Annotated in this window: 57 protein-coding genes and 1 other annotated feature (1 of these 58 running past the window's edge); of the genes, 42 read left to right on the top strand and 15 right to left on the bottom strand. The window is 39.3% G+C overall.

The genetic code is table 11. The features are described from left to right. Window positions 1-68, top strand: the end of a protein-coding gene (locus WKU33_RS07990; RefSeq protein WP_340454066.1) for a Crp/Fnr family transcriptional regulator. The gene continues 616 nt to the left of window position 1, outside the view; the window shows 68 of its 684 coding nt (coding positions 617-684); its start codon lies off the left edge, out of view; its stop codon occupies window positions 66-68. A gap of 43 nt (window positions 69-111) precedes the next feature. Here WKU33_RS07990 and WKU33_RS07985 read toward each other — a convergent pair whose 3' ends face one another. Then, window positions 112-1,104, bottom strand: a complete 993-nt coding sequence (locus WKU33_RS07985; protein ID WP_336253121.1) for an NAD(P)/FAD-dependent oxidoreductase — start codon at window positions 1,102-1,104, stop codon at window positions 112-114. A 281-nt stretch (window positions 1,105-1,385) separates the two neighbouring features. Between WKU33_RS07985 and WKU33_RS07980 the strand changes: the two genes are divergently transcribed. From WKU33_RS07980 to ybaK, 5 genes are all read left to right on the top strand, one after another. After that, on the top strand, window positions 1,386-2,606 hold the full coding sequence (locus WKU33_RS07980; RefSeq protein ID WP_156856715.1) for an NAD(P)/FAD-dependent oxidoreductase: 1,221 nt from the start codon (window positions 1,386-1,388) through the stop codon (window positions 2,604-2,606). 87 nt (window positions 2,607-2,693) lie between these two features. Continuing rightward, window positions 2,694-3,005 (top strand): YuiB family protein, encoded by a 312-nt coding sequence (locus WKU33_RS07975; RefSeq protein ID WP_156856716.1) that lies wholly within the window; start codon window positions 2,694-2,696, stop codon window positions 3,003-3,005. 334 nt (window positions 3,006-3,339) lie between these two features. Continuing rightward, entirely contained in the window at window positions 3,340-4,347 is a 1,008-nt protein-coding gene (locus WKU33_RS07970; protein ID WP_156856717.1) for a proline dehydrogenase family protein, read from the top strand. A gap of 83 nt (window positions 4,348-4,430) precedes the next feature. Continuing rightward, window positions 4,431-5,918, top strand: a complete 1,488-nt coding sequence (gene putP / locus WKU33_RS07965) for a sodium/proline symporter PutP (protein WP_340454062.1) — start codon at window positions 4,431-4,433, stop codon at window positions 5,916-5,918. 633 nt (window positions 5,919-6,551) lie between these two features. Continuing rightward, entirely contained in the window at window positions 6,552-7,025 is a 474-nt protein-coding gene (ybaK, locus tag WKU33_RS07960; RefSeq protein ID WP_156856719.1) for a Cys-tRNA(Pro) deacylase, read from the top strand. Window positions 7,026-7,057: 32 nt separating this feature from the next. Here ybaK and WKU33_RS07955 read toward each other — a convergent pair whose 3' ends face one another. Together WKU33_RS07955 and WKU33_RS07950 are read right to left on the bottom strand one after the other, a co-directional pair. Next, on the bottom strand, window positions 7,058-8,536 hold the full coding sequence (locus WKU33_RS07955; protein WP_336253315.1) for a sodium:solute symporter family protein: 1,479 nt from the start codon (window positions 8,534-8,536) through the stop codon (window positions 7,058-7,060). Further along, window positions 8,533-8,721, bottom strand: coding sequence for a hypothetical protein (locus WKU33_RS07950; RefSeq protein WP_156856759.1), 189 nt, complete (start codon window positions 8,719-8,721; stop codon window positions 8,533-8,535). Before WKU33_RS07950 ends, WKU33_RS07955 begins: the two co-directional genes overlap by 4 nt. A 774-nt stretch (window positions 8,722-9,495) precedes the next feature. Between WKU33_RS07950 and WKU33_RS07945 the strand changes: the two genes are divergently transcribed. Further along, window positions 9,496-10,398, top strand: a complete 903-nt coding sequence (locus WKU33_RS07945; protein WP_340454059.1) for a DUF4349 domain-containing protein — start codon at window positions 9,496-9,498, stop codon at window positions 10,396-10,398. 95 nt (window positions 10,399-10,493) lie between these two features. Continuing rightward, window positions 10,494-11,360, top strand: a complete 867-nt coding sequence (locus WKU33_RS07940; RefSeq protein WP_340454057.1) for a YtnP family quorum-quenching lactonase — start codon at window positions 10,494-10,496, stop codon at window positions 11,358-11,360. 13 nt (window positions 11,361-11,373) lie between these two features. Here the strand turns inward: WKU33_RS07940 and WKU33_RS07935 are convergent, their stop codons facing one another. Then, complete coding sequence (locus tag WKU33_RS07935) at window positions 11,374-11,688, bottom strand: PepSY domain-containing protein (RefSeq protein WP_156856723.1); 315 nt, start codon at window positions 11,686-11,688, stop codon at window positions 11,374-11,376. Window positions 11,689-12,080: 392 nt separating this feature from the next. Then, window positions 12,081-12,203 carry a hypothetical protein gene (locus WKU33_RS07930; RefSeq protein WP_255454384.1) on the bottom strand — a complete coding sequence of 41 codons (123 nt, stop codon included), beginning with the start codon at window positions 12,201-12,203 and terminating at the stop codon, window positions 12,081-12,083. A 189-nt stretch (window positions 12,204-12,392) separates the two neighbouring features. Here WKU33_RS07930 and WKU33_RS07925 point away from each other — a divergent pair, with 189 nt between their 5' ends. The 4 genes from WKU33_RS07925 to WKU33_RS07910 all read left to right on the top strand — a co-directional run bounded on the left by WKU33_RS07925 (window position 12,393) and on the right by WKU33_RS07910 (window position 16,238). Next, window positions 12,393-12,845 carry a M50 family metallopeptidase gene (locus WKU33_RS07925; RefSeq protein ID WP_336253312.1) on the top strand — a complete coding sequence of 151 codons (453 nt, stop codon included), beginning with the start codon at window positions 12,393-12,395 and terminating at the stop codon, window positions 12,843-12,845. A gap of 360 nt (window positions 12,846-13,205) precedes the next feature. Further along, window positions 13,206-14,126 (top strand): S66 peptidase family protein, encoded by a 921-nt coding sequence (locus tag WKU33_RS07920; RefSeq protein WP_340454054.1) that lies wholly within the window; start codon window positions 13,206-13,208, stop codon window positions 14,124-14,126. A gap of 527 nt (window positions 14,127-14,653) precedes the next feature. Beyond that, on the top strand, window positions 14,654-15,721 hold the full coding sequence (locus WKU33_RS07915; RefSeq protein WP_340454052.1) for a M42 family metallopeptidase: 1,068 nt from the start codon (window positions 14,654-14,656) through the stop codon (window positions 15,719-15,721). Between the two features lie 10 nt (window positions 15,722-15,731). Next, window positions 15,732-16,238, top strand: coding sequence for a DUF84 family protein (locus WKU33_RS07910; protein WP_340454050.1), 507 nt, complete (start codon window positions 15,732-15,734; stop codon window positions 16,236-16,238). A 172-nt stretch (window positions 16,239-16,410) separates the two neighbouring features. On the opposite strand, the gene WKU33_RS07905 is transcribed toward WKU33_RS07910, so the two are convergent. Next, window positions 16,411-16,851: a YtoQ family protein gene (locus tag WKU33_RS07905; RefSeq protein ID WP_188855536.1), complete on the bottom strand. Its 441-nt coding sequence runs from the start codon at window positions 16,849-16,851 to the stop codon at window positions 16,411-16,413. Window positions 16,852-17,010: 159 nt separating this feature from the next. On the opposite strand from WKU33_RS07905, the gene WKU33_RS07900 reads away from it, so the two are divergent. The 8 genes from WKU33_RS07900 (at window position 17,011) to WKU33_RS07865 (ending at window position 25,690) form a co-directional block, all read left to right on the top strand. Continuing rightward, complete coding sequence (locus tag WKU33_RS07900; RefSeq protein ID WP_336253308.1) at window positions 17,011-17,331, top strand: thioredoxin family protein; 321 nt, start codon at window positions 17,011-17,013, stop codon at window positions 17,329-17,331. A gap of 26 nt (window positions 17,332-17,357) precedes the next feature. Then, window positions 17,358-18,161 (top strand): DUF1444 domain-containing protein, encoded by an 804-nt coding sequence (locus tag WKU33_RS07895; protein WP_340454048.1) that lies wholly within the window; start codon window positions 17,358-17,360, stop codon window positions 18,159-18,161. 16 nt (window positions 18,162-18,177) lie between these two features. Further along, a complete protein-coding gene (ytpR, locus tag WKU33_RS07890) occupies window positions 18,178-18,780 on the top strand; it encodes a YtpR family tRNA-binding protein (RefSeq protein WP_336253306.1) in 603 nt (200 codons plus the stop codon). A 604-nt stretch (window positions 18,781-19,384) separates the two neighbouring features. Further along, window positions 19,385-21,712 carry a DNA translocase FtsK gene (locus WKU33_RS07885; RefSeq protein ID WP_340454105.1) on the top strand — a complete coding sequence of 776 codons (2,328 nt, stop codon included), beginning with the start codon at window positions 19,385-19,387 and terminating at the stop codon, window positions 21,710-21,712. Window positions 21,713-21,777: 65 nt separating this feature from the next. Continuing rightward, window positions 21,778-22,887, top strand: a complete 1,110-nt coding sequence (locus tag WKU33_RS07880) for a nicotinate phosphoribosyltransferase (protein ID WP_156856761.1) — start codon at window positions 21,778-21,780, stop codon at window positions 22,885-22,887. A 123-nt stretch (window positions 22,888-23,010) separates the two neighbouring features. Then, complete coding sequence (gene murC / locus WKU33_RS07875; protein ID WP_156856732.1) at window positions 23,011-24,324, top strand: UDP-N-acetylmuramate--L-alanine ligase; 1,314 nt, start codon at window positions 23,011-23,013, stop codon at window positions 24,322-24,324. A 304-nt stretch (window positions 24,325-24,628) separates the two neighbouring features. Then, complete coding sequence (locus tag WKU33_RS07870; RefSeq protein WP_156856733.1) at window positions 24,629-25,042, top strand: DUF948 domain-containing protein; 414 nt, start codon at window positions 24,629-24,631, stop codon at window positions 25,040-25,042. 33 nt (window positions 25,043-25,075) lie between these two features. Next, the gene (locus WKU33_RS07865) at window positions 25,076-25,690 is read left to right on the top strand and encodes a YtxH domain-containing protein (protein ID WP_156856734.1); all 615 of its coding nucleotides are present in this window, start codon (window positions 25,076-25,078) and stop codon (window positions 25,688-25,690) included. A 202-nt stretch (window positions 25,691-25,892) separates the two neighbouring features. Here WKU33_RS07865 and WKU33_RS07860 read toward each other — a convergent pair whose 3' ends face one another. Continuing rightward, window positions 25,893-28,025 (bottom strand): cell division protein FtsA, encoded by a 2,133-nt coding sequence (locus WKU33_RS07860; RefSeq protein WP_340454045.1) that lies wholly within the window; start codon window positions 28,023-28,025, stop codon window positions 25,893-25,895. 208 nt (window positions 28,026-28,233) lie between these two features. Between WKU33_RS07860 and WKU33_RS07855 the strand changes: the two genes are divergently transcribed. The 4 genes from WKU33_RS07855 (at window position 28,234) to motS (ending at window position 32,237) form a co-directional block, all read left to right on the top strand. Next, window positions 28,234-29,307 carry a bifunctional 3-deoxy-7-phosphoheptulonate synthase/chorismate mutase gene (locus tag WKU33_RS07855; RefSeq protein ID WP_156856736.1) on the top strand — a complete coding sequence of 358 codons (1,074 nt, stop codon included), beginning with the start codon at window positions 28,234-28,236 and terminating at the stop codon, window positions 29,305-29,307. 251 nt (window positions 29,308-29,558) lie between these two features. Then, the gene (gene ccpA, locus WKU33_RS07850; protein ID WP_156856737.1) at window positions 29,559-30,563 is read left to right on the top strand and encodes a catabolite control protein A; all 1,005 of its coding nucleotides are present in this window, start codon (window positions 29,559-29,561) and stop codon (window positions 30,561-30,563) included. 59 nt (window positions 30,564-30,622) lie between these two features. Next, entirely contained in the window at window positions 30,623-31,468 is an 846-nt protein-coding gene (motP, locus tag WKU33_RS07845; protein ID WP_156856738.1) for a flagellar motor protein MotP, read from the top strand. Then, window positions 31,458-32,237, top strand: a complete 780-nt coding sequence (gene motS / locus WKU33_RS07840) for a flagellar motor protein MotS (RefSeq protein ID WP_156856739.1) — start codon at window positions 31,458-31,460, stop codon at window positions 32,235-32,237. Before motP ends, motS begins: the two co-directional genes overlap by 11 nt. A gap of 58 nt (window positions 32,238-32,295) precedes the next feature. Here the strand turns inward: motS and WKU33_RS07835 are convergent, their stop codons facing one another. The 5 genes from WKU33_RS07835 to WKU33_RS07815 form a co-directional block, all read right to left on the bottom strand. Then, entirely contained in the window at window positions 32,296-33,768 is a 1,473-nt protein-coding gene (locus tag WKU33_RS07835) for a UDP-N-acetylmuramoyl-L-alanyl-D-glutamate--2,6-diaminopimelate ligase (protein WP_340454041.1), read from the bottom strand. 204 nt (window positions 33,769-33,972) lie between these two features. After that, entirely contained in the window at window positions 33,973-35,145 is a 1,173-nt protein-coding gene (locus WKU33_RS07830; RefSeq protein WP_336253266.1) for an acetoin utilization protein AcuC, read from the bottom strand. After that, a complete protein-coding gene (locus tag WKU33_RS07825) occupies window positions 35,142-35,792 on the bottom strand; it encodes an acetoin utilization AcuB family protein (protein WP_336253265.1) in 651 nt (216 codons plus the stop codon). The genes WKU33_RS07830 and WKU33_RS07825 overlap by 4 nt, the downstream gene beginning before the upstream one ends. 3 nt (window positions 35,793-35,795) lie before the next feature. Further along, complete coding sequence (locus WKU33_RS07820) at window positions 35,796-36,446, bottom strand: GNAT family N-acetyltransferase (protein WP_156856743.1); 651 nt, start codon at window positions 36,444-36,446, stop codon at window positions 35,796-35,798. A gap of 154 nt (window positions 36,447-36,600) precedes the next feature. Beyond that, entirely contained in the window at window positions 36,601-39,588 is a 2,988-nt protein-coding gene (locus WKU33_RS07815; RefSeq protein WP_340454038.1) for a transglycosylase domain-containing protein, read from the bottom strand. Window positions 39,589-39,707: 119 nt separating this feature from the next. Then, window positions 39,708-39,917 (top strand) — a binding site (T-box leader). 48 nt (window positions 39,918-39,965) lie between these two features. On the opposite strand from WKU33_RS07815, the gene tyrS reads away from it, so the two are divergent. Both tyrS and WKU33_RS07805 read left to right on the top strand, forming a co-directional pair. Then, window positions 39,966-41,240 carry a tyrosine--tRNA ligase gene (tyrS, locus tag WKU33_RS07810; protein WP_340454037.1) on the top strand — a complete coding sequence of 425 codons (1,275 nt, stop codon included), beginning with the start codon at window positions 39,966-39,968 and terminating at the stop codon, window positions 41,238-41,240. A gap of 394 nt (window positions 41,241-41,634) precedes the next feature. Continuing rightward, entirely contained in the window at window positions 41,635-42,627 is a 993-nt protein-coding gene (locus WKU33_RS07805) for a Gfo/Idh/MocA family protein (RefSeq protein ID WP_340454035.1), read from the top strand. A 119-nt stretch (window positions 42,628-42,746) separates the two neighbouring features. Here WKU33_RS07805 and WKU33_RS07800 read toward each other — a convergent pair whose 3' ends face one another. Next, window positions 42,747-43,481: a glucosamine-6-phosphate deaminase gene (locus WKU33_RS07800; RefSeq protein ID WP_340454033.1), complete on the bottom strand. Its 735-nt coding sequence runs from the start codon at window positions 43,479-43,481 to the stop codon at window positions 42,747-42,749. A gap of 113 nt (window positions 43,482-43,594) precedes the next feature. Then, window positions 43,595-44,368 (bottom strand): DeoR/GlpR family DNA-binding transcription regulator, encoded by a 774-nt coding sequence (locus tag WKU33_RS07795; protein WP_340454031.1) that lies wholly within the window; start codon window positions 44,366-44,368, stop codon window positions 43,595-43,597. Between the two features lie 238 nt (window positions 44,369-44,606). Here WKU33_RS07795 and WKU33_RS07790 point away from each other — a divergent pair, with 238 nt between their 5' ends. From WKU33_RS07790 to WKU33_RS07720, 16 genes are all read left to right on the top strand, one after another. Then, entirely contained in the window at window positions 44,607-44,978 is a 372-nt protein-coding gene (locus tag WKU33_RS07790; protein WP_340454029.1) for a DUF956 family protein, read from the top strand. Between the two features lie 374 nt (window positions 44,979-45,352). Further along, window positions 45,353-46,333 carry a mannose/fructose/sorbose PTS transporter subunit IIA gene (locus WKU33_RS07785; protein ID WP_340454028.1) on the top strand — a complete coding sequence of 327 codons (981 nt, stop codon included), beginning with the start codon at window positions 45,353-45,355 and terminating at the stop codon, window positions 46,331-46,333. Between the two features lie 26 nt (window positions 46,334-46,359). Next, a complete protein-coding gene (locus WKU33_RS07780) occupies window positions 46,360-47,172 on the top strand; it encodes a PTS mannose/fructose/sorbose transporter subunit IIC (protein ID WP_373290778.1) in 813 nt (270 codons plus the stop codon). Between the two features lie 18 nt (window positions 47,173-47,190). Further along, on the top strand, window positions 47,191-48,102 hold the full coding sequence (locus WKU33_RS07775) for a PTS system mannose/fructose/sorbose family transporter subunit IID (RefSeq protein ID WP_156856752.1): 912 nt from the start codon (window positions 47,191-47,193) through the stop codon (window positions 48,100-48,102). Window positions 48,103-48,262: 160 nt separating this feature from the next. Continuing rightward, complete coding sequence (locus WKU33_RS07770) at window positions 48,263-49,279, top strand: oxidoreductase (RefSeq protein WP_340454026.1); 1,017 nt, start codon at window positions 48,263-48,265, stop codon at window positions 49,277-49,279. Window positions 49,280-50,242: 963 nt separating this feature from the next. Then, window positions 50,243-51,064, top strand: a complete 822-nt coding sequence (locus WKU33_RS07765) for a FixH family protein (RefSeq protein WP_340454024.1) — start codon at window positions 50,243-50,245, stop codon at window positions 51,062-51,064. Between the two features lie 449 nt (window positions 51,065-51,513). Further along, window positions 51,514-51,897 (top strand): FAS1-like dehydratase domain-containing protein, encoded by a 384-nt coding sequence (locus tag WKU33_RS07760; RefSeq protein ID WP_340454022.1) that lies wholly within the window; start codon window positions 51,514-51,516, stop codon window positions 51,895-51,897. A 104-nt stretch (window positions 51,898-52,001) separates the two neighbouring features. Then, on the top strand, window positions 52,002-52,502 hold the full coding sequence (locus WKU33_RS07755; RefSeq protein WP_340454102.1) for a YfiT family bacillithiol transferase: 501 nt from the start codon (window positions 52,002-52,004) through the stop codon (window positions 52,500-52,502). 206 nt (window positions 52,503-52,708) lie between these two features. Then, window positions 52,709-53,242, top strand: a complete 534-nt coding sequence (locus WKU33_RS07750) for a glycerol-3-phosphate acyltransferase (protein WP_340454020.1) — start codon at window positions 52,709-52,711, stop codon at window positions 53,240-53,242. Between the two features lie 30 nt (window positions 53,243-53,272). Then, complete coding sequence (locus WKU33_RS07745; protein WP_156857730.1) at window positions 53,273-53,512, top strand: hypothetical protein; 240 nt, start codon at window positions 53,273-53,275, stop codon at window positions 53,510-53,512. A gap of 17 nt (window positions 53,513-53,529) precedes the next feature. Beyond that, complete coding sequence (locus tag WKU33_RS19070; protein WP_445321688.1) at window positions 53,530-53,769, top strand: N-acyl amino acid synthase FeeM domain-containing protein; 240 nt, start codon at window positions 53,530-53,532, stop codon at window positions 53,767-53,769. Continuing rightward, the gene (locus WKU33_RS07740; protein WP_340454018.1) at window positions 53,727-54,143 is read left to right on the top strand and encodes a hypothetical protein; all 417 of its coding nucleotides are present in this window, start codon (window positions 53,727-53,729) and stop codon (window positions 54,141-54,143) included. The genes WKU33_RS19070 and WKU33_RS07740 overlap by 43 nt, the downstream gene beginning before the upstream one ends. Continuing rightward, window positions 54,086-54,868 carry an aminotransferase class V-fold PLP-dependent enzyme gene (locus WKU33_RS07735; protein WP_340454101.1) on the top strand — a complete coding sequence of 261 codons (783 nt, stop codon included), beginning with the start codon at window positions 54,086-54,088 and terminating at the stop codon, window positions 54,866-54,868. Before WKU33_RS07740 ends, WKU33_RS07735 begins: the two co-directional genes overlap by 58 nt. A gap of 1 nt (window position 54,869) precedes the next feature. Then, window positions 54,870-55,229: a hypothetical protein gene (locus tag WKU33_RS07730; protein WP_232334476.1), complete on the top strand. Its 360-nt coding sequence runs from the start codon at window positions 54,870-54,872 to the stop codon at window positions 55,227-55,229. A 26-nt stretch (window positions 55,230-55,255) separates the two neighbouring features. Further along, a complete protein-coding gene (locus WKU33_RS07725) occupies window positions 55,256-55,660 on the top strand; it encodes a hypothetical protein (RefSeq protein WP_340454016.1) in 405 nt (134 codons plus the stop codon). A gap of 39 nt (window positions 55,661-55,699) precedes the next feature. Next, entirely contained in the window at window positions 55,700-56,722 is a 1,023-nt protein-coding gene (locus tag WKU33_RS07720; RefSeq protein WP_340454100.1) for an LTA synthase family protein, read from the top strand. Window positions 56,723-56,813: 91 nt separating this feature from the next. Here the strand turns inward: WKU33_RS07720 and rpsD are convergent, their stop codons facing one another. Continuing rightward, window positions 56,814-57,416 (bottom strand): 30S ribosomal protein S4, encoded by a 603-nt coding sequence (gene rpsD / locus WKU33_RS07715; RefSeq protein ID WP_156857727.1) that lies wholly within the window; start codon window positions 57,414-57,416, stop codon window positions 56,814-56,816. Window positions 57,417-57,671: the final 255 nt, after the last annotated feature.

Raw genomic sequence — 57,671 nt, 5'->3', positions numbered from 1 at the left:
AAGATGGTCATCGTAAAATAAAAATAATGGACCTAGAAGCACTGAAACAAGTTGCAGTACTAGAATAGAAAAAGGAGCCTACTTCATATAGGAATAGGCTCCGATTTTTATTTAGAAAATAGCCATGTCGGTGGAGTGTCTTGGTTGAACGCGTGCCTTTGGATCCATATAGCGCATGGCGTTGTTGACTGCCGTAGGTCCCTCACCAAAGCCGGTCACAATCAATTTAACTTTACCATCGTAGGTTGTCACATCTCCAGCAGCATAAATGCCTGGAATATTTGTTTCCATTTTTGTGTTGACGACAATGCTATTCTTCTCGATTTCCAGTCCCCAGTCTTTAATTGGACCGAGGGAAGAAATGAACCCGTAATTACAAATGAGCTCATCCACATCAAGGGTGATTTTACTTTCTCCACGCACTTCCTGGAGTGTTAGTGAATTGATCCGGTCAGTCGCTGTTATTTCTTGTGCTGCATATGGAGTAATGACTTCAACCGCTGAATTTTTTAGCTGTTCTACACTCGCTTCGTGGGCGCGGAATTGATCTCTGCGGTGGACGAGCGTTACGCTTTTTGCGGATTTCTCGAGCATCAGGCTCCAATCGAGAGCGGAGTCTCCACCACCAAGGATGACGACATTTTTATCCTTGAAATGGTTCATATCGGTAACATGATAATGCAAGTTAATTCCTTCGAAGTCCTCACTATTATCAATATTTAAACGTCTCGGAGTAAATGCACCGTTTCCAGCTGTAATAATAATTGTTTTCGTATAGTGAACGTCACCGCCCTTACTGACGAGCTTGAAGCTATCATCTGCCAATCGTTCGACTGTTTCAATTTGCTGGTCAAGAATGATTGCTGGATCAAAGAACTTCGCTTGCTCTTCTAAATTATCGATGAGATCAACTGCCTTAATCTTTGGGAAACCAGCGACATCATATATATATTTCTCCGGATAAAGGGCTGCAAGCTGTCCACCGATTTGTGGTAAACTTTCAATAATCTTTACTTTCGCTTGACGCATTCCACCATAAAAAGCAGTAAACAAACCTGCTGGTCCGGCACCTATTATTGTTATATCATAAAGTTCTTCAGACAACAGAATTCCCTCTCTCTGTACTATAATTATCAACAATCTAATCCTACCATAAAACGAAACCGAATCGTTACTATCTAGCTCATGAACAAAAGGAAAAATGGTTTATTTCGCGGATGAATAATTCTATTGTAACAAACGTGTAACATTTATATTTTATTTTCATTACAATTGTGTTATAATCTTATGATGTAATTCGTATATACGAAAGAATAGCCAATCTGTTAACAAGTTCTATACAGAAATTTTAAGTAAATCTAAGGCTGATGGAGTGTTTTAAAAAGATGTATAAACCACATATCGTAATTTTAGGAGCGGGATATAGTGGTCTTATGACCGCTACTAAATTACAGAAATTATTACGCCGGAATGAAGCGGATATTACGCTCGTGAATAAACATGATTACCATTATCAAACGACTTGGCTTCATGAAACGGCGGTAGGATCATTAAAGCCGGAGCGAACAATGATTCCAATTCGTGACATCATCAATCAAGATAAGATAAACTTTGTAATCGATGAAGTAACAATGATTGATGAGAAAAATAAGAAGGTGAAGCTTCTAAACCAGGAGCTTTCTTATGATATCCTCGTCGTTGGGCTAGGATTTGAAGCTGAAGCTATCACAAATCCGAATTTAAATGAAAATATTTTTCCGATTGGAAATTTAAATAATGCAAGAGTCTTGAGAGAACATTTGGAATATAACTTTGCCAAGTATGCGAACGAAGAAGAGAAGAATGCTGCACGGATTAATATTGTTATTGCAGGTGGAGGATTTACCGGAATTGAATATGCCGGTGAACTCGCTGACCGGATTCCAGAGCTCGGCAGTGAGTATGATGTGGAACGAACGCAGGTCCGCATCATTATAGTAGAATGTGAATCTACTATTCTACCAGGATGCAAGCAAGAATTTGTGAATTATGCAATGAACTCTCTTGAATCTCGTGGTGTCGAATTTATAATGGACGCTAAAATTGTCGAATCGAAACAAGATTGTGTTGTCTATGAAAAGGAAGGAAAGCGTGTCGAAATCCCAGCAAAGACAATCGTCTGGACTGCTGGTGTCCGTGGTAATTCATTGCTTGAAAAATCAAGTATCCCGACTGTTAATGGAAAAGTAGAGGTCAAAAGCGATTTACGCGTTCCGGGTTATGACGATGTCTATATCCTAGGTGACTGTGCACTGATTACGAATCCAGAAACAGGAAGGCCATACCCAGCGAATGCGGAAACGGCAATTGCTTCTGCTGGAATTGCAGCTCGGAATATTAAAGCGCAGATTAATAAAAAAGCATTATTACACTTTCGATCCAGAAAGAAGGCGATCATTGCTTCACTCGGCTCATCCGACGGTGTTGCCATATCATTAAACGGTCGGCAGCATTTCGGGTGGAGAGCGACAATTATGAAGAAACTTTCTTTAAATCGATATTTGCTCCAATTAGGAGGAATCCATCTATTAATGAAGAGAGGCAGATTTAATTTCTTCCATATGTAAAGCAAAGGCTATATGTCTTTGCTTTTCTTTCTATTTATTATAAAATAAGCGTGGGTGTTATCTAACGAAGCGAAGGGAGTTACATCATTGATACAGCTAGTAGTTTCCATTATGTTATATTTCGTCATTTTCTTTGGTATCGCTTTTATTTTAAATATGCTTTTAAGAAGAACTTGGCTTATGTCCATTCTATATCCAATTGTTGCCATAATGATTATCGATGGCATTTCTACTTTTGATTATTTTACGAACACTGCGGAATCTTTTAAACTATTAGGAGATACACTTGCTGCTTTAAAAATTGCTGACTATGTTATTATGGGAGCCGGTTTTCTCGGTACAATAGTTTCCGGATTTACAATTCGTATTTTAAGAAGAAGTGGATACCAAATGTTTTAATGATTATAACTGGATAAAAACCACAGTCCATGTGCACTGTGGTTTTTAGGATATTGTATAATGCAGTGCCTCATCCCAATTAGGGGATGCAAAATGGGAAATGTGGAATGAACGGGAAATTCGCATCATGAGTTAGAAGATGTAAACAAAGAGCTACTGCATTTCTCTGAAAAAGAAATTTAGCTTTTTTAATATATCTTTTATTAGCCTTAGTTTGTATAATTTTTGTTATAATAAGATTAAGCTTTTAAAAAATATACCCTTGAATGAAAGTGCTTTCACTCATTAAGAGGTAAATACTTCATAGGGAAAGACAGACAAAGGAGAATGAACAATGGTTAACTTAACTCGAGACTTTTTCATTGCTTTATCGAACAATCAATTTCTGAATGACAATGCCAAAAGGTGGGGATTCCGACTAGGTGCAGAGAAATTTGTAGCTGGTACAGATTTGCCTCAGGCCGCTGAAAAGGTCAAGGAATTGAATGAGCGCGGTATTGCCGTGACGCTCGACAATCTAGGGGAGTTTGTTAATGATAGGACTGAAGCCGAAGCGGCAAAAAATCAAATCCTCGAAGTAATTGAATATATTCATGAGGAGAGACTGAACGGTCATTTATCCGTAAAATTAACCCAGGTCGGCCTTGATATTGATAAAGAATTTTGCATGGACAACATGCGGGAGATTCTTACTAAAGCAAGTGAATATGATATTTTTGTAAATATTGATATGGAGAAATATATTCATTACCAGCCGACATTAGATATTGTAAAGGAACTTCATAAAGACTATGAAAATGTCGGAACGGTCATGCAGACTTATTTATACCGCACAATGGATGATTTAAAGGATCTTGAAGATGTGCGGCTAAGGATTGTAAAGGGAGCTTATAAAGAGTCTGAAGAAGTAGCCTTCCAAGAAAAAGAAGATATTGATGCGAATTTCATGGAAGCGGTAAAAATAAGATTGCAAGGGAATGCGTTTACATCGATCGCGACGCATGATCATAATTTGATAGAAAACATCAAAAAATATGTGGAAGAGCATCAGATTGATAAGAGAAAATTTGAATTTCAAATGCTTTACGGCTTCCGTGTAGAGATGCAATATGCATTGGCCGAAGAAGGTTATAATTTCTGTACGTATATTCCGTTTGGTGATGATTGGTATGGTTATTTTATGCGCCGGCTAGCGGAGCGCCCGCAAAATATAAATCTCGTACTTAAAGATACCTTTTATACAGAAGATAACAGACTGAAGACAGGGGCGGTCGTTGCTGGGGCAGCTGGGATTGCAACACTTGGATTTATTGCCGGCAGAAAGAGTCGCAAAAACAAATAGAAATAACAATTTTTGTCTTTTTTTAGATAACTGGCTATAAAATGGGAGGAATACATTATAGTTTCATAAAAGGGGAGAGAGGAATGTCTGATTATACGTATCAGCTATTAGCCATCATTATATATTTTATCGGGATGATTATGATTGGATTGATGGGTTTCCGAAAGACGAAAAACTTAGATGATTACATGCTTGGCGGCCGCCAGCTCGGTCCGTTAGCGTCAGCTCTTAGTGCTGGTGCTTCCGATATGTCCCAGTGGCTCTTGATGGGACTTCCTGGGGCACTTTATGTAGCCGGTCTTGTGGAAATCTGGATGCCAATTGGTTTAGCTGCAGGTACCTGGTTAAACTGGAAGATTGTCGCACCAAGACTACGGACTTACACGCAAGTGGCGAATAATTCGATAACCATTCCGAGTTTTCTGGACAACCGTTTCAAACGAAATGCGAAAGTTTTACGGGCTGTTTCTGGAATCGTGATTCTGCTCTATTTTACTTTTTATGTTTCTTCTGGGATGGTTGCCGGAGGAGTGTTTTTCCAGAGTGCATTCGGCTATGACTATACGACCGGATTATTGATTGTTGGCGGGGTCACCATTCTCTACACATTCATTGGCGGATTTCTAGCGGTAAGTTACACAGATGTTGTACAAGGAACGATGATGTTCTTAGCACTGCTTCTTGTTCCAATCTTTGGTATCTTTGCAACGGGCGGCTTAAGAGAAACAGCATCGAGTGCGATGGCGTTCAACCCGGATGTCTTTAATATGTTTTCTACAGCTACCTTTGCCGGCGTCGTGTCCCTGCTGGCTTGGGGTCTCGGTTATTTCGGACAGCCCCATATTATTATTAGGTTTATGGCAATTAAATCTGCGCAAGAAACAAGAACAGCGCGTCGAATAGGTTTTGGCTGGGTTGTTCTATCACTTGGCGGGGCAATAGCTACAGGTATCGTCGGTGCTGCATACTTCCAGCAGAATGTAGATGTTACATTATCAAATTCGGAAGCCGTTTTTCTTATTTTAGGTCAAATCCTCTTCCATCCGTTTATTGCTGGAATGATGCTTGCTGCGGTGCTTGCAGCGATTATGAGTACCGTATCCTCGCAATTACTTGTATCTTCATCTGCACTAGTAGAGGATATATATAAGGTTGTATTCAAGAAGGAAGCAAGCCAAAAGTTCTATGTTAATTTAGGAAGAATTGCAGTGCTGTTCATAGCGCTTATCGCAATCTACTTTGCATGGGAACAAAACGATACGATTCTAAGCTTGGTTGCCTTCGCATGGGCAGGGTTTGGATCATCCTTTGGACCGGTTATTCTTTTATCCTTGTATTGGAAGAAGTTCACTAGTGCTGGTGCGCTTTGGGCAATGGTCGTCGGGGCAATCACGGTCTTTGTCTGGGGTAATTCAAAAGTTTTATCCGGCTTTCTATATGAAATCGTTCCAGGATTCACCCTTGCTATGATTGTTGCGATAGTAGTAAGTCGAATAACATATAAGCATAATCCTGAAATTGAGGCGGAATTTGACGAAGCAGTGGCACTAGCTAAGCAATCAAATGATTAACAATCTAACTTTTACAGCCTAAAACAGCTAGGTAGGTTTGGAATTCGATAAAATCGCGGATTCGTTCATTCAGCGTAAGCGCAACCTTCTCCTGGAGGTCCGCAGTCCAGACACCTCTCGCTTTCCGCAGGCGGCTGGTGAGCCTCCTCGGGCTACCGCCCTGCGGGGTCTCACCTATGCCTTTCCTCCTGCAGGAGTCTCGAGGTGTCTGGACTGCTCCGAGGGGAAAGCCAAATTTGGAACACTATTTTTCATTTTAGGAATAGAACGCTGATCTTAGGGTGATAGTTTCCATCCATAATAATCATCCCTACCAGCATCCCTACCAGTTCAGTTTCCCGGAGGACGGTGACTCCTGCGGGAAAGCGGAGACGATGAGACCCCGCAGGAAGTGCTTTTCTTCCGAGGAGGCTCAGCGCGGAGCCCGCGGAAAGCATCCGTCCTCCGGGAAACTGAACGGCGATTAGAGCGCCAAATTAAATGAACAAGCAAAACACTTACGCTGAATGAAAGGAATTCGAGTCTCTATAAAAAACATGATTATGTTTAAATATTCATGTTCTGGGATAAGATTAGACTGCTTTGATTTTTTTGATTCGTTAGTTAAGTTAATAATTAGTAAAGGGTGATTGTATGAGGAAGACGAATGTTCATCGTTTGCTTGATAAGGAAAAAATTGCTTATCAGATCCATGAGTATGCTTGGAAGGAAGATAGCCTTGATGCGGAAACTGCAGCAAGTCAAACGAATATTCCGCTTGATAAGGTATTTAAAACACTCGTAACGGTCGGAGATAAAACTGGACCAGTCGTTGTTGTTATTCGTGCACAAGATGAACTGAACTTGAAAAAACTTGCCAAAGTAAGTGGTAATAAAAAGATTGACATGCTTCCAATGAAAGATTTGGAGAAGACGACAGGGTATATACGGGGCGGTTGTTCACCGATTGGTATGAAGAAAAGCTATCCGACATACATTGATTCCTATGCAGAAGGCTTAGAATATCTCGTCATTTCAGCGGGGAAACGCGGTTCCCAAGTCGAACTCTCTCCAGCAGATCTAAAAGAAATGACCAAAGCGGCGTATGCTGACCTACGAGCAGAATAATTTAGAAAAAACGGTCCCAAGATGAGGACCGTTTAATTATTTTTCCGTTCTTTTTGTAATGCAACTTTTACTGTAGTTAAGAATTCTTCGGCTTTTTCTTCTGGTGCTTTCGTAACGAAGCTGACACCGATGAAAATAATCGTGGATAAAATAATTCCCCATACCCCTGATGCGAGCCCAAGTGGCTTCCACTGAAATGCTTCTAAAAGGATGACAATAACCCCCGTAACCCCAACACTTGCTAATACTCCAGCAGCTGTACCCCGTTTCCAGAAAAACGTTCCGAATATAGCTGGAACCGCAATGATAAGACCAGCTGAAGAGGCAACGGAGAGGAGTACAATGATACTTAACTCCATTTCAGCAAATAGATAAGCAATAATAGCAATGACAGGAATGACGAATTTTCCAATCTGCAGCTGCATGCGGTCAGATGGTCGTTTCCTCAGATTCCCGTACACATCTTTCGCAAATACGGACGCGAGGGTCAGTAAAATTGAATCAATCGTTGAAATTGCTGCTGCCATAATTCCTACCATCACAATGACCCCAAGAATTGGTGGAACGAGATCACTGGAAAGAATCAATGGTGTTGCCATATCAACATTGTCAAGGTTCGGGAACATAATTGTCGCCGAAAAGCCCCAAAAAATCGCAACAAGTGTATAAATGAGTCCAAAGATCATAAATCCGAGAATCATAATTTTTAAGTTCTGTAAAGATGACGGCATGAATAACCGTTGACTGACCTGTGGATTGGAAAGGCTGAAAAACATCCATGGCAAGGTCATTCCAATAAATGTAAAAATATTAAAAAATCCGTTGCCAGGAACAGCTAATGAAGCTGGGTGTTCTGTTTCCAGCGTCTGGAAGAAACTACTAAACCCTCCTAGCCCGCTGATAAGAACAAGAACGACAACGGTTGATGTGATAATCATGAATACCGCTTGCAAGGAATCTGTCCAGGCAACGGAACGAATTCCCGCAATATAAGAAAATAAAATCGCCATAATCGTTGCAATCAACACACCGGTTGAAAAGGTGATTTCATTATTCGTAAGACCAGAAAGTAAGTAACCGACACCAGTTAGCTGTACTGCGCTATAGGGGATGAGGAAAAGACAGCTTGTTATTGCGACGATGACTGCCACCCTTTTATCTTGATAGCGATCACCAAGCATCTCAGATGGTGTAACATAGCCATATTTTTTACCGACAACCCAAAAACGCGGTCCAAAAAAAGCAATCAGTGAAACCCCCATCAGATAAATTAATTCAAATCCAAGCGCACCAACCCCGCCACTGTATGTAAGTCCGGCTAAACCAACAAGCATGAATGCACTATAAGTAGTTGCACTATAACTAAGTGCAGATACGATTCCGCCGAGTTTCCTATCGCCAAGGAAATAACTGACCATATCATTTTGCTTGCCAGATTGCGATAGAAACGCAATGAACAAAGAAATGATAATATAGATGGCAACAGCCCACCAAACGTACGACGTATTCATTGTTTTTTGCCCCACTCCCTAATTAATAAATAATTGACGCCAATTACAATTACAGTAAGTACCGTCCAAAATAAAAAGCTGCCATACCACTTTTCGACATCAGGAAGCAATGTGTACGGTACAACAAAAGCAATCAGAATCAAGCATGTAATAATAATGGCATAAACCCCTTCGTTCTCCTTCATTGTCGATATTTCCTCCTTTTTAATAGTATAAGAAACGATAAAGTGAAACTTCATTCAGTGGGGAATTCCTTACCTCCCCACTGAATGTTAGTTGAACAGAATCAGATATTTACGGACTGTATATCCCCACCTTCACATATTGGGCTTCCCTCATGTTTAGAGATGGGGGTATTACAGACCGTTAATGCGTGATAAAGTGAAACTTCATTCAGTGGGGAATTCCTTACCTCCCCACTGAATGTTAGTTGAACAGAATCAGATATTTACGGACTGTATATCCCCACCTTCACATATTGGGCTTCCCTCATGTTTAGAGATGGGGGTATTACAGACCGTTAATGCGTGATAAAGTGAAACTTCATTCAGTGGGGAATTCCTTACCTCCCCACTGAATGTTAGTTAAACCGAATCAGGTATTTACGGCCTGTATATCCCCCACCTCCACATATTGGGCTTTCCTCATGTTTAGAGATGGGGGTATTACAGACCGTTAATACGTGAAAAAATAAAAATGCTGTAATAACTTAGGTTTCTAGGGCTAGTTACGTCCGCTCTGCGACTTAGTTCAGGTTAATACGAAGTGAATTAGCGTCATTTTGTGTGAAGAAAATCACATAGTTTTACGAAATTTTCATATTTTCGATGTAAAGTTACAAAACCTATCATACCAGATTGTGATAAAGAAGGCTACACAAAAAATCTTTTAATTAAGAAACTTTTGTATGTGACGGACGTCCAATGTAGTAAGAAGGAATAGAAAGGGGCTAAGTTCAAGTGAAGAAATATATAAGTATATTGGTGTTCAGTCTATTGCTTGTAGCTTGTACTGGGGAAGAGGTGGATGACACTGCCGAGGGGACGGCCGATATTGCTCATGATACAGAAAGCTACGGAGTGGAAGATAGTGAACTGCAATTTTCTAATGAGGAAGAGGGTCAAGATGCGGAAACGGAAAAATCAGTGGAAGATGTTGAAGTGGATAGTGCCGAATCAAATCGTAAAGTTATTTATACGGCAGATATAGATGTTGAAACGGATGATTTAAAAACATTTTCTAATCAAGTTCAAAAAGAAGCTGCAAGGATTGGCGGCTATGTACTTGAGTCGACATTATATAATGAGAAAACAGAAAATTTGAAAAGCTGTCAGATGACCATTCGTATTCCACAAGAAGATTTCCATCCATTCCTAGATTTTATCGAGGAGGGAAGTACAAAGGTGCTGGATCATTATGTTTCTGGCGAGGATGTTACAGAGGAATTCGTTGACCTGGAGTCCCGTCTGAAATCGAAAGAAAAAGTGGAAGAAAGATTACTGGATTTTTTAGCTGGTGCGGAAGAAACAGAGGACTTATTAAAAATCTCAAATGATTTAGCACGGGTGCAAGAAGAGATTGAAATGATTGTCGGCCGGATGAATTATCTTCAGGATAAAACGGATTTTTCAACGATAACGATATCAATTCGTGAGCGTAATGTAACACTTTCAAATGTCAATAATGACTTGAACACATGGCAAGAAACGAAACAACAGTTTATGAAAAGTATTAATTCCATCATTACCATCCTATCTAAACTAAGCATACTCATCATCGGTAACTTGCCAGTATTAGCAATTATTGGAGTGCTTGCCCTGAGCGGTTTTTTCATCTGGAAAAAACAAAAGAAAATCAAATAAGTGGGACGCGGGTTCAGTCTGACCCTCTGTCCCAGTTTGCTTATCTGAGTATGGGTGATAAACTAGTAGTAAATAAGAGTAAGAGGGGGAAAAGGATGGAAAAATTACAGGTTGGCAGGGCGCAATTGACTTGGTTACGTGGTGGTGTGAATCATTTGGATGGCGGTGCCATGTTCGGTGTAGTGCCGAAAGCATTATGGGCAAGAAAGTACCCGGCTGATGAGAAGAACTTGATCGAATTAAGGACCGATCCAATTTTGCTCCAATTGGATGGGAGAAATTATCTCATAGATTCTGGCCTCGGAATAGATAAACTGTCAGAGAAGCAGATTCGTAACTTTGGAGCAAGTGAACTTTCTTTTGTAGAAGAATCATTAAGTGAACTTGGTGTGGAGCCAACTGCCATTGACGGTATATTAATGACTCATTTACATTTCGATCATGCGAGTGGCTTGTCAAAAAAAGGAAAAGAAGGGTATGAAACAATTTTTCCCAATGCGACTATTTATACGACGGCAATTGAATGGGAAGAAATGCGTCACCCCAATATTCGTTCTGTTAATACATACTGGGAGAGGAATTGGCGACCGATTGAACATCAAGTAGAGACTTTCGCAGATGAACTGGAAGTTGCAAAAGGACTGCGGATGATCCATACAGGAGGACACAGTGAAGGACATGCCATTATTGTTTTTGAAGATGGAGAAGACTGTTTCATTCATATGGGAGATTTAATGCCAACGAATGCACATGAAAATAAGCTTTGGGCGCTGGCCTATGACGATTACCCGGTGACATCGGTCCACGAAAAACAGGAGTGGATGGAATACGGATACAACAGACAGGCATGGTATACATTTTATCATGATGCTTACTACAGAGCGATCCGCTTTAATGAAAAAGCTGAACGGATTGACGCGGTTGAGAGGGCACGGGTATTGAAAGGAGAGCGCTTCAATTAAGAAGCGCTCTCCTTTAAGCGGTTTCAGTCGTCGCGATGATACCGCCTGTTTCTACATCAACATAGAATTCGTACTGTTTACTCTCCCCATCGATGTTTCGCGTAATTCCCCCGCGATAGGCTTGATACACCAGGCCATTTTTCTCGACTTCTTCAGGTTTCATATAAATCCATGATCCGCTGATTGGCCCGTTTTGTTTAAAAGCTTCCTTCGCATTACTTAAAGCTTTCTCTGGCGTCACTTTCTGCTTCGTATCCAATTGGCTCTTCAATAGATAACCTACCGCGAACCCGATACTTGCAGCAAGTAAAAGATTTCTTTTTTTCAACTTGTTCCACCTCTCATTAAATGAAATAGACATTCATCTTCTTTTAATTATACCTTAGTTACTTGGAAATTTAAAATTCCATGGATGCAGTTACGAGGAGTGAAAATTCTTCGAGATAATCCTCCTCAAAATACGCTAAAAATGGCATAATATTTTTATATCGAAAGTCAGAGCATAGCATATTTAAGGAGGTTTTTATTCTTGTCCGATTATTTCCGGTTCTCTTAGCCTCATTGCTTTTTTGGCTTGGAATGCTCCGCTGCTTGAATACCTGTTTTTCATCAACACAAAAGACATGGGTGCCGTGTTCTTTCGCTGTAGTGCCGTTTGATAAACATCATAAACAGCTTGGGCTTGCTTTTGGTTTGTCCCATGGTTCTCAATCTTTGGATTCAGTCAAACTCGGTAATGATGTCGTTTAAATCAGCTTCCTTTAAATAGCGTGCAACACTGCGTGGAGAGATTTGTTCAACAATGTGCTCTTTTTTAGCCTGATCCGCCAATGTGCTTGACAAAATTCTCTCGAAATTTTGTAAGCGCTATGTTACGATAATTCCGATAAGGTATTGCGAATATAAAGAAAATGAACTTAAAGAAAGTACAAGAAATACTTTTTGATATATCTATATTAGAGGAAGATTTCTGGATAAGAGTAGATGTTTTATTTCCAAGCGCAGATATGGAACATAACAGGGAGGTTTATAATGGACTTTAGCTTTAAATACTTATTAATTGCATTTATTTTTTTCCCGATTTGCACAATGGTTCATGAATTAGGACATGCTTTTTTTATCAAACTGTGGGGATGGAAGGTTAAAAAGATTCAAATCGGTTGGGGAGATACACTAATAAGCATTGGCAGACTTTCTATAAATAAGATATTTTTTATCAGTGGTGCAACTTCATATGAACGACCAGACAAGGTAAGTAAGACCAAATGGGCTATTGTGCTACTAGGGGGAGTTATATTTAATGGATTTTTTATTGGAGTCTTATATTTGGTCTCATTGTTTTTTAAAACGGAATATATAGGAATTATGAACTTTTTAAGTTGCTTATACATCTTATGGTGTCTCATTCCATATACTGACTTGCAGGGACGTTCAAGTGATGGGAAACAATTGCTTAGTTTACTAAGAAGTACAAAAACTAGTTAGGTTATCCTGTTTAAGTTTAATAAATACATAGAACGTACGATGCTTGTGAATAAAGACATGAGATAGAACCACCCTTGCCATCTTTTGGAGTCATCTATGACGAAACTTCGGGCTACTTCTCGTATGAATTGAACTTAATTGCAGCCCCAAAGTGCTCCAGAGTTTGTACGTTGCCACGAGGCACAAGATGTGCTAGTACAAACACTCTGCGGTGGGACGAGTAATTGCAGTCCCAGGCGTTGCGAAACGAATCGCGTACTTAGTCTGTAAGGGCGCTTGTGCCTTTTCCTTTGCACTTCATTTAACAAACTCACATAAATTAATAATAGTGCAAAGGCGAACCATGAAGGGGGAGGAGCTATGGCGATAAAACCACCTATTTTACAACAAGGGGATACAATTGGAATTGTTACCTTGGGCAGTCCACTAGATGCAAGTATTATTAACGCTGGAATAGAAACGTTACAAAATATGGGATTTAATGTGATCCTAGGAAAATATGTCTATTCTCAAAATGGGTTTCTTGCAGGAACAGATCAACAACGTGCCTCGGACTTGATGAGCATGTTTGAGAATGACCAGGTAAAAATGATCCTTCCTACTAGAGGTGGCGTGGGAGTAGCAGGCATTCTTCCTTACCTTGACTATTCCGTGATCACAAGCCATCCGAAAATTATATCGGGTTATAGCGACATAACGATATTATTAAATGTCCTATACCAATATGCCGATTTGATCACATTCCAAAGTTTAATGCTCATTGATTTCGTATCGGGAGGTCCAGCCTACAACGTCAATCAATTTTTTACTGCTACGTCTACATTAACTTCACCAAGACAAATACAAAATTCGCCGGGCATTCCAACTGTCAGTACGGTCCAGGGTAATGTAACCGGTCCAATTGTCGGGGGCAACCTGACCTCTTTTGTTGGTAACCTTGGAACCCCTTACGAAATCGATACAAAAGAAAGCATACTCCTTATTGAAGAAACCCATGAACCAATTAATACGGTTTATAGATATTTGAATCATTTAAAGTTAGCCGGAAAATTTGATGATTGCATTGGCATCATCATGGGAGAATGTACAAATTGTCCCGCCTCATATAACACGACTTACAATGATTTGATTAATACCTTTATGACTTCCTTTGGCAAGCCACTTATGACCAACTTTACCACCGCACACGGAACGTATAAAGCAGCAATTCCAATTGGAGCTATAGCAAATTTAAATACAACGAATAATACATTAACGGTACTTGAACCGACCGTAAGTTGATTGGGACGTAGGAACGGTTCTTGTACCGACTCCTGTCGTCCCGTTCTTTCGTTCGGGTTTGTGTCTTTTCTCCCATCGGAATACTAAATGGAAAGGTTTCCGGATGGCGATTAATGCAAGGTGGCTGATAACTCTTCCAATATATGTTGCGGCGACAAGCAGTACAGTTATATGTCTATTGTTTCAGTTTTAAACCCGCCAATTAAATGTATAATGTCTTGGGACGGAAAAAGACAAGCTTTTGTTAGCACGCATTAACGGTCTGTATTCCCCACATTCCAAAACATGAAGGGAAGCCCAAGATGTGAAGGGTGGGGATATACAGTCCATAAATCCCTGATTCTGTTCAACTAACACTGAATGAAGTTTCACTTTATAAGATTTTTCATTCAATCCAACAATCCTTGCAAAAATCGCTGAAACAAATTCGAAAGGCTGTTCTGACCGGGATAGTGGAAAGTCATTTCCATTATCCGGTATACTGAAAAGACATAGAGAAATAGAATATATATAAAAGGAGTTTAAACATGAATCAGGAAACCTTAGAACTTTTTAAAAATTTAACAGAACTACAGGGGGCTCCGGGGAATGAACATGCTGTCCGGGCTTTCATGAAGAAGGAATTAGAGAAATATGCAGAGGAGATTGTGCAAGATAATCTCGGAAGCATCTTCGGTGTTAAAAAAGGAGAAGGCCCCCGCATCATGATTGCCGGACATATGGATGAGGTTGGCTTTATGGTTACTCAAATAACGGATAACGGAATGATTCGCTTTCAGCCATTGGGCGGCTGGTGGAACCAAGTCATGTTAGCCCAGCGCGTTCAAGTAATGACAGAAAACGGTCCTGTTATTGGTGTTATTTCATCGATTCCGCCCCATTTGCTTACGGAAGCCCAGCGGAAGAAACCGATGGAAATTAAAAATATGCTGATTGATATTGGGGCAGATGACCGGGATGATGCGAAAAGAATTGGCGTGAAGCCAGGAGATTCAATCGTTCCTGTTACCCCATTCCAACCGATGGCAAATGAGAAGAAAATCCTTGCTAAAGCTTGGGACAACCGCTATGGCTGCGGGTTATCCATCGAGTTATTAAAAGAATTAAAGGATGAATCGTTACCGAACACGTTATATTCCGGAGCAACTGTTCAAGAGGAGGTTGGACTTCGCGGGGCTCAGACTGCATCTAATATGATTCAGCCGGATATCGCTTATGTTCTCGATGCCTCACCTGCGAATGATGCCTCAGGGGATAAAAAAGCATTTGGTCAGCTTGGGAAAGGGGCCTTGGTGCGAATATTCGACCGGACGATGATCACACATCGGGGCATGCGTGAATTTGTACTTGATACAGCAGAAACAAATGATATCCCGTATCAATATTTCATATCACAAGGTGGAACAGATGCAGGACGAATCCATCTATCGAATAACGGTGTACCAAGTGCGGTAATTGGTATCTGCTCACGATACATTCATACGTCAGCTTCCATTATTCATGTTGATGATTATGCAGCGGCGAAAGAATTGCTCGTGAAATTGGTAAAAGCTACTGATCAAACGACAGTTGATACGATTAAAAATAATAGCTGAGGAGTAAGGAATGAAATTAATAATCGGTTCTAAAAACCCAACGAAAATCCGTGCGTGTGAAGCGGTTTTCACAGATTACACTGTCCGGGGAGTGGAAGCTTCGTCTGGTGTTTCCCCGCAGCCGCGTACTGATGAAGAGACGAGACAAGGTGCAATCAATCGTGCACTTCAATCACTTAACATGAAAGAAGCGGATGTAGGTGTCGGTCTCGAGGGTGGAGTCATGCTCGTTGATGATTGTCTCTATGTAACGAATTGGGGCGCACTTGCTGTTTCAACAGATCTAATTTATACCGCAGCTGGAGCGCGAATCGCTTTGCCGAATGAATTTTTACCAGAGTTAGAAGAAGGGAAAGAGCTAGGAGACATCATGGAAGTGTATGCTAAAAGGGAAAATGTCCGCTCGAAAGAAGGGGCAATTGGCATCTTCACCAACAATCTAATCGACCGCGGTACGATGTTCACCCACATTACCCAAGCACTAAGAGGTCAACTGGAATATTGGTCAAAAAGTTAAAGAAGAACAACGACGCAAGAAGATCATAGAAGCTAAGCCAAGAAGTAATTCATTTGGCATTCTTAGGTGCAGAGCGGACGTGGCTACCCGCTCGAAATTTCTCAAGAATATTTTTATTTTATGGTTTCCTAGAGGAATGAAAAGAGGAGTGCCGCTTTGGGCGCTCCTCTTTTCATTCATAAATATAGGCTAAAACATCTAATGCTTGATCAATCGTTTCAACTGTAATATTCGCTTTGTTGGATAGCTCTTTCAATGGGTGAATAAACTCTTCCGGTCGAACAAGAATCGTCGGTTTATTCAATGTAATTGCCGCGGAGGCATCCATCGCCGTATTCCACTGTCTGTATTTCTCACCAAACAGCGCAATAACGACATCAGCTTTCTGCATAAGCACCTGTGTTCTTAAATTATTCACAGCAGAAGCTGCATCATCCCGGTAATAATTGCCAGGCTGCTTCCCTAGAATCTTTTCTCCAATATCATCTGAAAGGTCATGATTCGTCTGTGGTCCGACAAAGGTTAACGGTAAATTCTTTTCCTTTGCTTTTGCTTTTAATTGATCCCGCCAGTCTGAGTGAATTTCACCAGCTAGATAAACAGTTAGTTCCATTTCAGCACCTCCAAATAATATGACTCCACTTTCATACTAACGAATTGTATAATAATTGCAAATTATTTACATGAGCATTTCAAAATTCGTTAAATCAGGGCGTGTGAATTGAAACAGACGGGAAGGAAAGCTATGATAGAAAGAAGGAGATGATTGAAAATGAGGCCATTGCAATCTGTAAAAGAATTTAACGAACTCAAAAATAATGAAAAAGCAATTTTTCTTTTCACAGCTGGCTGGTGTCCAGACTGTCGCTTCATTGAACCAATCTTACCAGAAATAGAAGATAAATATCCTGAGTACACTTTTGTTGAAGTGAATCGAGACGAATTTATGGAACTGGCACAAGAAAATGAAATTTACGGTATCCCTAGCTTTGTTGCTTATGAAAAAGGGTTAGAAGTAGGCCGATTTGTCAGTAAAGACCGGAAGACAAAGGAAGAAATCATTTCGTTTATCGATGGCTTTGCGAAAGTGTAGATTAAGTTTGTAAGGAGGTACCATCGATGAAAATGACAAGTACCCGCATGCGGGACATATTGAAAGAGCGTCTGTCAAATGATAAATATCATTTTAGATTTAATCGTAAAGAGGACACACTCCGTATCGAGTGGAAGGAAACGAAGCAAGGTTTAACCTTGACGCTTCCAAATATCATTGTAAAATATAATACGCGCGGTGAAACGGTAATTGATGAAGTTGTTGAACATATTGAGGAAGCGCTAAGAATGATGAATGAACATGTTGAATTGACAGGAATGGAGAAGTATATCTATCCTGTGATTCGCTCGACATCATTCTCGACTAAAACAAAAGCTGAAAAAAAACTGATCCACAAAGATCATACCGCGGAAACGAGAATATTCTATGCACTTGATGAAGGGAAATCATACCGATTAATTGATGAAGATTTGCTTCAAGAAGCAGAGTGGACTGGGAAGCATCTAGAAGAAATCGCAATGTTTAATGCCCGCTCTCTTTCAACCGATTATAAAATGGATAAAGTAGCTGGGAATGATTTTTACTTTATTGCAACTCAAGATGGATATGATGCAACCAGAATATTGAATGAAGCATTTCTGGAAGAGATGAAAGCAAATATGAAAGGTGATATGACCGTCGCCACCCCGCATCAGGATGTATTGATTATTGCAGATATTCAGAATGAGACTGGTTATGATATTTTAGCTCAGCTTACAATGAAATATTTCTCGGAGGGGCGCATCCCTATTACTTCGTTACCGTTTATTTACGAAGATAAAAGATTAGAGCCAATCTTTATCCTCGCGAAAAACCGCCCAGAGAAATAGGGAAAGGACGAAATAGATGAACGTATTTTATAATCCAAATGGAATTGGGGATGTACTCCTCATCCCGCTAAAAGATGGCAATCGTTACGAATGGACATATGAAACAAACGGAGATATTGTCCGAGTACTTGGAAAAGATCAGGAAGTGCTCGGCTACAACATTTACCGTGCTTCGGAAAAATTTGCACTAACTGAAACAGGTGCAATTAAATTAACGGAAGCATTACTTGGAGAAATTAAAGACCTGTTTAAAGCCAATAATCTCGATGATGAGCTTGACTTTGATCTAAGCCCGAAATTTGTCGTCGGCTATGTCGAGGAAAAATTACCTCATGAGAATGCAGACAAGTTAAGTGTTTGTAAGGTTGATGTTGGTGGGGAGGTACTGCAAATCGTTTGTGGTGCACCAAATGTCGATGTTGGCCAAAAAGTTGTTGTTGCGAAAGTAGGAGCAACGATGCCAAGCGGTCTACGCATTAAACCATCTGAACTCCGTGGAGTTCCATCAAACGGAATGATATGTTCCCAGAAAGAATTGGCTATCCCCAATGCACCGGAAGAAAAAGGAATATACGTACTAGACGACAGCTATCAAATTGGTGAAGAATTTACCGTTTAAAAAAAAGAGGCACACGCTATTTTCTAATAGGGTGTGTTTTTAATTCCCTCAAAATATGAACTGCTAATTACTTTCATTCAGCGTGAGTAATGTGCACGTTCTCCAGACTTGCTCTCTAGTCGCCGTTCAGCTGCCCGGTGGACGGATGCTTTCCGCGGGCACAGCCGAAGCCTCCTCGGGCTACCGCCCTGCGGGGTCTCCGGACTCGTGCTATTCTCGCAGGAGTCACCGTCCACCGGGCAGCTGAACTGGTAAAGATGATTATTATGAAAAGAGATTATTCTATCACGATACAGGGTGTGCCTTTGGAATATTAAATAGCATTCCAAACGGGGCCTTTCCTCGGAGCAGTCCAGACACCTCGAGACTCCTGCGGGAGGATAGGCCTAGGTGAGACCCCACAGGGCGACAGCCCGAGGAGGCTCACCAGCCGCCCGCGGAAAGCGAGAGGTGTCTGGACTGCGGACCTCCAGAAGTAAGTTGCATACACTCACGCTGAAAAGTGGAGTTATTTATAATATAAATTCAATAAAACTACATCCAACTCTAAAAAACTGGTAAAATGGAAAAGTAACATGGATTGAAAAGGAAATGAGTGAATGAAATGTTAAAGCATTGGTTAGATAAAATGAAAAACTTTTTCCTGACTGAAGTAGAGGAAGAAATTGAAATTGAGGATTCGGAACAACCTCAACAGAATCATCAGGAAATAAAAGCGAGAATGACTTATAAGTATCCAGAGAATAGACCTTTCCGGTTTCCAGTAATTCCAGATCCAATGGAAAATCGGGAGAAAAATGAATATAAACCAGCATATGTACGAAGAAATCAAGAATCGGTGCAACCGGCCCAGCCGAAAAAAGAAAAGAAAGCATCCAGTCCAACCCCAGTCAGAAAAGTATATAAAGATGAAAATGCACCGCCATTTCAAGCTTCAGATGTCCCTTCTCCAATATATGGTTTTCAAAAAAGGGATAACGAAGTCGAAAATGTGCCCGCTTATGCTCGAAAGAAAGCAAAAAAAGAAGAGCGATCGGAAGTCCAAATAGAAGAAATAGAAGAACAAATAAAAGAACAAAAACAAGAAGAACCACTGATTAGTGAAACGATTAAGCCGGAACAGGAAACGGCAGCAATATTCGAGCTAGCGACTGAAGAGACGGAGCAACCAATAGAGACAGAAGAAAAACTAGAAACAGAAGAAAGACCGGAAAAAGAAGAAATTAAAACAATCCAACAATTGGCGCAGGAAGAAACAGCAGAAAACCAGGTACATAAAAAAGCGCCTCAGCTTGAGAAGAACAGAAAGAGAAGCGAGAGAAAACAGGGGAATGAACGAGAAGTACCGTTTAACGTTGTAATGACACCACTCGATAAAGCGAAAATGGAGCGGAACGAGAGGGTGAGGATGCGGGGATTAGAGCGGCACAAAGAGCGCCCAGAAAGAAAACCGGAGAACGAGTCTGTAAAACCAGTGGCAATACAGTCGGAAGCGAATCAATCAGAGGTGGAACAACCAGCAAAAGATATTCATATTCCGCTACATCTTTTAAATGACCCGCAAGAAGAAGATTATGCAAATGATCCGTGGATTGAAGAACAGCAGAACTTGCTTGAACAGACACTAAAACATTTTAACGTTGGTGCACGGGTTGTTCACGCAACACAAGGCCCATCTGTTACAAGATTTGAAGTGCAACCAGAATTAGGTGTGAAGGTAAGTAAAATTAGAAACCTAAGCGATGATTTAAAATTAAATATGTCTGCTAAAGATATCCGGATTGAAGCACCGATTCCGGGGAAAAATACAGTTGGAATCGAAGTACCGAACCCAACAGCACAAATGGTTGGACTGCAAGAAATTGTGGAGACGGAAGAGTTTAAACAGAGCAAATCTCCACTTACAACTGCATTGGGTCTAACGATTGAAGGTAAACCTAAAATTACAAATATCCAAAAGATGCCGCATGGCCTAATAGCTGGTGCAACCGGATCAGGGAAGAGCGTGTGCATTAACACAATCCTTATAAGTGTTTTATATAAAGCGAGTCATGAAGATGTGAAATTGCTCTTGATCGACCCGAAAATGGTAGAGCTAGCGCCATATAACGGTGTGCCGCACCTTGTCTCACCAGTTATTACCGATGTAAAAGCAGCGACACAGAGCTTGAAGTGGGCAGTTAATGAAATGGAAGAACGTTATGAACGTTTCGTGGAAGAAGGCGTTAGAGACATTGAGCGGTTCAACCGGAAAGTAATGAGCGAACATAGAAAGAATGAAAAAATGCCATATATCCTCATCGTCATTGATGAATTGGCTGACTTAATGATGATGTCACCACAGGATGTGGAGAATGCCATCAGTAGAATTGCACAAAAAGCACGGGCTTGCGGAATTCATCTTTTACTTGCTACCCAGAGACCATCTGTTGATGTTATAACGGGACTCATTAAAGCAAATATACCAACTCGGATTGCCTTTAGTGTATCTTCGCAAGTGGACTCCCGTACAATCCTTGACGCGAGTGGGGCAGAGAAGCTCCTAGGTAAAGGTGATATGTTGTTCATGGAGAACGGAACAGGAAAAAGTGTCCGATTACAGGGACCATTTGTATCTGACGAAGAAATTGAAAGAGTTACAGCCTTTGCAAGAGATCTTGCCGAACCGGACTATTTGTTTGAGCAAGAAGAGCTACTGGAACAAATTCATATGGAAGAAGATGAGGACGAGCTGCTTGAAGATGCAATTCAGTTTGTCGTCCATCAACAATCAGCAAGCACCTCCATGTTCCAGCGCCATTTCAAAATCGGCTATAACCGGGCGGCAAGGTTAATTGATACGTTGGAAGCACGTGGTATTATATCTGGGCAAAATGGGAGTAAGCCGAGAGAGGTCCTCGTGTCGGAAGCCGCTGCCCGAATAAGCGATTAAATTTGTTTCAATTGCAATATTTTTATATCATATTGTTAATAGGATAAATAATAAGGAGAAAAATGATGAAAGAAATCGATCGAAAGCTTGCAGGTGAGATTGACCGTTTAACAAATAAAACATTTAAATTTGATGAACGTATTGGGGAAGGCTGGTTTTCTGCAGTATATTTTTTAAAAACGAAAAAGATTGCCGAAGAGAAAATCCCTAATAATCATGTAACGATGCAATTTTTTCAAAAAGATGATGCAGTTCTTTGCGGTACGGATGAAGTGATTGCTTTACTTCATTCGTTCGCGGATAATCCAGAAACATTGGAAATCAAATCATTGAAAGACGGAGACCGAATCAGTCCGTATGAGACGGTTCTTACGATATCAGGCGCTTATCAGCAATTCGGCTATTTAGAAGGAATTATTGATGGAATTCTTGCGAGAAGAACATCTGTCGCAACGAATGTATACAATGTGGTAAAAGCAGCGAGCATAACTGAAAAGCCAAAGCCTGTCATTTTCATGGGGGACAGGGATGACCATTATACGACTCAAGCAGGAGATGGATATGCAGCATTTATTGGCGGTTCCACTGCACAGGCAACCCATGCAATGAACGAATGGTGGGGAAAAGAAGGTATGGGGACAATGCCGCACGCACTCATTCAGATGTTCCGTGGTGATGTCGTGGCAGCGGCTGAAGCGTATCATGAAGTATTCCCTGGTGATGAATTATCTGCACTTGTCGACTATAATAATGATGTCATTACCGATTCATTAAAAGTAGCAAAGCGTTTCGGCGATAAATTGAGCTCTGTCCGCCTCGATACTTCCCGTACGTTAGTGGATAAATATTTCCTGAGAAATCATCATTTACTTGGAACATTCGACCCACGTGGGGTTAATCCAGAGCTATTATTTGCTTTACGGAAAGCGCTTGATGATGAAGGATTCCAGCATGTGAAAATTATGGTATCCGGCGGCTTTACGGAAGAACGTATTAAAGATTTTGAAGAAGCTGGTGTACCGGTTGATATGTATGGTGTAGGAAGAAGCTTATTACGGCTTAATATCGGGTTCACAGGGGATCTCGTCCTATTGAATGGTTCACCGGAAGCGAAGGAAGGACGTAGATTTCGTCCGAATCCACGGCTCGAGGTAGTGGAATATAAAAACGTATAGAAACAAGGTGGGCTGAAAGGATTATTTTCATGTCCTTGATTGTTTGCTATAATAAGCTATTGTGTGATAATCTATCACAAACAGTAAGACAAATCCTTTTTTGTACATGTGGAGGTTCTTTTTATGACAACTTACCATCTTATTGGTATAAAGGGAACTGGAATGAGTGCACTCGCACAAATTCTCTACGACTCCGGTGAGACCGTTCAAGGCTCGGATGTGGGAAAACATTTTTTCACGGAAGAAGCTTTACTTGAAAAAAACATTCCAATTCTCCCGTTTTCTAAAGATAATATTAAAGCGGAATATACAATTATCGCAGGGAACGCATTCCCCGATGACCATGAAGAAATTGAAGAAGCAAAACGTTTAGGCTGTGAATTTTATCGATATCATGATTTTCTCGGCGATTGGCTGAAGAAATTCCGGAGTATTGCAATTACAGGTTCCCATGGTAAAACTTCAACGACCGGTTTACTTGCCCACGTATTAAATGAGGCTTTTCCAATCTCTCATTTGATTGGAGATGGAACAGGAAAAGGCCATGTGGATAGTGAATATTTTGTCTTTGAAGCCTGTGAATATCGCCGGCATTTCCTGAGCTATGAACCAGATTATGCGATTATGACAAATATTGATTTCGATCACCCGGATTATTTTACAAGTGTCGATGATGTCTTTTCTGCCTTCCAAGAGATGGCAGACAGAGTGAAAAAAGGTATTATCGCTTGTGGTGATGATAAGTATTTGCAGCGAATTACCGCCAATGTTCCTGTTCTTTATTATGGACTTGAACCGGGCAATGATTTTCAAGCTAGAAATATTAAAACATCAGAGGAAGGTACTGTTTTTGATGTTTTTATCAGAAGTAATTATTATGATACATTCACGATCCCTATGTACGGAGATCACCATATTTTAAACGCGCTCTCGGTTATTACATTATGCCATTATGAAGGCATCCCAGCTAAAGAGGTAAAGAGCTTGAGTTCGTTCGGTGGAGTGAAACGGCGCTTTACAGAGAAGCGTGTGAACGATCAAATAATTATTGATGATTACGCTCATCACCCAAGAGAGATCAGAGCAACAATTGAATCAGCGCAGAAAAAATATCCGGATAAAGAGATTGTAGCTATCTTCCAACCGCATACATTTACACGGACAAAGACATTTCTGCAGGAATTTGCTGATAGTCTTGAAGGTGCTGACTTTATCTATTTATGTGAAATCTTTGGGTCCGCCCGGGAAGAAGCCGGTCAATTAACAATCGGCGATCTTCAGGCATTAATCGAAGACTGTGAACTTCTAGATATTAATCATACAGAGGTTTTAACAAAGCATAAGGACAGTGTGCTGATCTTTATGGGAGCAGGCGACATACAGAAGTTTATTGAAGCCTATAAGCCTGAAATTCACACACAAGTATTGAATAAATGAACAAAGCTCCGGCGCCCGCTTAGGGTGCTGGAAGTAGATAAAGTCTGCCTAGGGTAACCTTAGAAAGGAAGCCGTTTGGGCAGGCTTTTTTACATATTTCTTCATGAGGGGTTCAAATTATTGAACTTTTGCAGGAAGGACTCACTTTACCCCTGTGTCTCGCCGTATCATTCGAAATTTCATTCATTAAGTTATATACTATTTCTATAAGTTCATGTTTAGTTAGGGATAGTTGGGGTATAAAGTAATCAAGTACCGCTATTCTATCAAACAAAAGCAATTATTTGTTAAAGGAGCTGAAAAAATGGAAGTTATGCTTTATATTGCTATAATCATCGCAGTTATAGCTCTTGTGGTACTGACGTTTTACATTATTCATACCATAAAGGTAACGAAAGAATTTTTGAACGATACGAAGACAACACTGCAGGGACTAGAAACGCAGTTAAAGGGGATAACGAATGAAACAACCGAACTTCTAAATAAAACGAACCGGCTTGCGGATGATGTTGAACTGAAATCCAGCAAATTAGACGGTTTAGTTGATGGGGCCCAAGGAATCGGTGAGACGATGAAGGAGTTTGATCATTCGTTAAAACAACTAACGAATAGTATCTCCCGTGCATCGCAGGAAGAACAAGCGAAGACAAATGAAGCGGTGAAATGGGGAGCATCTATTTTAGAATATGTCCTAAAGAGAAAAGAAAGTAAGTACTAATCAATATTATTCAAATATATGGAGGGAATAACAATGGCAGAAAACAATAATACGAAAGACTTTGCAATTGGTGTCGTACTAGGAGCAGTAATCGGTGCATCTACAGCATTATTATTCGCACCTAAATCGGGGAAAGAAACTCGTAATGATCTAAATAGGGGTGTTCAGCAAGTAAAAAACCGTGCCGGTGAATTTAAAGATATCGCAGTTGAAAAAGGATCAGATTGGAAAGATAAAGCATATACAACCGGTGCAGAATTCAAACAAAAAGCAATGGATACAAGTGCGGAATTAACGAAGAAGTCTAAAGAACTAACGAAAACAGTTGCAAATAAAGCGCAGGATATCACAAATGAAGTCGCTGAGAAGACACAAGATGCCACAAAGCAAGCTGCAGATAAAACAGAAAAAGCAGTTTCTGAGGCGGATAAGAAGTTAAATGAAGCGAAAGACAAAGTGGGACAAGCTGCAAAGAAAACGGATAGGAAAGTTGAACAAGCTGCCAATAAAGCGGATAAAAAGGTAGAAAAAACTGCAAAAGAAGTAAGTAAGAAAATAGAAGAAGGTGCTGATAAAGCTGCTGAATCTGTAAAAACAGGTGATAAAGAACTGAAAAGCAATAAAAACAGCAGTGGAACAACGAGATAAAGTGAAACTCATTCAGTAGGGAATCTTTACCCCCCACTGAATGTTAGTTGAACAGAATCAGGTATTTACGTACTGTTTACCCCATCCTTCACATATTGGGTTTCCATCATGTTTAGAGAAGGGGGTATTACAGACCGTTAATACGTGATAAAGAATGAAGAAAGGCTACTGTGCTTATTAGCGGCTGTAGCCTTTTTGCCGTTCAATCATCCCAAACAATTGCTAAGGAATCCCGGTCGTGGATAGGGGTATCAAAGCCGGCTCTTTCATCATTGCAATATAATTTGAAATTCCCGGTCGCATGTGTTAAATCTAGTGCAACATGTCGAAAAACATCTTGAAAAACGAAGAAAGGAGTTTCTCTTTCTTTCATCGTTAGACGGATATACGGATGTAATTCACTATCATTATGTAAAATCTTTTCCATATTCGTAACCATATATGCAGGCTTATAAAGAGAGACAGGTTCTTTGTTAAAGGTCACTTGAATCGAATAGGAATCGGACTTTCCGAGATACTCGAAGATATCCTTTACAATAGGTGTCTTAGCAGAAGTAAACTTTAATTCATCTCCATCATGTAAAACTGTTTCCGTAGTTGCTTCCTTATCGTTTACAAGTATTGTCGTCTTTCCAACAGGAAGATCAATTTTCTTTTGATTGACAATGATTGGAAACTCTAGGTTAACATCTCTACCAAGCTTGTAAAAATCAAGAAAATCTTGTACGCTTTCTAGCCGCGACCAGTGAATGTCGTCTTTATCTTGTACATAATACCTTGGAGGTTTAGGCTTACCATTTACAGTATATATTGTGCCGAGTGAATAAGACGTATCTTTAAACTTAACTCTTATCTGTTTTGTTTCCCCTATCAATTCTTCTAATGTAATCGCAGCAGCATCCCCATCACGCCCTTTTTCCAGTTTAATAACATCCATTTGCTTTATACGGGTCTCGGTTGTAGCCGGTTCATCGTTTAAATAAATGGTTGGTGATTCGCCGAACCCTCCTGGAATCGTAACTTCTTTCCCATTAACCTTTATCATTGCAGCGATGCCAGGTTTTCCATAATAATTGTGAATTTTAAGGCCTGCCTGTATCAGTGCATCACCAATCGTCTGCTCATTTACCTCAAATAGGCGGATAGTTTCTTCGTTGATTATAATTTCTGTGTATTGGACTGGACGTTCCTTTGCAGTAATGGCAATTCCAATCGGCGTTACAAAGAGAGGACCGCCAGGAAATGCAGCATTCGGCTGTAGTTGCTGGATAGCTTCCACACCGCGGATAGCAACCCGGTTAGGTGGTAAATTCAGATTTACAGCAATTTCATTTGCGATGGTTGGAGTAAGGCTACCGCCACCTACTAACATAACAGCACGAGGGGCTTTTCCATTTAATTTTTTAATTTCTTCTGCTATCACCGTTGCGAGTCGGTTAATTTCATCTTTCATATGATCAACGAACGCATCGTAGGTAATGGTAGAAGTGAAGCCAAGAATATCTTCTATCTCTGTTTCATTTTCCAAAACAACTTTTCTTTTTACCTTTTCCGCTTCTGGAAAGTCGAGTAAATATTGGTCACTGAGTGCTTCGGTAATCTCATCTCCCGCAAGAGGCACCATACCATAGCTGACCACCGTTCCATGCTCGGTTATCGCTATATCGCTTGTGCCGGCACCAATGTCTACTAGAACGACATTTAAGCGGCGCATGGACTCGGGGATAAGAACGTGAAGGGCAGCAATTGGTTCCAACGTCATCGCTTCTACTTCAAGATTTGCCATTTTGACAGCTGTAAGTAAGGACTCAACAACTACTTTCGGCAAGAAAGTCGCAATTACTTCTGCACTTGCTTCATTTCCCGTTTGCTTGATTAATGAGCCAATCCGTTCCTTGTCTAATTTATAATATAGTAAGGAGTAGCCGACGCAATGATAATTCTGATAGCTATCTGCATATTTCTTTGCCCCGAGCTTTTCCTGGGCAGCTTGGAGAGCGGCAAGTTCCAAATGTTTTACGTCTTCTTCATTCTTTATCGGAAATTTAGTTAAATCGATTGTCGCACTTGCTTCAATCGTTTTTAATGACCGGCCAGCAGCCGCGACACATACTTTATGTAAAGGGGAACCATAGCTTATCTCAAGTGATTCTTTTACTTTTTTAATCGTGGCTGCAACTGCGGGGACATCGTGAATTTGGCCGTCCCGCATGGAGCGTGCCTCATGTTCGATCATGCAATAATCAATCAACTGGATGGAATCCTCATCCCTTCTGACAATTACACCTGTAACTGATCTTGTTCCTATATCTAAAGCGAAAATTATATTTTCCATAATGCTCACCTCTAATCATTCTCTCCCTATTAATCTATCACATATTAATGGACTGTAGTACCTTGACTTCTAACAAGAGGAAAGTGGAACGTGATGGAAACCCGATAGTATGCGGTGTTTTATTATTTTATTAAATTAATAGTGACAAATAACAGATTTTTAGCTATAATTGTGTCTAATTATTAAAAACTGTGCAGGGGGCTTACGAATGAGTAATCAAATGGAACAGCTGAGAGAGCAACTAGATGAAGTGAACTTAGAGATTTTGGACTTAATTAACCGTCGGGCTGAATTAGTTCAGGAAATCGGTAAGGTGAAATCGAAACAGAGTATGTATAAATTTGATCCGGTCCGTGAAAGAGAAATGCTTGATAATATTAAAAAGCATAATACCGGCCCGTTTGAAGATGCAACAATCGACCATATTTTTAAAGAGATCTTCAAAGCTGGTTTAGAGCTGCAAAAAGATGATCATCAAAAAGCTCTACTCGTATCGAGGAAGAAACAACCGGAAAATACGGTCATTGAAATTAATGGAACGAAGATAGGAAACGGCTCCGCAAATTATGTATTTGGACCATGTGCAGTTGAAAGTTATGAACAAGTAGCTCAGGTTGCTAAAGCGGTTAAAGCAAAGGGCTTGAAATTACTCCGTGGGGGCGCATTTAAACCACGCACATCCCCGTATGACTTCCAAGGACTTGGAGTTGAAGGATTACAAATATTAAAACGTGTCGCTGACGAATATGATTTAGCGGTGATTAGTGAAATTGTTAATCCGGCTCATATTGAGGAAGCGGTAGAATATATCGATGTCATTCAAATTGGTGCAAGAAACATGCAGAACTTTGAATTATTAAAAGCTGCAGGGGAAGTAGACAAGCCGGTTCTCTTAAAGCGTGGTCTATCTGCAACAATTCAAGAATTCATTAATGCTGCGGAATACATTATCTCCCGTGGAAATGCGAATATTATCCTTTGTGAACGTGGGATTAGAACGTATGAAACAGCTACGCGAAACACGCTTGATATTTCAGCAGTACCCGTATTGAAAAAAGAAACACACCTGCCAATTCTAGTGGACGTTACACATTCAACAGGCAGAAGAGATCTATTATTACCGACAGCGAAAGCAGCACTGGCAATCGGAGCAGATGGAGTCATGGCTGAAGTCCACCCAGACCCAGCAGTAGCACTATCGGACTCTGCACAACAAATGGACATCCCAACCTTTGATAAGTTCTTTGAGGAAATCACAGATCTGGAAAACCGTTTGAAATAAAGGAACATAGTGGACGTGGCTAGAGTTAGAAACGATAGCTATCCAGAATATCTTTATCATTTGATTTCTTATGTAATGAATAGATTAGGACATAACTATTTTTCCTTCTGGTAAAATAGTTATGTCCATATTTTTTTGGGTAGAATAGGTTATATACAAGTTTTCATGAAAATTTTCATGTTATTTTTGAAAAAATTTTCATGGTAGAGTATGATAGAAAAAAGAGAACGAATATACTGGAGGTATATGTGATGACTGTAACTATTTATGATGTCGCAAGAGAAGCGAACGTATCCATGGCGACTGTCTCTCGTGTTGTTAACGGGAACCCGAATGTTAAACCTACTACAAGGAAAAAAGTGCTTGCTACTATAGAACGCTTAGGCTATAGACCAAATGCGGTAGCCCGTGGGCTGGCAAGTAAGAAGACGACGACTGTAGGGGCAATAATTCCGGATATATCGAATATTTTCTTTTCAGAACTTGCAAGAGGAATTGAAGATATTGCTACGATGTACAAATATAATATTATTTTAAGTAACTCAGATTCCAAAAAAGAAAATGAGTTGCAGTTAATTAATACGATGCTTGAAAAACAAGTGGACGGAATTTTATTTATGGGCGGTAACATTACCGACGAACATATTCAGCAATTTAAAACATCTTCCGTGCCGGTTGTGCTTGCTGCGACTTATGATTCGTCCAATGAAATCCCATCTGTCAACATTGATTATGAGTTGGCAGCTTATGAAGCGACAAAAGAATTGGTCAATAACAATGAAAATAAACAGCCTGCTTTTGTAGGCAGCTTACGCGAGACCGTTGTTAATAACCTAAAGTACGAAGGTTACGTCCGTGCAGTGAAAGAGTCGAATATCGAATTCAATGAGGAGCTTGTATTTACAATCGATTCTTCTTATGATGAAGGACTCGCAGTAGCAGAGAAATTGATTGAACTGGACAGTAAGCCATCTTCTGTATTTGTAACATCCGATGAAGCGGCAATCGGTGTTATTCATGGATTCCAGGATCGTGGACACAATGTGCCGGAAGACATTCAAGTATTCGGTTTCGATAATACGAAGCTTGCTAAAATGGTCCGCCCGACGTTATCAACGGTCGTTCAGCCTATGTATGATATCGGAGCTGTTGCAATGCGATTATTGACGAAGTATATGAACAAAGAAGAAGTGACGGATAAAAATGTCGTTCTTCCACACCGTCTTGAAAAAAGAGATTCAACTTTATCTAATTAATGCCGATATAAATATAGAGGAACTACTCACGTATTTAATTGATGTTTGGAGAGATTTGGATGACAAAAAAAGACATACTTACTCCGATCGGCATTACAGTTGGGTTTATGATGATTATCTTCGCCATCAGCACGAGTGGAGGAGTGGGGGAAGTAGTAATTTTCCTTGACGTTCCCTCTATCTTTATCGTGCTTGGTGGTGTCATTGGATCTTTATTAATTAACTTTAAGTTGGAACAGATTAAATTGACTGGCACGGTACTTAAGGAGTCTTTCGTCAAGACAGAAGACCGCTTGCCGGAGATGATTGAACTGTTCATTCGTTTATCTGAACGTGCTAGAAGAGAAGGAATCTTGGCACTGGAGAATGAATTGGACGAAGTAGAGGATCCTTTTATCAAAAAGGGTATTATGCTTGCAGTCGATGGAATTGAACCAGAAGTGATCACCGACATAATGGATGCGGAAATCACGGCAATGGAGGAACGGCATTATAAAGGCCGTACAATCATTGAAAAGGCGGGTGAGTATGCTCCGGCTTGGGGGATGATTGGAACGCTAGTAGGGCTCGTATTGATGCTAAATCAGCTATCCGACCCGGCTACATTAGGTCCGGCAATGGCAATAGCTCTTATTACGACTTTATACGGTACCGTTCTTGCCAATTTGGTATTCATCCCGATGGCAAGTAAATTGGAAGCAAAGACGGAAGAAGAAGTTTTCTTGAAACAAATTATCATCGAAGGTATTATCGGTGTCCAGTCTGGACAAAATCCTCGAATATTGGAAGAGAAGCTAAGTGCATTCATTTCCCATACAGATAAACGGAAATATGAAGAAATGAAAGAAAAAGAAGAAGAAGCAGCGCGTTCCGGATTTGTGGAGGATCGGGTAAATGAAGCGTAAACGTAAACAAAGAAAACCGGAAAAAGGTGCAGCAAAATGGCTTGTCACTTATTCGGATATGGTAACGTTGATCCTTGTTTTTTTCATTTTGTTATTTTCGATGTCTCGAATCGATCAGATTAAATTTGAAGCTGTCGCAGAATCATTTCAGAATCGTGAAGTACTTGATTTTCTTCCTTCTATTGTACCGAACAGTTACCCGCAGGACGGGAATAATGTAGAAGAGAGCGGAAAAGATGAAGCAGATGATCCGATTGATGTTAATGTCAGTCGGGATGCCTACATAAGCAAGCAACAAGAAGAAGAATCTTTAAATCAGCTTGTGGAAAGTGTTGAAGCATATTTGGATGAGCATGAGTTAAATGATGAGATTACGGCTACAATTACTGAACGTGGTGTCCTGCTTGTGCTTCAAGATAGCATCTTTTTCGATATGGGAGAAGCGATTATTTTAGATGAAGGAAAGCCATTCCTTAAGGAAATCGGCAGCTTATTTTCACAAATGCCGAATGATATCAAGGTGGAGGGTCATACAGACTCAAGGCCAATCAACACCTATCGTTATCCTTCCAACTGGGAATTATCCGGCGCAAGAGCAAGTAGTGTAGTCAGATACTTGATTGACGAATTTGGCTTGGAAGAGTCGCGTTTTTCAATTGCGGGCTATGGTGACACAAGACAAGTTGTCCCGAATGATTCAGAAGAGAATATGAGTTTGAACCGACGTGTGGAAATTACAATATTAAATACGGATTATGAAGCTGACTAATACTTCTTTATAAGCAAAAAGCAGAAAGAAAAAATCTCTCTGCTTTTTTTATGTATCATCAAAATGTTTTAGTCTGCATTGCTTCTTGGACAATTTCTTTTTCCGAGAAGTGAATTTCTCTATCTCCAATAATTTGTGTTGTTTCATGACCTTTACCGGCAAGCAAGATGCAATCATCCGAATGACTCATTTCTATTGCACAGCGAATTGCTTCAGCTCGGTCTTCTATCGCGATGTAACTGCCTTTATTTCTTTCAAGAGCATCAGTTGTCTCTTTCATAATCGTTTTGATGTCATGCTTTTTTGGATTATCTAATGTGACAATGGAGAAATCGGCATATTCTGCAGCGACACGTCCCATGCCATATCGTTTATCTCTCCCGTTTTCACTCATGTCAGCATAAACTCCGAAGACAAGGATAAGTCTTCCACTTACAAATGGCCGAAGTACCGTGAGAGCTTTTTGCAACGCATCTTCTGTATGGGCAAAATCTACAACAACACGGAAATCCCCTTGCTTATAAACCGTCTCGAGTCTGCCTGAAATATTTTTTACCGTGTTAAGGCCGTTTTGAATTGCTTCCATATTTATTCCATTGCAATAAGCGGCTGCAATAGCGGCTAAGCTATTCGAAACATATATTTCACCTGGCAGATGAATCGTAATTTGCGCTGATTCATTTGGCGTATGGACTGTAAATGTTGTTTGATCGAAGGAATAATTGATATCTGTCGCATAAAAGTCAGCTTTTTCATGGATGCCATAGGAGAGTGTCTTCACTTCCGGATTGTTTAATTGTTGGACTAGTTTTTGTCCATAAAAATCATCGACATTGACGATATTAAATTTATTCGTCATTGTAAATAATTCGGCTTTCGCTTCAAAATAGTCATCCATTGTTTTATGTAATTCCAGATGATCCGGGCTTAAGTTTGTAAAAATCCCCGTACTAAATGACGTGTATGCAGAACGTTTCAACTGCAGGGAGTGGGAAGAAACTTCCATTAGGCAATAATCATGTTCCGAATCTTTCATATCGCTTAAGAAGCGCTGGAGATCGATAGCTTCCGGTGTCGTGTTATTCGTGGGAATAATTTTTTCATTCATCAGCGTGCCTAACGTTCCAATTATTCCGGTTTTCTTATCAGCTTGATCTAGGATCGCTTTTAGAAAATGGGTGATAGAAGTTTTCCCGTTTGTTCCGGTAATTCCGATCACATTTAAAGAATCAGCTGGTTTATTATAAAAGTTAACTGCTGCTTTAGCCATGCCATATCTTGTATCTGCAACCTTTATTACGGTGATATCGTCAGAAATAGGGATCTCTCTTTCTACTAGAATTGCTCGCGCTCCATTACCTACCGCTTCTTGTGCTTTGTCATGACCATCCAAAGTAAATCCTTTTATACATACAAAAAGGCTATCAACCTTTTTTTCTCGGGAATCATATGTAAGAGCTGAAATTTCTTGGTTTATATCTCCCTGGATTACTTCATAATCCATGTTTTTCAAAATGTCTTTTAGTAACAATCAGTTCATCTCCTTAATTAGAAAGACATGGTAAATCACTTGTTATATAGTGAAACTCATTCAACTTCCAGTTTTAAAGCTTTACTTTTTTATTATATCCCTTCTAAAAAAGAAAGTCTATTGTAGGATGGATGAATTCATGGATTGAAAAAAGCTCCTAACTATCCAGTAATTGCAAAGGATGAGTAGGAGCAGATCTTAAGTTTAGCTTTGTGAGTTTTGCTTATGAAGGGTGGCGTATTTCAGCATAGCTTCAAGCAGTTTTAAATTTTTCTCTTCGATTTCCCGCTTCCTCGGAATTTCCGGGAAAGCCTCTTTTCTGTCATGCCACGTAATTGGCAGTGGAACGGGGGACTCTTTTTGCCATTTATTTAACCAGCTAGAAGGCAGATCACCTTCCATTACCTTGTTTTGTTTCATCACACTCCAAATCTGGGCCCATGCTCGCGGAACAACCCGCCAAATATCATAGCCTCCTCCACCAGTAGCAATCCATCTACCATCACAATATTCATGGGCAAGCTCATGGGCGAGTAGTGGAATTCTTTCATAAATTGCCATTGATGCACATAAATGGGTGAGTGGGTCAAATGTGTGGGCATCTGCACCGTTTTGTGTAAGGATAACATCAGGCTTAAAGTAATCGACAATTTCTTTGAAAGCCGTTTCATAAAGCTCCAGAAAAGATTCATCTTGAGTGTATGCGTCAATTGGCAAATTAAATGAATATCCATGTCCTTCTTTAATACCGCGTTCGCGAACGTCGCCGGTTCCTGGAAATAAATAGCGTCCTGTCTCATGAATCGATAAGGTACAAACATTAGGATCATCATAAAAAGCCCACTGGACGCCGTCACCATGATGTGCGTCTGTATCTACATACAACACTTTCAAATTGTATTTCTCTCGTATATATTTAATCGCAATCGCGCCATCATTGTATATGCAGAATCCAGATGCTTGCCGTTCAAATCCATGGTGCAGACCACCACCAAGATTTAAGGCATGGTTAGCTGTACCAGACAATACAGCATCCACTGCTGTGAGTGTTCCACCGACAAGGTAACTGGATGCTTCATGCATATTAGGAAACATTGGGGTATCCTCTGTACCAAGTCCGAAAACCGCTCCTTGTTCTGGTGTCAGTCTATCTTTACCAGCTTTTTTTACCGCATCGATGTATTCATGATTATGAAAAAGTGCCAGTTCTTCCTCTGTTGCTTTCCTCGGAGGGATAATATCATCGTCTTGTAATAAATCAACCGCTTCCAATAATTCCTTTGTAAGCAAAACCCGTTTTTGATTAAATGGATGCTCTGGATTAAAATGATAGGTTAAAAAGTCATCGGAGAATACAAATTTAACTTGTTCACTCATATTTTTGGCTCCATAATATTATTCGGCCAAAGCAGTTTAAAACCAGCTTCCCTAATTCCTCGAATAATTGGCATCGGATTCATGGTCTGGACACGGAAAACGAGCACTTTATACTCGGGATCATCTCCATATGGATAAATAAGAATGGATACGATATTCACATTATGATCTCCGATGATTTGAGCTACTTCGGGAAGGACGCCTGGCCGGTGCGGCACTTTGACTTCAATCTGAGAACTTTGTACATGGGTTCCAGTTAGCTGAATAAAGGTATGCAGCATATGCTTTTCGGTTACCATACCAACGAGTTGTTCATTCTTGACGACGGGGACACAGGCGAATTCTTTTTCATAAAAAATTCGGGCTATTTCTTCAACAAAATCTAATGGATGAACGGTGATGACCGGCTGTGTCATAATTGTTTGGATTTCATTTTGTAATTCTTTCCGATCAGCATCCTTAAGAAAACTTGATGGCATGGCGTCACGGACATCCCGGTCAGAGACGATTCCGATTACTCGGGTATCTTTTTCAACAATTGGTATGTGCCTAATTTTATTTTCTTTTAATAAACGGAGTGCTTCCTCAATTGTTGCAGTAGGCGGGAGCGTAATAACATCGGTGTTCATGATGCTTTCTACTAACATGATTCATCCCTCACTTTTTTTTCGTTGGTTGTATCTTGAAAGAAAACGTAAATTATCAAATTCTTCTACAGCAGCATCCGAGACATTTTTCCCGATGCGGACCATTAATGTGTTGACCGGATGGGAAATGATTTCCGGGTCATCGGTGGGAGCCGGGCTAAGCCCGCCTGCAGCCATCATTTTTTCCATGACTTTCCGGTAGTCCCAGATGCTTAATTGGGTACCTTCCAGATCCCAGTGCCAATAATATTCTGTCGAGATTATGATATAATTTTCCATATAATCATCCATCATCGATACTTTTAATAAGTTAGATGCTACTCGTTCTCCGCGATATTCTGGGATAATTTCAATGGCACCTAAAACGATTAATTCTTTCATATTAAAAGTGGACCAGCGTTCAAGAGGGTCGGGGTAGAGATAGGTTACATAACCGATAATCATTTCTTCGGTTCGGGCGACGATAATTCTTGCCTCTTCAAAGGTTGCGATTTCAAGAAGGGCTTCAAATTGTTTCTTTGCGGGCCGGAATGCAGTCAGTTTGTCGTGAAAGTTGTACTTTTGTAATTCGTCTACTGAGAGGGGACCCTCGATTGTAAGTGGTCCGCTTGATGTTTCGTAAGTTATTGAATGAAAGGTTTTTATATGCTCCACTGCTTCACCACCTATTAATAAATGCGCTTACATTTAGTATACAACACTTTCTGTATATTTTTTAGTACTTTATATGTAGGCTTATAGAAAAGAAAAAATCAGGAGCAGCTTAGCTCCTGATTTAAAATTCGACGTTGGTGTATTCCGTTGTGCGCTATTCGTCTTTATTTTCTTTGTCGTCTTTTTTCTTCTCTTTCTCTTTTTCTTTTTCTTTATCATCTTGCTGTTTGTCTTCATTATCCTCATCTATGTCTTTCTTTTTATCATCTTTTTCGTCGGCTTCTTTAGATTCTTTTTCAGAGGTTTTTTCTTTGCCTTTATCCTCTTTCTTATTATCTTTATCTTGATCCTTCTCTTTCACTTTCTTTTTCTCGGCTTTACCAATGGTTACCGCTGTAGAAGGTTTGGATTCGAGACCGAAGTAGTCGACGGCCCGGATATGATAGATTCCATCTCCGCTTCCTGATTTAAAGCTTGTAGATGTCGTGCTGCCGACTCTTGAAAAGCTGTCGCTTCCTTTTGTTGCCCGGTAGATACGATAGCCGACAATATCATTGCTCGATGAAGCGTTCCATGTAATCTGGTTACCGGAAGCGTTGACCGATGTCGGCGGCTCTGGTGCTTTTCCGTCATCACTAATACTATACGTTGTTGTATTTGTATTAGGAAATCCTATTTTTTCCCATTTACTTCGGTCCTCATTCAGTGGAATGAGTTGTGTGATATCCGGAAGTTTATCGTAGCCTTTTTCTTTTAAAAACTCCGGATTAAACATGAGGCCGCCGCCTTTTGTAAATTCTCCAGGAGTGTCAGGGCCTGGTGAAACAGCTTTCCCATTCACAATAATTTGATCACCGGTTATTAAACTATTATCCACTTCGGTCGGGACAAACTTCGCATTGAATAAGTCGGTCTTGACGAGCCCCGCTTTTTCACATAGTTCACTTGGAAGCTTTCCTGAAATTGCACAGTAGCTTTTTTGGACAATGCCCTCCGGTTGTTGGAAAGCATGGTCAGGAGCAACAAGCTCTGGGTTGATGTCACTTGCAGCATTGATAAATTTAGTCCAGTAAGCTAGGTTTCTCTTACTGTGGTTTAAATGTTCCAGGCCATCTGGTATTTTGTAGCCCATCCATGTTGCAAAGGTGATATTCGGATTACTTGCAACAAAATGGACGTTCTCCGTATTTTGAGAGGTTCCCGTTTTCCCGGCCCAATCTACATTATTGTATTTTAGCATGGAACGTAAGCCAGCTGCTGTTCCGTCTGAAATAACATCCCGCATCATATCAATTAATAAGTAACTCGTTTGCGGAGAGAATACTTCATTCGTTTTCACTTCATGTTCATAGATTGTATCGCCGTCTTTTGTCGTTATTTTTTCAATCATATACGCGTCGGCAAATTGTCCGCCATTCGCAATGGTGGAGAAAGCATTCGCGTTCTCTTCAATCGTGATACCGTGTTTCAATCCGCCAAGTGGGAGAGAGGCGTTGGCATATTCCTCATCCTCTATGGTACTGATTCCCATTGGTCGCAAATATTTATCGACTGGATTGATGTCGATCATTGGTAGATAGGTTCTTACGGCTGGTATGTTATATGACTTAGCCAAGTTCGTCCGAGCCGGTAACAAGCCGTGATGCCTTAAGTCAATATTCTTGATTTCTTTTGTTCCACCGCTATCCGGAACTGCCAAGTACGCATCGGCAATTGGTGTTCCCGGCTGTATATGTCCTTCTTCCATCGCTGGTCCGTATACAAGAATCGGTTTCATCGCACTACCATTTGAGCGCACTGCTTGTGTTGCATAATTATAATGATTCTCAATACTTGGGTTCCGGTTTCCAAAGAAGCTAATAATCCGCCCAGTAGAGTTTTCAATCATGATAGCTGCACCTTGTACAGCCTGTTCAATCATCTCACCGGATTCTTTTGGATATTCGGTGAACTTGTTATTGCCGTATTGATCAAAGTTTTTTCCGATTTCTTGGAACACATCGTACAATTCTTTATCGATCGTTGAGTGGATTTCATACCCATTCGTTTGCAAAGCACGGTCCGCTCTCGATTTATATTCATCTTTGAGTTTCGGGTTTTCTTGTAAATCTTCTTTTGTAATCCCGTCTTCTTCTAAAAATACGTTGTACAAAATATCTTTCGCATCGGTTTGAATTTGTGCTGCCAAGACCGGGTACTCTTCAAATGGTGACTTTTGATCTTCTTTAAAATCTGCAACAAGATCGTAGTTGATTGCTTCATCGTATTCTTCTTGTGTAATGTACTCCATATCAAGCATTCTGTTTAAGACGGTCTTCATTCGGTTCAGCCCATACTGAATATCTTCCTCATCCTTTAAGCCACCGCCGCTGACGAACGGAGTGTAAGCTGATGGACTTTGCGGTAAACCAGCGAGATAGGCTGCTTGGGCTAGATTCACATCTTTCGCATCAAGGCCAAATATTCCCTGAGCCGCTGTCTGGACACCAGCAATATTTCTTCCCGATGAATCACGGCCATATGGAACGATATTTAAGTAGGCTTCGAGAATTTCATCTTTTTCAAAGAATCGTTCCAATCTTAGTGCTAACAGAATTTCTTTCGCCTTTCTTTCAAAGGACACTTCATTCGTTAAAATTTGGTTCTTAATTAATTGCTGTGTTAGCGTACTACCACCTGTTTGGGTGGAAGCATTTGTCAATTCCTGTAAAAAAGCCCGTACAATAGCTTTTGGAACAACACCTTGATGTTCATTAAAATATTCATCTTCCGTGGCGATTACTGCACTAATAAGCTCGGGAGCGATATTATCCAGTGTCGTTTCATCCCTATAAAGATCTGCATTGATATCACCTAAATAGACGTTATTAGCAAAATACATGCTCGATGTTTCGGCATAATCGTAAATCTCCTGAGCCATTGTTTCATAATCTAGGATTTTTTCATCTTTTACGAGGGAAGCAAAGTAACCTGCACCAATTCCTCCAATGAAAAACATGCCGATAAAACTAATAATTAAAAAGAATAAAATGACATTCCACATCACACCATATGTAATTCGGCTTGTCTTTTGGATTTTTCCTGCTTTCCAGGATTCTTGTATTTTATTAAAAAATTGTTGGATGCTTTTTTTAAAATCCATTTGAAACCCTCCTAAAACTCGTTTATAATTATACCATATAACGATTTTTTCATGAACGCTTTTTCAGAAAAGGTTGCTAAGGAACTATTTTTGTGTTAATAATATAATTTAAATAAACTTATTATGCTAAGAAGGAACCAGTAGTCTAGTAAATCCCTATTAAAGAGAGTTGGCGGTCGGTGCAAGCCAATATATATTTACAGGCGAATTACAATCTGGAGCATTTCTTTTGGTGAGCAGCCTTAAGAACGGTGGAGACATCGTTAACAATCCCAAGTGGCACAGTTGTGCAACAAGGGTGGTACCGCGTGAATAAGCTCGTCCCTTTTTTATAAGGAGCGAGCTTTTTTGATTTTTATTATAAAGGAGACAGTAGGATGAATATCTTAGAAGAGTTGGAATGGCGGGGACTAATCAATCAAGTCACGGACCGGGAAGGTTTGGAAGATTTATTAAATAAACAATCTGTTACATTGTATTGCGGGTTCGACCCGACAGCAGACAGTCTTCATATCGGCCACCTTGTACCAATTGTCATGCTGAAAAGATTCCAGAAAGCTGGACATAAGCCAATAGCACTAGTTGGTGGTGGTACCGGGATGATTGGTGACCCGAGCGGACGTTCAGCGGAGCGCAATTTGAACACTGCAGACGTTGTGATGGGTTATGCGAACAGTATCCAGGAGCAAATTGGTCGTCTTGTAAAATTCGGGGAAGGGGAGAACCCTGTGGTCTCCCGGAATAACCATGACTGGTTAAGCAATATGACATTTATTGATGTATTACGTGATGCAGGAAAGCATTTCAGTATTAACTACATGCTTGCGAAAGAATCTGTTTCTTCTCGGATTGAATCAGGTATTACGTACACGGAATTCAGTTACATGCTGCTTCAGTCGATTGATTACATGAAATTGTATGAAGAAGAGAATGTTCAACTGCAAATTGGTGGTAGTGATCAGTGGGGGAACATTACAGCAGGAATGGAAATGATCCGCCGGACGAGAGAGAATCCGGAAGAAGAGGAAGTCAACGTATTCGGTTTAACCGTTCCATTAATTACGAAAGCAGACGGTACGAAATTCGGAAAAACTGCTGGTAACGCAATCTGGCTTGATCCGGAAAAAACGACTCCATATGAATTTTACCAGTTCTGGATCAACACAGACGATCGCGACGTTGTGAAATTCTTGAAGTACTTCACATTCCTCTCAAAAGAAGAAATTGAAGAGCTAGAGAAAGAAGTAGAAACACAGCCAGAGAAGCGAGTTGCCCAAAGAAGACTTGCTGAAGAAATGACAAAAATGGTCCACAGTGAGGAAGCACTCGAGCAGGCAATCCGCATTTCAGAAGCATTATTCAGCGGGAATATTAAGGAATTATCGATCTCGGAAATCGAGCAAGGATTTAAAGATGTGCCGACACATGCTTTAGATAAAGAAGATATCGGTTTAGTCGACTTGCTCGTTCAAGCGAAGATTTCCCCATCGAAACGCCAGGCAAGAGAAGATATTTCAAATGGTGCGATCTACATTAATGGCGAAAGACAGCAGGACGTCGCATACACAATAACTGCAAACGACCGTATCGAGGATGTATTTACCATCATCCGCCGCGGGAAAAAGAAATATACCCTAATTGATTTTAGTTAAACTTTGATAAAGAGCTTAACAGGAACAAACCTGTTGAGCTCTTTTCTGAATTGGGACAGAGGGTCAGAGCATTTGTCCCAGTGAAAACCTCTTTATTGGTGATTATCAAAAAATGAGGAAAATGACAAACATCCTATATCCCCTACCATGGCAATAGTTCATGTGAAGATGCACGGACAAGCATACTTACTGCCTCATAGAGCCGCCAACAATCTATTAAAAAAGGTAATGAGAGGGTCTCGCGCCGCATTCCATGACCTAAGTCTTTCATAGATTGTTCATTTCTTCGGTAGCTGCGTTCATGATATAATATCTTTAAGTAAAACTGAGCAGAAGCTAAAACCAAATCGGCAAAAGAATGGGAAATAGAAAAGTTAATGTCAGGAGAGATAAAATGAGAATAGCAACCATTGGAACAGGTCCGATTGTAGATACCTTCTTATCAGCATTAGATAATGTGGAAGGTGCGGATTGCATAGCGATGTATACACGCCCGAACTCTACTTCGAAGGCGGAATCGTTAGCCGCTAAATATAACGTAAAAAAAATATATACAGATTTAGAAGAAATGTATAGCAAGCCAGATATCGATTTTGTTTATATAGCCTCCCCTAATAGCTTACATTTTGAACAGGCTTTCAAAGCATTACAACACGGCAAAAATGTAATTTGTGAAAAACCGTTTACTTCAACGGTACGTGAGGCGGAGAAGCTTATAGAATTAGCTAAAGAGAATAATTTAATGTTATTTGAAGCTATTTCCAACATTCATTTACCGAACTTTAGGATAGTTGAGGAAAACCTCAAGCTGCTGGGAGACATTAAGGTCATTCAATGTAATTATAGTCAGTTATCCAGTCGATATTTAAAACTATTAGAAGGGGAAATTCCGAATATCTTTAACCCGGAATTCTCTGGAGGAGCTTTATCCGATCTTAATATTTATAATTTACATTTTGTTATCAAGTTATTTGGTCAACCTGAAAAAGTCCAATATACGGCTAATAAACATTCAAATGGAATTGATACATCTGGTATCGTCACAATGGAATATTCGGATTTTGTAGCCCAATGTGTTGGTAGTAAGGATACCAATAGCATGAATTTTATCCTGATTCAAGGAGAGAATGGATTTATACATGTCGTTGGTGATCCGAATTCTTGTACAGAGGTTTTACTTCATTTAGGTGATAAGAAAGTAAAATTGAACAACCAGGCTATATCAAACAGGTTGTACTATGAGCTCGAAACCTTTAATCAAATATATAAAGAAGCAAACTATGTAGAGTGCTATAGTTTATTGGATCATTCACTTTCAGTCATGGAAACATATGAGAAGGCTAGAGAAGATGGAGGAATTGTGTTTGCAGTAGATAAACAAGAATAATTTGTACAATAAATATCAAATGATTTGTTAGTTAATCCAAACTTAAATCGCGTATCATAAAATCCCAAAAAATTTCACCCTCCTAGATAAGGAGGGTGATTTAATTTACTCTTTGTAGATTAATAGTTTTTTGTTAATAATGATGCAGCAGCTTCATCCATGATGAATGTCACATTAGGATGCTTTTGTAAAATAGAAGCTGGGACATCCTCGGTAATAGGTCCTTCGAGTGTATCCTTAACGGCCTGTGCCTTTCTCTCACCTGATGAAGCAACTAAAATATGTTTTGCTTCCATAATATCGGCAAGCCCCATTGTCAACATTTGCGTAGGAGCTTCTTCACGAGTTAAACCTTGATATTTCATTGTACTTTGAATTGTTGATTCATCACTGTCAGCTAAGAAAAGTCGTGAATTAAAATCTGTACCAGGTTCATTGGCTGCTAAATGAGCATTTGTACCTAAACCAACAATCTGTAGATCCCTTGGATACTTCGTCAGGATCTCGTTATAACGGTCGATTTCTTTTTGTATATAGCTGACACTTCCATCCATAAGGCCGATAAACTTAGGCTTAGATTTAATTAGATCATAAAACTTTTTGTGCATATACGTATATACCGTAAACTTTTTATCTCTTTCTGAAATATACTCATCCAAATTAGTGAAGATGGAATGATTGATCTTGAGGTCACCGTTATTAATTGCTTCCACAAGCAATTCAAATGTTCCATCATAACTTGCACCTGTTGTCGTATTAATGCTCGGCTCATCATTGTTTTCCAACGTCTCTTTGATGACCTCAAAAGACTTTTGTGATAACTCATCGTAATCTTTAACTTTAATAATATTCATAAAGCATTCTCCTCATCATTAATATACCGTAATATGCATACATGCAAATTTGTAAATCGAATTTTAGATTTATATATCATTCTCTTACAGTTCTAACAGCTAACTACCGCCAGCTAGGTCTTAGGTTGATTAACTGCTACAATTTTAGTCAGTTCTTTTATATCCTGATAAGTCTTTTCGTCTATACTGTTATCTGTAACAATATAATCAAAATCATGTACTTCTCCAATTTTATAACCATAGTCCTTTCCAAATTTACTACTATCAGCTACAAGAATTTTACATTTCGATCGTTTCATAACAGCTCTTTTCGTAAAGGCATCGTTATCATTTAGCAGAGTAACTCCCGACGTAACACTAATTCCTTCGGCGCCAATTAAACAATAATCAAAATTAAAATTTTGAATGAAATCACTAACTTGAATACCTAAAAATCCTTGAGAAAGATCACGGTATTTACCTGGAACGGAATACAAATTTATTTCTTCATAATTTGAGAGTGAATTCATAACTAATAACGAGTTTGTATAGAATGTACAATTCTTTTTTTGGAATATTTCTTTTGCTGCTGCGAGCGTAGTTGTTCCGGTTTCTATGAAAACCAAACTACCAGATGGAATAATTTTATTGCAATAGTTGCCGATAGCTTTTTTTTCATTAATATTTGCTAATTCTTTGATAGACATTGGCTTTTCTAAAATACTATTTTCCTTATATGTTGCCCCTCCATAAATTAGATTAATTTCACCTTCCTTTTCTAATTCATTTAAATCGCGACTTATTGTCATCGTTGAAACACCAAATTGTTTGGCTAACTCTTTAGACCTCACTTCGCCATTTACTTTTATCATTTCTAATATTAATTTTCGTCTTTTAACCTGATTCAATCTCAACCCCCCTAAAATTAAAGGTAGCAATATCTATTGGTCTGGATAAAACAAACGTAACATTTATTCACAAAAAGTACAACAAGATTTAACATAAGGGACTGAAAACTGTTTACTTATGTTGTTTTGTTAGGTATAATATTGTTGTGAGAACCCTTACAATTAATAGAGGGGAGGAAAACGAATAGAGGAAAAATACTATCATTATTAGATTCAATAAAGAAATGGAGTAGGTCGAATGGTCCGATCAATCAATTCAAAAGTCGATTTAGTAGTCGATGCAACCTCGCATCTGGGTCTTTCGGAGTATGGTAAAATCATGATTGGAGATAAAGGCTTTGAATTTTACAATAGTAGGGACCCTAGTAAGTTTATTCAAATTCCCTGGGAGGAAGTTGATTACGTAATTGCTTCAGTCATGTTTAAAGGGAAATGGATTCCACGTTTTGCTGTTCAAACGAAGAAAAATGGAACGTTTTCATTTTCTTCTAAAAAACCACGAGATGTTTTCATAGCAGTTCGTAAATACGTTGATCCGAATCACATGGTTCAATCATTAAGCTTCTTCGACGTTATTAAACGCGGATTGAAGGGTGTTTTCAAAAGGTAATCCTGTTACGTTCATGACAGCTTTCTGTTAGGGATTCCTTACAGAAATTCATCAATCCGCAATCCGCGAGTAAAAGAATTTTATACGTAAAATGTAATGTGACTTTGGTGCAGAAGTGGTAATCAGTGCAGTTTTAATATCCTTTATCCATAAATTTTTACTAAAGAAATTATTTTAATACGGTAAACCGAATACGGTACCATGTGTTAAAACCTACTTTTTCTGAAGATGTAAAGAAGATTCATCATTTTGTTCGTAATCTATTGTTACGTAATAAACTTACTAGAAATTCCGCATTAATAATAGTGATTACAGATTCTTTTAAAGTTATTTATATTATTAATCTGTAACAAATTATAAAAGGAGGTAAAAAGATGGTAGGAATTATTCTTGCAAGTCATGGTGATTTTGCCAATGGTATCTTGCAATCTGGAGAAATGATCTTTGGGGAGCAAGAAAATGTGAAAGCTGTTGTACTTACACCAAGTGAAGGTCCTAATGATATTAGGGCAAAAATGAAAGAAGCAATCGCCTCTTTTGACAATCAAGATGAAGTATTATTCCTAGTTGATCTATGGGGAGGAACCCCTTTCAATCAAGCAAATGGCCTGCTAGAAGAACGCGAACGTAAAGACACGTGGGCAATTGTTGCTGGTTTGAACTTGCCGATGTTAATTGAAGCATTCGCGTCACGAATGTCAATGAACACATCGCATGAAATTGCTACACATATTTTGAATACAGCGAAGGAAGGCATCAATGTATTACCTGAAAAATTACAACCAAAAGTACCAGCAACAAAACCAGCTGCTGCTAAAGCTTCAAATGTAGGTACGCCTGGTAAATTTGAATATGTTTTGGCACGTATCGATACACGTTTACTTCACGGGCAAGTCGCAACTTCTTGGACAAGAGCGACAAATCCAACTCGCATTATCGTTGTATCTGATGTTGTTGCGAAGGATGAACTTCGTAAAAAAATGATCCAAGAAGCTGCTCCACCGGGAGTAAAAGCGCATGTTGTTCCCATCCATAAAATGATTGAGCTTGCACAAGATGATCAACACTTCGGAGGACAGCGTGCGCTACTTCTTTTTGAAACTCCACAAGACTTGCTTAAAGCAGTTGAAGGTGGCGTTCCATTGGATACAATCAACGTAGGTTCAATGGCACATTCAACAGGTAAAGTTCAACCGAATAGGACGTTGGCATTTGACCAAGATGATATTGATACTTTCGCTAAATTGAAAAAACTTGGTTTGAAGTTTGATGTCCGTAAAGTCCCAAGTGATACAAAACAGAACATGGACGAAATTCTCAAACGGGCGCAAGAGGAGTTAAACAAAAGACCCTAATTGTAAAGGGTAAAGGAGGATTAATCATGGTTTTGGATTTGAATGTAATTCAAATAATATTAATTTTGATCATAGCATTTATAGCTGGAATGGAAGGGATTTTAGACCAATTCCATTTTCATCAACCGATTATTGCTTGTACGCTCATCGGCTTAGTTACAGGACAATTAGTACCAGCCCTTATTCTCGGCGGTACACTGCAATTGATTGCTTTAGGTTGGGCAAATATCGGAGCTGCCGTCGCACCGGATGCTGCGCTTGCATCCGTAGCTTCCGCAATTATATTAGTTTTAAGTGGACAAGGTGAAGCCGGTGTATCTTCTGCAATCGCTATCGCCGTTCCACTTGCAGTTGCAGGTTTATTATTGACAATTATTGTTCGTACAATTACGACAGGGATCGTACACATTATGGATAGTGCTGCTGAAGAAGGTAATATCCGGAAAATTGAAATGTGGCAAATGATTGCTGTCTCACTACAAGGATTACGTATTGCTATTCCGGCTGGATTAATATTAGCTATCGGGGCGGGTCCGGTTAGAGGATTACTTGAAGCTATGCCATCTTGGCTAACAGATGGTTTAGCAATTGGTGGTGGAATGGTCGTAGCGGTTGGTTATGCAATGGTTATTAACATGATGGCTACCAGAGAAGTATGGCCATTTTTCGCGATTGGTTTTGTTTTAGCAACAGTTTCGGAAATCACACTTATCGGTCTTGGTGTTATCGGCTTGTCTCTTGCACTTATCTATATTGCACTTTCTAAAAAGGGTGATTCTGGCGGCGGAAACGGCGGCAACTTTGGTGATCCACTAGGCGATATTATTGATAATTATTAAAAAGGAGGCAGACATAAAATGGAACAAGAAATAAGATTAACTAAAAGAGATCGTATTGCTATTTGGTGGCGTTCAACTTTTCTTCAAGGATCTTGGAACTATGAACGTATGCAAAATGGTGGCTGGGTATATTCGATGATTCCCGCAATCAAGAGATTATATACAACTAAGGAGGATCGTTCAGCTGCTTTACAACGACATTTAGAGTTTTTTAATACTCACCCATATGTAGCTTCACCTATTCTTGGTGTAACATTAGCACTTGAAGAAGAACGTGCAAATGGTGCTCCTGTTGATGACGTTGCAATTCAAGGGGTTAAAGTAGGTATGATGGGGCCATTAGCGGGTGTAGGGGATCCACTTTTCTGGTTCACTGTTAAGCCAATCCTTGGTGCGTTGGCGGCTTCACTAGCTATGACCGGTAACCCCCTTGGTCCAATTATTTACTTTGTTTTCTGGAACCTCATTCGTATGGGGACCATGTGGTATACACAAGAACTCGGTTACAAAGCCGGTTCTAAAATCACTGAAGACTTATCTGGTGGCCTGCTTCAGGATATTACGAAGGGGGCATCCATCCTCGGTATGTTCATCCTCGGTGCATTAGTAAACCGATGGGTATCGATAACATTTACACCAATTGTATCTTCAGTTAAACTGAGCGAAGGTGCTTATATTGATTGGGCAAATTTACCTGCAGGTGCAGAAGGGATTAAAACTGCGCTGGAACAGATGGCTGCTGGTCTTTCGTTGAGTGAGACCGAAATAACCACTTTACAAGACAACTTGGATATGTTAATTCCTGGTTTAGCTCCATTGCTGTTAACGCTTTTCTGTATGTGGCTGCTTAACAAGAAAGTTAACCCAATTGTAATCATTCTAGGATTGTTTGTTGCTGGTGTAGTCTTCCACGTATTAGGCATCATGTAAAAAAATCCCCATCATCCGTACGCCTAACGTAGGATTGATGTAGCGTCCCGTCTATAACGGTGGGTGGCTTTTTAACATGACGGTTCAGGTTTTTGATCGTGTGGGTTGTGAGGATTATACTAGTATGAACTAAGGATATTAAATAGATAAGGAGTTTATTATGTTAACAATAGGATTTATTGGAAATGGGAAAAGCACAAATAGATATCATCTGCCGTTTGTACAACAAAGAGAGAATATAAAGGTAAAAACAATCTATCAAAGAAATCCTAACCGTGAGAGCTGGGATAGGATTCCTGGAGTAAATTATATTTCTGATTTAGATGAACTATTAAATGATAAGGAAATTCAGCTCATTGTGATTTGTACAGGAATGGACAGTCATTATGAATACGCAAAATTAGTATTAAAACATAATAAACACTGTTTGGTTGAAAAACCTTTTATGGAAACCTCTGAACAGGCTAAAGAAATATTTGCAATGGCAAGAGACAAAGAATTAATTGTTCAGCCATATCAAAATAGACGTTTTGATAGTGACTTTTTAACCGTTCAAAAGGTTATTGAAGAAGGAAAACTAGGTGACTTACTAGAAGTAGAAATGCATTTTGACTATTATCGTCCTGAAATACCGGAGTCTGCCCCTTCATTTGATCGTGTTGAGTCATTTTTATATGCGCATGGCACGCATACAATAGATCAGGTTATCAGTTATTTCGGTAAACCGGATGATATACACTATGATGTAAGGCAATTATTAGGACAAGGAAGAATGAATGATTACTTTGATTTGGATTTATATTATGGTAATTTAAAGGTATCTGTTAAATCGAGTTATTTTAGGATCAAAGAGAGACCCAGCTTTGTCATTTATGGTAAAAAAGGGAGCTTTGTGAAAAAAACTAAAGATCGCCAGGAAGAACATTTAAAGTTATTTTATATGCCTGATAATAAAGATTTCGGTGTGGATACAATAGAACATTACGGTGTACTAACATATATTGATGAAGAAGGTATCATCCATGAAGAAAAAGTGACATCTGTAAATGGCGATTATGGAAGAGTTTATGATGATTTATATGAAGCCATCATAAATGGAAAAGAAAAAACGATTACAGACGAACAGACATTGTTGCAAATGGAAATACTAGAAACTGGAATTAAAAATTTGGGGTAAAACAATGCCTGATTCTATTATAAATTCTAGATAAGGAATTTGGGATTAGCCTAGATTACGATAGAGGTCATAACAGCATCATTTAAGGAAAAGTATTGAAAATGAACCATAATGGAGTAAAAAGTGAAACAATCATATGCTCATTAATATGATTGTTTCACTTATTAAAGATTTATAAGCCTCTCTTGTTCTTATTTATCCATATTATGCTGGATTTCAAGAGCTTCTTCTTTTATCAGATCCGTTATTTCCATAATATGTTAAACGTACGCTTCATTTGCTAAAAGGCTGCGTTATTACTTCTTTAGCTATTCTTTCTCCCTTTTTTCTTCGGTTGTGCCCAGAGTTCAGCTTCGTGCTTAGCTGATTCTTCGTCCATAATATGTTTTAGGCGGGATTCACAGCCAAAAATTGTTCAGGGACCATGCTAAGTTCTTCCAAGTTATGAAAGATTTTTTAGTGTTTTCTCGTTCATTGCTATCACCTCCAGTTCACGCGATAAATGTCCTCATAATATTTGTCAAAATGAATTTATCCATATTTTCATGCAAGAGATAGAATGTATGGAACCGTTCTGTTTGTTTAATCATATTAAAGTTCATCATGTGTATGGAGATAACAGAATTGGATTTTTGATACTTAATCGGCTTGCTTATTTTTCTCATTACCAAAAAGCTGCTTGAAGGCACAAAATAGATTGCCAAAAATACTGGAGTGAAAAGGATACCGAGAAAAGCTTGACACAAACTGTTCATGAATTGCCATTGAAAGGGGTTCGTTTCATTGATAAGGTTATGTTAGGTGTTGTCAGAACTTGTTTAATTCTGTTTTCCCTTACCAGAACAGAGAGAAGAGCAAGCTATTTGCCGTGATTTCCCACTACAACAATCAGTACCAGCCATTCTGGTATTAATGTACTTTCAAGCATAAGAAACAAGAAAAATTGATATGGAGGATATTTATATGAAAAAAATCATTACGCCATTTATTATCGTATTAATTCTTTTACTTTCAGCGTGTGGAAATGGGGAAAAGGAGGAAGTAACAGAAGAAACGGATGAGTTAGTTGCGCTTGAAGTAGAGTTCAATGTTCCGGAAACTGCTGAACCAGGAGAAACCGTCGAACTTGAAGCTATTGTCAGCTATGGAGACGAGCTTGTTGAGGATGCGGATGAAGTGAACTTTGAGTATTGGTTAAAAGGTAATGAAGATGACAGTTCCGAAATAGACGGTATACATATAGAAGACGGAAGATATACGGCAGAAGTGACTTTCCCGGAAGATGGTACGTACGAAATATATGCCCACACGACTGCTCGTGGTTTGCATACGATGCCGCTTAAATCCATTATCGTCGGTGATGGCGGTGAAGCAGCAGGGGAATCTGGACATCACGCACATCATGATGAACACCATGCGCATCATGCACATCATGAAGATCACGAGCATCACGGACATCGCAAACATCATGAACACCACGCACATACAGACGGCTTCCATCTGCACTTCGTGGAACCAGATTCCGTTCAAACGAATGAAGTAATTGATCTGACTGTCCATCTACAGTTGGAAGATAAAGCAATGGAAGATGCAATCGTTCGTTATGAAATTGTCCCAGAAGGAGACGGTGAGAATACAGCTTGGGTTGATGCTGAAGAAACAGTAGCTGGGGAGTACATTGCAGCTCACGAATTTACCGAACCAGGATCGTATAAGCTTGTCATTCATGTTGAAGATGACGCAGATCTTCATGAGCATGATGAATATATGATTGAAGTTGAATAGTACTTATAATATTAGTGCGGGCTATTAAAAAAGCTCCGCACTATTTTTATGTTAAGCAATAGGAAAGAATTGGCTTATTCTGAGCGAGTAGGTTTTAGGTTGTTTTATTGCAACAAATCATCTACTGAATTAGGGACATAAGAGTATTGTCATGATAGAGGCAAATGCAAATAGTATGATCCGGCTCATGAAGCAATTAAGCAGATGGTGAAAGCGGAAATGAAAGAGTTTGGTTTTCAATAAAACATGTACCTCTCCTTCCATGGGCGGCACCGGCACTCTACAGTGGTTTAGCAGGAGAAAACATCATCAGTTGGAGCAGTTTAATCATCATCTGCATTACAAGTTTGTTAGGCTTTCTTAGTACATTATATTGGTGGCTTTTTGCAGACCAGCATTAAGAAAGGTATGATATTGCTAAGATACGAATACTACAGGAGGAGATTTACTTGGATTTACAAATTGGAGATATCATCCGTTTTGAACGGACATTCACAAAAGAAGATGTCGCAGTGTTTACAACAGTATCTAAAGATGAAGGAGAGCATCATACGGAGCCCGATGAACTTGGAAGGCTAGTTGTTCAAGGGCTGCTGACTGCTACATTGCCGACGAAGGTTGGGGGAGACTATAACGTATTAGCTCGTACAATGAAATTTGAATTCTTTAGACCCGTTTTCACCGGAGATACAATCAGCTGTGAAGTAACAATCGAGGAATTGGAAAAGAAAAAGAATAATCGATTTTCTGTTATGGCAACGTTTACATGTATGAATCAACATGAAAAGGAAGTGCTAAGCGGATATTTTGCTGGAGTAATTTTGACGGTTTGAAACTTATTTGACGCCTACGTGGGTTGTTGGTACGCTAAGACTAGAAGATAGATAGATTTTGATTACTTATAGAATAGGGGAGAAGCGTTTTGAATAAGGATGTCATGTTCCCAATTGGTGAATTAGAAGTTCCGGAAAAGGTAACATTAGAAAATGTTCAAGAATGGTTAAAGCAAATTGAGTCATACACGGCTCGATTAAGAGAAACCGTTGATTCATTGAATGGTGAGGAACTAAGCAAAACGTATCGGGATGGTAGTTGGAACGTCAGGCAGCTCGTTCATCATATTGCAGACTCTCAGTTGAACATGTTCCAACGGTTAAAACTTGCTTTGACAGATGATAATCCAACCGTACCAAACTTCATTCAAGATGAGTGGGCAGTTCAACCGGATACAGAACTCCCTGTAGAACCTTCTATTAAAATGTTAGAAGGGATCAATGAGCGGATTGTAGCTTTGGGAAATAGCTTAACGGAAGATCAATTAAAACGAACCTTTAAACATGAAATAAACGGAAAAATAACCGTTGCAACCAAGGTAGCCAAATTAGCCTGGCATGAGGAGCATCACTTGGCTCACATTAAACTTGCATTAGCAAAATAATTTAGTTAGGTTAAATCAAAAAAGATATGTCTTTCATAGGGAAGGCGTATCTTTTTATTTTTTGATAATAGTTAAATTGACCTTGAATTACCTTTTGTGTGATATTACAATGAAATAGAAATTTTCAATAATTAATAGACAAGAAGCTGTAAAGCATGCAGGTATATTAGAGAGTTGTAAGGGGGAATACAGTTCTGAATATTACATTGGTTGCTCTGCTTTCCTACTGTATGGGAAGCGTGAATGGCGCTTATTATATAACGAAATGGATGACTAGACAAGATATTAGAAGGCTAGGCAGCGGTAATGCGGGAGCGAGAAATGCGGGAAGAGAACTAGGGAAGAAAGGGTTTTTATATACCCTCTTTATCGATATTGCCAAGGTTATGATTGCACTTTCTTTAACTAGTCTTCTTTTTCCAGAAAATAAAATAATGCTATTGGTAAGTGCATTTTTTCTATTGTTTGGACACATCTGGCCGATCCATCTTGGAGGGAGAGGTGGAAAAGGAGTTGTCGTTTATTTAGCGTCCACATTATTCTTTATACCAATAGCTATAATTGTCTTAGGTCTAATTGTTGGAATTAGCTATTTGCTTATACAAAATTTTACTGTTTCCGGGCTAATTGCGATGCTATCGATTCCTGTAACAGCATGGATATTAGGAGAATACTATTTTGGAATTGGTCTATTCATCTTATTAATTATTGTTTTTATCCCCCATCTTACAAGAAAATAATTTTTTCTACACGTTAGAGGAGGCAAAAAAATGGAGCGGCATACCTTAACATATAAAATAGCAGCAGATCCAGACGAAATGGATCAGATTTATCAATTAAATTATGAAACATTTGTAGAGGAAATCCCACAGCACGCGCAAAATCAGAGTCAGCGTTTAATAGATAAATTTGATAAGGAAAATATCTACTTCATTGCGAAGGATGGAGAAGAGGTCATCGGGATATTACCGTACGGGCAAATCGTCCATTCTCCCTTGATCGAAAGTTAGCTGATTTAGATGAATACTTGCCGAATGATGCGAACCCTTGTGAGGTACGTTTACTTTCCATAAAAAGAAGTTATCGAAAGAGTCGGGTATTCTATCAATTGGTCAAACTTCTTGTGCGTTATTGTTTGGAAAAAGATTATAATATGGCTTTAATTTCTGGAACAGATCGTCAAATTAAGTTATATAAAAGGATTGGTTTTGAACCTTTGGTCCAATGGTTGGAACAGAGGAAGCGATGTTTCAACCAATGTTCTTAACGCGAGAAAAATTTGAAACTTCAACAAAAGTATTTCGGAAAATGATGACGGGGAAGACCCAATCAAAACGATTAAACTTTTTGCCCGGACCAGTGGCGATAAAGAAAGAGGTAGAACAAGCATTTTATAACCCGCCTATCTCTCATCGTTCTAGTGACTTTATGGAAAATATTAAAATAGTTCGCGAAAGACTATGCGAACTTGTGAATGCTGAACATGCACAAATTGTGGTTGGGACTGGGACACTAGCTAATGATTTAGTTGCTGCTCATCTAAAAAAACTTTCGGGAAAAGGGCTTATCCTCGCTAATGGGGAATTTGGATATCGGTTAATCGATCATGCGGAACGGATGAATTTACGTACGAAAAGATAGAAAAGCAATGGAATAAAAAAATAATAATAGAAGAGATTGAATGTTTTCTTGAAGCACATCCTGATGTCGATTGGCTATGGACTGTGCATTGCGAGACATCGACAGGCTATCTTTACGATTTGGACCGTTTGAAAGAATTAACAAATAAACATCATGTAAAATTCTGCGTAGATGCTTGCAGTTCGGTTGGGATCGTTCCAGTTGACTTAAAGGATGTTTATCTTGCCACTACAGTAAGTGGAAAAGGACTTGGTTCTTATCCAGGGTTAGCGATTGTTTTCCATCAGGAGAGAATAGAGCCTAGTAAGGAAATACCAAGGTATTTGGATTTAGGTCAATACGCCAAAATGGACAGCGTTCCATATACGCATTCTTCTAATCTCATTGCAGCTTTACATGAGGCTGTAAAAAGAGTGAATCTAGAAAATAATTCCATGATGGGAAATACAGTTAAAAGAATGCTTACAGATGCTGACATCTCCTTTTTGGGGGATAAGAATTATTCGCCGGGCATTCTAACCATTCCACTTCCTCTTTCCATTTCCTCAAAAGAAATTGGAGATGAATTGAAGGCGAAAGGAATTATTATTAGTTACGAGAGCGATTATTTGTTGAAACAAAACTGGATTCAGTTTGCGTTCATGGGGGATATAACATTAGCGAATTTTGAGACTGCATGTACTGCTCTCCAAACCATTATAAAGTATAGGATGAAGAAGGTTTGATATGAGAAATCTTTACAAACAGCTCGAAAAGCTAACAGGCATACAACTAACTTTATTAATCACGAGTATTCTTTGGGCAAAGACGGTAACGGTTTCCTTCGTCGGTTTTAATCTTAGCTTTTATTCCATATTTGATAGCATTTTAATTTTGACAGGTTCCATTGGTTCCCTTTTACTAGCGATGGGTTTTAGTTTTTATTTTGGACAACGGGTAAATAAATTAATTTTGTTCGGATTAGTAGTAGTAGGTACAGGAGTTCTTTATGGGGATCTACTGTACTATCGATTTTATAATGATTTTGTTACATTACCGATTCTTTTTCAGTTCGATAATGTTGGCGGTTTAAGTGCAGCACGTTAGAGCTAATGAGCTGGTGAGATATTTTATTGTTCGTGGATTTATTTATAATAGGTCCGTTTCTATTTAGAAAGAAACCTGACCTAGCCGTACCGAAACAAAGAAAAAGAAAGTATGTTGTGGCGAGCTCGTTTCTTATTATTTTAACTATTTGCTTAGGACTCGTAAAATCGGTACATATTTTTTCCGAGTCCTATGATCGAGAGCAGATGGTTAAGTCGATTGGTTTATTAAATTACCATTTATATGATATTGTGTTAAGCATTAAAGCACCTTTACAACCACTTATTGTTACAGAGGCAGATGCTGATGTCCTAGAAGCATACACACAACCAAAGAGTTCAGAACGAAAGGATTTATTCGGAATAGCGGAAGGGAAGAATATAATCCTTATAACCTTGGAATCTACGCGAAATTTCGTGATTAATCACTAAGTAAATGGGGAAGAAGTTACTCCATTTTTAAATGAATTAATTAAAGATAGCTTTTATTTCAACCAAATTTATGATCAAACAGCACAAGGGAAGACATCTGATGCAGAGTTGATGATCGATACGAGTCTTTATCCATTGGCAAGCGGTTCTGTTTTTGTAAGAAAACCTGAAAATATCTTTAATAGTCTGCCGCATCTATTAAGGGAAAATAAGGATTATTATTCAGCGGTTTTTCACGGAAATGATCGAACGTTTTGGAATCGAGACATCATGTATGAATCCCTTGGCTATGATAAATTTTACTCTAAAAAGGATTATACAGTGACAGAGGCAAACTCTATTAATTATGGAATAAAAGATATACCGTTTTTTAATCAATCGATTCCTTATTTAGTGGATCTGCCTGAACCATATTATGCCAAATTGATTACCTTAACGAATCACTTTCCATTCTTGTTAGATGAGGAGGATATTTTTATCGGCGAGGCAGATACAGAGGAAGATGTCGTAAATCGTTATATTACGACGGTTCGTTATTTAGATCAATCGGTTGGATTGTTTTTTGAAAAATTAAAGGAAGAAAGTATGTACGAAAATACGGTGTTTGTTCTAGTTGGTGATCACTATGGGATCTCGGAAAAATATGAGAAGGGTTTAAGTGAATTATTAGATGAGGAAATAAATATAGCTAACCACATGAAACAGCAACAAGTTCCTCTAATCATTCATATCCCCGGCCAAGCGGGAGAAACGATCACGACACAAGGAGGGATAATCGATATACGCCCAACACTTCTGCATCTATTAGGGATTAGTACAGATAATCGTTATTCATTTGGGCATAATCTATTCACAAGAGATCATAACCATCCAGTTATTTTTCGTGATGGAAGTTTTCTGTCAGAGGAATACATTTATAAAAATAAAATTTGTTATCGAAAAGAAGATGGGGAAGTTGTTAATACAAAGATTTGTGAAGTGTATTCCGATGTGGCAAGACAAGAGTTGTCCTTATCAGATCATATTATATTTGGGGATTTATTAAGGTTTACGGCTGATTAAGGCGCAAAACAAATAAAAAGGAAAAACCCCCTGAAATGCTGAATTGAAACATTTCAAGGGGTTTGACACATTTAATTGCATAAGGCAGATATTAACGTGAGTAGAACTCAACGATAAGAGATTCGTTAATCTCTGCTGGAAGCTCAGAGCGCTCTGGGTAACGAGTGTATGAACCTTCCATGTTGTCTGCGTTGAATGTTGTGTACTCTGGTACGAAGCTGTTCACTTCGATTGCTTCTTTCACGATGTCAAGATCTTTTGAACGTTCGCGTAAGCCGATTGTTTGACCAGGAGTAACAGTGTAAGATGGAATATCTACACGACGGCCATCAACTAGAACGTGACCATGGTTTACAAGCTGACGAGCTTGTTTGCGTGTACGAGCAAGACCTAAGCGGTAAACAAGGTTATCAAGACGAGATTCAAGTAAAATCATGAAGTTCTCACCATGGATCCCTTTCATTTTACCTGCTTTGTTGAATAGGTTACGGAATTGACGTTCGTTTAATCCGTACATATAACGTAATTTTTGCTTCTCTTGAAGCTGTAATCCATATTCAGAAAGCTTTTTTCTTTGGTTTGGACCATGTTGTCCAGGAGCGTAAGGGCGCTTATCTAATTCCTTACCTGTTCCAGTTAATGAAATGCCAAAACGACGAGACTTTTTCCATACAGGACCTGTATAGCGTGCCATAGACATTTCCTCCTTCGATTTTATTTTTGTATAAAAATAAATCACCACGTCAATTACACTGGCTAGTTTGTTTTTCTTGTACCATCGCTCCAGCAGCAGAGAGTTACACGATACACCCTTAATTCTGCATAAGGAACAAACTAGTGGCAATGCACTGAGCGCAAAGGCTACCTTAAATTTACACAAGTTATATTATATAAGTTATTAGCGGGGAAGTCAATTAGAAATATAAATAATCTATTGTTGATTAGTAGT

This window comes from Oceanobacillus sp. HCA-5259 (genome assembly GCF_037892815.1).
Lineage (GTDB): Bacteria > Bacillota > Bacilli > Bacillales > Amphibacillaceae > Oceanobacillus > Oceanobacillus indicireducens.
This window is presented reverse-complemented; position numbering and strand designations above follow the sequence as displayed.

What these genes read in the sequence shown, in the direction of transcription:
- WKU33_RS07980 (WP_156856715.1), top strand. Translation starts at nt 1,386, where the DNA reads ATGTATAAACCACATATCGTAATTTTAGGAGCGGGATATAGTGGTCTT.
- WKU33_RS07970 (WP_156856717.1), top strand. Translation starts at nt 3,340, where the DNA reads ATGGTTAACTTAACTCGAGACTTTTTCATTGCTTTATCGAACAATCAA.
- putP (WP_340454062.1), top strand. Translation starts at nt 4,431, where the DNA reads ATGTCTGATTATACGTATCAGCTATTAGCCATCATTATATATTTTATC.
- ybaK (WP_156856719.1), top strand. Translation starts at nt 6,552, where the DNA reads ATGAGGAAGACGAATGTTCATCGTTTGCTTGATAAGGAAAAAATTGCT.
- WKU33_RS07955 (WP_336253315.1), bottom strand. Translation starts at nt 8,536, where the DNA reads ATGAATACGTCGTACGTTTGGTGGGCTGTTGCCATCTATATTATCATT.
- WKU33_RS07950 (WP_156856759.1), bottom strand. Translation starts at nt 8,721, where the DNA reads ATGAAGGAGAACGAAGGGGTTTATGCCATTATTATTACATGCTTGATT.
- WKU33_RS07940 (WP_340454057.1), top strand. Translation starts at nt 10,494, where the DNA reads ATGGAAAAATTACAGGTTGGCAGGGCGCAATTGACTTGGTTACGTGGT.
- WKU33_RS07925 (WP_336253312.1), top strand. Translation starts at nt 12,393, where the DNA reads ATGGACTTTAGCTTTAAATACTTATTAATTGCATTTATTTTTTTCCCG.
- WKU33_RS07920 (WP_340454054.1), top strand. Translation starts at nt 13,206, where the DNA reads ATGGCGATAAAACCACCTATTTTACAACAAGGGGATACAATTGGAATT.
- WKU33_RS07915 (WP_340454052.1), top strand. Translation starts at nt 14,654, where the DNA reads ATGAATCAGGAAACCTTAGAACTTTTTAAAAATTTAACAGAACTACAG.
- WKU33_RS07910 (WP_340454050.1), top strand. Translation starts at nt 15,732, where the DNA reads ATGAAATTAATAATCGGTTCTAAAAACCCAACGAAAATCCGTGCGTGT.
- WKU33_RS07905 (WP_188855536.1), bottom strand. Translation starts at nt 16,851, where the DNA reads ATGGAACTAACTGTTTATCTAGCTGGTGAAATTCACTCAGACTGGCGG.
- WKU33_RS07900 (WP_336253308.1), top strand. Translation starts at nt 17,011, where the DNA reads ATGAGGCCATTGCAATCTGTAAAAGAATTTAACGAACTCAAAAATAAT.
- WKU33_RS07895 (WP_340454048.1), top strand. Translation starts at nt 17,358, where the DNA reads ATGAAAATGACAAGTACCCGCATGCGGGACATATTGAAAGAGCGTCTG.
- ytpR (WP_336253306.1), top strand. Translation starts at nt 18,178, where the DNA reads ATGAACGTATTTTATAATCCAAATGGAATTGGGGATGTACTCCTCATC.
- WKU33_RS07885 (WP_340454105.1), top strand. Translation starts at nt 19,385, where the DNA reads ATGTTAAAGCATTGGTTAGATAAAATGAAAAACTTTTTCCTGACTGAA.
- WKU33_RS07880 (WP_156856761.1), top strand. Translation starts at nt 21,778, where the DNA reads ATGAAAGAAATCGATCGAAAGCTTGCAGGTGAGATTGACCGTTTAACA.
- murC (WP_156856732.1), top strand. Translation starts at nt 23,011, where the DNA reads ATGACAACTTACCATCTTATTGGTATAAAGGGAACTGGAATGAGTGCA.
- WKU33_RS07870 (WP_156856733.1), top strand. Translation starts at nt 24,629, where the DNA reads ATGGAAGTTATGCTTTATATTGCTATAATCATCGCAGTTATAGCTCTT.
- WKU33_RS07865 (WP_156856734.1), top strand. Translation starts at nt 25,076, where the DNA reads ATGGCAGAAAACAATAATACGAAAGACTTTGCAATTGGTGTCGTACTA.
- WKU33_RS07860 (WP_340454045.1), bottom strand. Translation starts at nt 28,025, where the DNA reads ATGGAAAATATAATTTTCGCTTTAGATATAGGAACAAGATCAGTTACA.
- WKU33_RS07855 (WP_156856736.1), top strand. Translation starts at nt 28,234, where the DNA reads ATGAGTAATCAAATGGAACAGCTGAGAGAGCAACTAGATGAAGTGAAC.
- ccpA (WP_156856737.1), top strand. Translation starts at nt 29,559, where the DNA reads ATGACTGTAACTATTTATGATGTCGCAAGAGAAGCGAACGTATCCATG.
- motP (WP_156856738.1), top strand. Translation starts at nt 30,623, where the DNA reads ATGACAAAAAAAGACATACTTACTCCGATCGGCATTACAGTTGGGTTT.
- motS (WP_156856739.1), top strand. Translation starts at nt 31,458, where the DNA reads ATGAAGCGTAAACGTAAACAAAGAAAACCGGAAAAAGGTGCAGCAAAA.
- WKU33_RS07830 (WP_336253266.1), bottom strand. Translation starts at nt 35,145, where the DNA reads ATGAGTGAACAAGTTAAATTTGTATTCTCCGATGACTTTTTAACCTAT.
- WKU33_RS07825 (WP_336253265.1), bottom strand. Translation starts at nt 35,792, where the DNA reads ATGTTAGTAGAAAGCATCATGAACACCGATGTTATTACGCTCCCGCCT.
- WKU33_RS07815 (WP_340454038.1), bottom strand. Translation starts at nt 39,588, where the DNA reads ATGGATTTTAAAAAAAGCATCCAACAATTTTTTAATAAAATACAAGAA.
- tyrS (WP_340454037.1), top strand. Translation starts at nt 39,966, where the DNA reads ATGAATATCTTAGAAGAGTTGGAATGGCGGGGACTAATCAATCAAGTC.
- WKU33_RS07805 (WP_340454035.1), top strand. Translation starts at nt 41,635, where the DNA reads ATGAGAATAGCAACCATTGGAACAGGTCCGATTGTAGATACCTTCTTA.
- WKU33_RS07800 (WP_340454033.1), bottom strand. Translation starts at nt 43,481, where the DNA reads ATGAATATTATTAAAGTTAAAGATTACGATGAGTTATCACAAAAGTCT.
- WKU33_RS07790 (WP_340454029.1), top strand. Translation starts at nt 44,607, where the DNA reads ATGGTCCGATCAATCAATTCAAAAGTCGATTTAGTAGTCGATGCAACC.
- WKU33_RS07785 (WP_340454028.1), top strand. Translation starts at nt 45,353, where the DNA reads ATGGTAGGAATTATTCTTGCAAGTCATGGTGATTTTGCCAATGGTATC.
- WKU33_RS07780 (WP_373290778.1), top strand. Translation starts at nt 46,360, where the DNA reads ATGGTTTTGGATTTGAATGTAATTCAAATAATATTAATTTTGATCATA.
- WKU33_RS07775 (WP_156856752.1), top strand. Translation starts at nt 47,191, where the DNA reads ATGGAACAAGAAATAAGATTAACTAAAAGAGATCGTATTGCTATTTGG.
- WKU33_RS07770 (WP_340454026.1), top strand. Translation starts at nt 48,263, where the DNA reads ATGTTAACAATAGGATTTATTGGAAATGGGAAAAGCACAAATAGATAT.
- WKU33_RS07765 (WP_340454024.1), top strand. Translation starts at nt 50,243, where the DNA reads ATGAAAAAAATCATTACGCCATTTATTATCGTATTAATTCTTTTACTT.
- WKU33_RS07755 (WP_340454102.1), top strand. Translation starts at nt 52,002, where the DNA reads ATGTTCCCAATTGGTGAATTAGAAGTTCCGGAAAAGGTAACATTAGAA.
- WKU33_RS07745 (WP_156857730.1), top strand. Translation starts at nt 53,273, where the DNA reads ATGGAGCGGCATACCTTAACATATAAAATAGCAGCAGATCCAGACGAA.
- WKU33_RS07740 (WP_340454018.1), top strand. Translation starts at nt 53,727, where the DNA reads ATGGTTGGAACAGAGGAAGCGATGTTTCAACCAATGTTCTTAACGCGA.
- WKU33_RS07730 (WP_232334476.1), top strand. Translation starts at nt 54,870, where the DNA reads ATGAGAAATCTTTACAAACAGCTCGAAAAGCTAACAGGCATACAACTA.
- rpsD (WP_156857727.1), bottom strand. Translation starts at nt 57,416, where the DNA reads ATGGCACGCTATACAGGTCCTGTATGGAAAAAGTCTCGTCGTTTTGGC.